We start from the raw sequence: 57,175 nt of genomic DNA, 5'->3' as shown, positions 1-57,175 counted from the left end.
TTATTGATAAGTGCTCCGAAGAATGAAATACTATCTTTTTGCTCTGTAACTTCAGTTAATTGTACATTGGTAGAGGCTAATTCTTTGTTTAAACTATCTATTTGGGCTCTTTGTGTACCGGTTAATTTTTCCGAAGTTGTTAGTTCGTTTTCTAACCTAGCAACCGAGTCTAATGTGTTTTTTTTCAGTAATAATAACCAATTACGCTTTACAACTTTATAATCTTGGTAGTTGTTTGCTTTTTCAAAAATGTATTCAAATTGGTTGTCAATGGTTCCTTCTGTTAAGGATAATTCTTTTTCGGTGCTTTCTTGAGCAAGTATCGAAAAAGTTGAAAATAGCATTGCGGATGTTACTGTTAAAATGGTCTTTCTCGTCATCTTCATTCGTTAAAATGTTAATTCCACTACGTGGGTTTGTCCTCGATTCCTGTGTTTTAAATCGTTTTGGGTAGAACCGAAGTAGGTTAATTTTTCGTTTTAATCCCCTTTGCAGAGGTTTTAATTTTTCAATTTTTAGGTTGAAATCAATTAAATTATTTTTCGTTAATCACCTCTTGGGCTAGCCTTGAGGAAGTTAATTAACTATCAGATTACGATATAGTGGTTAAATTTAGGGTTGCAAAGGTACGTTTTTACTGCAAACGAGCACAATAATAAGTTATTGTTTTTAAGAGACAAAAAATTACAGTATTTTATAATTCGTGTGGGTTGCTTACTTTTTTGTTCGGAAAGGTTTTCTTCACGCTAAGCTTGAAAATCAAATCGTTGGTTTTGATAAGGTCGTCAAACTCTTGTTTTGTGTAGTGATACGAAAGGTTTAGCTGAACTTTAAAACTAGGGTCGATTACATAACCCAAACCTGGGGAAACACGAATTACATCGTTTATTTGTTTTGCCTTTTTTATGTTGAAGAAAAACTCAATATCTGCAGGAATATAAATCCCCCTGTGTTTTGAAGTGAAGAGACCGTTTAAGTCGAGCGTTGCTTCAATTTTATACCGAAACCGGAGTCCGAAGGAACGAGAACTTCTAAACAAATTGGTAAATCGTTCTTCAAGTCTTAAATACTGCTGAAGGTAAATTCGGTTTGTAATACTAGCGCCAATTTTATAACCTTGATGTACGCGGTATTCAAAAGTGTCGAAATCGTAAAAGTTGTGAATGTAGAAGTATCCGACTCCCAACGTATAGCTATGGTCAAAAGATACTTTTTTAATGTTTAGCTTTTCAAAGTTGTAAGCCATTTCTGCTTTGGTAACAAATCGAGTCCAGTTGTTGGGGTCGATAGTTCGGTAAGCAACTTCAGCATTAATTTTAAACTTGTCGTTTATTTTCCAAGAAGGATTTAACTGAAACCAAATTTGCCTTGTAACACCGTTATCTACAATTGTATCTACTTCGGTAAGGTTTTCATCTTGTGCATATGTAGTGCAACAGGAACCAATAACCAAAACTAAAAAGAAAAGCAGTTTTGTATGTATTGAAGTAGTTGCGAATGGCTTCATTTAAGACGAATCTAGTTTTTATGTTGCTAAAATAAGCAATATAATCTATATAAAAATAGGCTGTCTGAAAAGTCTCATTTTTGTCAAACTAAATTAGAGTGACTTTTAGAAATTTATCAGACAGCCTTTTGGTTATTGTTTTAATTTGAATTAATTCCTGATGGAAATCAATTCAATCAGTCTACTAATAATAAGTAAACCTTCTAACTTTCGCGATGTATTTTGCAAGTCGCATTACTTGATGACTGTATCCATATTCATTATCATACCAAATATAGAGTACAATATTTTTGCCGTCGTTGGAAACAATGGTAGCGTTACTGTCGTAAATTGAAGGAGCCGAAGTTCCAACAATATCCGAAGAAACCAACTCGTTGTTAAGCGAGTATTTTATCTGCTCAACCAAATCGCCTTCAAGTGCATATTTTTTAATAATGGTATTGATAGCATCTTTTGATGTTTCTTTTTCAATTTCCAAATTTAACACCACCAACGAACCATTTGGAACAGGTACACGGATGGCGTTGGAAGTTAATTTACCTTCTAAACTCGGAAGCGCTTTTGCAACTGCTTTTCCTGCACCAGTTTCGGTAATTACCATATTTACCGCAGCAGCTCTACCACGACGGTATTTACTGTGCATATTGTCTACCAAATTTTGATCGTTTGTATAAGCGTGAATTGTTTCTAGGTGTCCTTTGGTAATTCCTAAAGAATCTTCAACCGCTTTTAAAATAGGAGTGATGGCGTTTGTAGTACACGAAGCAGCCGAAAAAATAGTTTCCTTATCTGGATTGTATGCTTTGTGGTTTACTCCGTATACAATATTTGGAATGTTTTTTCCTGGTGCTGTAAGTAAAACTTTTTGTGCTCCTTTAGCTTTTAAATGGCGTTTCAACTCTTTATCGTCTCTAAAAGCTCCTGTGTTGTCAATAACCAAGGCGTCTTTAATTCCGTAGGAAGTATAATCAATATTTTCAGGGGCAGAAGCATTAATTAAGTAAACAGTTGTTCCGTTTATTACTAAAGCCTTTTTCTCAAAATCGATAGTTACCGTTCCTGGGAAAACTCCGTGGATAGAATCGTTTTCAAGTAACGAAGCTCTTTTCTCTAAAACCTCAGGAGTAATTTCGCCTCGCGTAACAATAGCGCGAAGTCTAAGCTGAGAACCAACACCTGTTTTTGCCATCAATTCTCTAGCGAGCAAGCGACCAATTCTTCCGAAACCATATAAAACAACATCTTTTGGTTGAATTTGGTTAAACTTATTGGCATCTTTAAGTTTATTAATTACAAATGAAGTTGTGTCGGTTTGATGAGATTCTTCTAAATGAAATTCATACGTTAGTTTTCCTAAATCAATTTTAGAAGGAGGGAGGCTCATATTTTTTATAGCGCGAGCAATATCAACCGAATCGAAAATAGATATCGGTTTCTGTACAAATTCTCCAGCGTATTTATGCAAGTTCATAATCTCGCTTACACTTTTATCGATTAATTGATTTCTGAATAAAACCAATTCTACCGCATTGTCATACCAAAGCTCGCTTACAATTTTAATAAATTCTACAGTAGCTCTTCTACGATCTGTTTGAAAGGCTAATTCTTTTTCGTAGACGTCGTTTGTAACTGTCATTTTTTGTGTTGTTTAGTTTGTAGTGCTTTTTAAAATTTCGGCAAAAATATATATTTCAAACGTTTTCGTGAAATTATTTAGATAAAAAAAAGAGCTTCTCGAAGAAGCTCTTTTAAGAGTGAAATATACTTTTTTAATTTCTGAATACGAGTCGTTCTCTTTCACCGTATTCATTTAAAATAACAATGCTCATCATGCCGTAACTTTTTGCTTTTATGACAGCCTTTTTAGCATCATCTATATTTTTAATTTTATCATCGTTGATACCGATTAGTAGTTTTCCGTCTAATCCTAAACGACGATTATATTCGTTGGTGCTTTTGATGATAACACCGTTTTGATTATCGTAAATTTTTCTGTCGCTATCGGATTGTTCTTGAAGTGAAATTCCAATTTCGTCAATTGTATACGTAAAGGAAGTATTTTCAAGTAATGTTACAGGAATTTCTTTAAGATTGTCATTTCTTAAAATTGACAAATTCACTTGGTCGTTCGGACGTTTACTGCGGAGGTAACCCGTTAAATCAGCAAAACGCGTAATCTTAACATTGTCGACTTTCTTGATAATATCCCCCGATTTTAATCCGGCTTTTTCTGCGCCCGATTTTGGTAAAACATCAGCAACCAAAACACCTTCAGTTTCAGTAATACCTTCAACACGTCCGTTTAGGATTGCCAAATCTTGCCCTGAAATTCCTAAAGTACCCATTTGCACATTTCCGAATTCTAAAAGATCATCTACCACTTTTTTAGCAATATTACTAGGTACCGCAAATGAATACCCAATATAAGAACCAGTTTGCGAAGTAATAGCTGTGTTGATTCCTATAAGTTCACCATTGGTATTTACTAGAGCACCACCGCTATTTCCAGGGTTTACGGCAGCATCTGTTTGAATGAAAGATTGAAATTTTCCGTCGGTTTCATCTAAATCTCTTGCTTTCGCACTGATAATTCCAGCGGTAACAGTTGAGGTTAAATTAAATGGATTTCCTACAGCCAACACCCATTCGCCAATTTTAGAGTAGTCGGAATCTCCAAAAACTAGATAAGGAAGCTCTTCTTCAGCATCAACTTTTATAAGCGCAATATCGGTTTCAGGGTCGGTTCCTACCAATTCAGCTTTATAAGTTTTGTTGTTGTTTAGAGTAACTTGTAATTCGGTAGCATTGGCAATTACGTGGTTGTTGGTAACAATGTATCCGTCTGGCGAAATAATAACTCCAGAACCTGTACCTATTTGAGCTCTAGGTTGTCCGCCAGATCCAAAGTAATATTCCATAAAATTGGAAGGCGCTTTACTAATGCTCATGTTTTTAACGTGTACCACTGCATGCACCGTTTTATCAGCAGCACCAGTAAAATCAATATTTTCAGCGGCGGCCAGTGTAGTTGGGTTGTAGCTAGCGGTAACAAATTTTGATGTGTTTTCTTGTGGAGCTATGAAGGTAACTTCTTTCTCGAAAGCAAATTTATAAATACCTAAGGATAAAGCACCTCCTAGCATAGAAACGAGTAAAAGACTAACAAACTTCTTCATAATTTTTTAAACTTATTTATTTAAATTAACATTTAAAATTACTTTATAATTGTTTTTTATGATTCAACTTTAACGCACTTTAACAGTGAAATAAACGTTTCCAATATTGTATATTTGTGGTTTAGTTAGAAGGGTGTTAATTTTTAACAAAACCTTATATAGCATACAATACACAGATACTTATTCATGGAATTAACTTTTTACAAATATCAAGGAACAGGAAACGATTTTGTTATTGTTGATAATCGTCAAGATATTTTTCCCAAAAACGATACCAAACTGGTTAACTTTCTTTGCGACCGAAAATTTGGCATAGGTGCCGATGGCCTAATGCTTTTAGAGAATGACGAAACTTCCGATTTTAAAATGGTTTATTTTAATGCTGATGGGAACGAAAGTACCATGTGTGGTAACGGAGGAAGATGTCTTGTTGCTTTTGCTAATTTTTTAGGAGTAGTAGCTAATGAATGTACTTTTATCGCGATTGATGGATTACATCATGCTACTATCGAAAACGGAATTGTAAGTTTAGAAATGCAAGACGTTGAGAATATAGACGTTTTTGAAAATTATTCGTTTTTAAATACGGGTTCTCCGCATCATGTACAGATGGTTGAAAACATTGAAACTTTAGATGTAAAAACCGAAGGCGCTAAATTGCGTTACGGAAAATACGGAAGTACAGGTAGCAATATTAACTTTGTTGTTAAAGAAAACGATACTACTTTTAATGTTAGAACATATGAAAGAGGTGTGGAAGACGAAACACTTTCTTGCGGAACAGGTGTTACTGCTGTTGCCATTGCGATGTTTGAAACTGCCAAAACTTCAGAAGATAAATTAACGTTGAAAACTCCTGGAGGCGACTTAAAAGTGTCGTTTGAAAAACACGAAGGAGGGTACAAAAACATTCATTTGGAAGGACCAGCAACACAAGTTTTTTCAGGAAAAATAACTATTTAAATGATATCACTCTCCGGAAATAGTATTTACTTAAGAGCGTTAGAACCTGAGGATCTCGACTTTCTGTACGCATTGGAAAACGATGAAAAAGTGTGGGAAGTGAGCGAAACCTTGGCTCCGTATTCTAAGTTTATTCTGAAGCAATACTTAGCCAATAGCCACAAAGATATTTTTGAGGTAAAGCAATTGCGCTTGGCTATTTCCAACTACGAAAATAAATTATTAGGGTTGATAGATTTGTTTGACTTCGATCCGAAAAATAAACGGGCAGGAGTGGGAATTATAGTCTTAGAATCTTCCAATAGAAATAAAGGAATTGGGCGCGAAGCACTTTCTTTATTGTTGGATTATGCTTTTGAGCACTTGGATTTGCACCAACTCTATGCCAATATTTCAGAAAATAATAGTCCTAGTATTCATTTATTTTCAAGTCTAGGATTTGAAAAAGTAGGAATTAAAAAAGATTGGAACTATACTTCTGGAAAATTTTATAACGAACTTCTATATCAAAAGATAAATAACCAATAATGTATATAAAAAAGATTTTAGCAGCCATTGCAGTTATAGGTGCAATTTTAGGTTTTATGTTTGTGTATTATGTGTATAATGCAGTTTTTTCTCCAAATACCGCCTTCGAAAATGATCAGGCTTATGTGTATGTAAAAACTAACGCCACTTTTGCAGATGTAAAAGAACAGCTTACTCCGCTGTTGAAAGATGTAAATTCATTCGCAAAGGTTTCAGAAAGAAAAGCGTATACTTCGAATATTAAAGCGGGGAAGTTTGCTATTAAAAAAGGAATGAATAATAATGAAATTATAAATTCACTCCGAAGTAAAAACCTCCCGATTTCATTATCTTTTAACAATCAAGAAACTTTAGAAAAGCTGGCAGGGCGTATTGCTACGCAAATTGAAGCCGATAGTGTTTCGTTGATTAAAAGTTTTAAAGATGCTTCATTTATAAAGAATAGTAAATTTAATGATGCTACTGCTTTGGCGATGTATATTCCGAATAGTTATGAGTTTTTCTGGAATACTTCTGCGGAAGGATTTAGAGATCGTATGCAAAAAGAATACAATCGTTTTTGGAATGAAACACGTTTGAATAAAGCAAAAGCGATTGGCTTAACACCGCAACAAGTAGTTACCTTGGCATCGATTGTTCATAAAGAAACAGCAATGGTTACCGAGCGTCCGCGTGTAGCTGGAGTTTATATGAATAGACTGAAAAAAAATATGCTACTTCAAGCCGATCCTACAGTCATTTTTGCAATTAAAAAGAAAGAAGGAAACTTTGATAAAGTCATCAAACGTGTTTTGTATAAAGATTTAGAGCTCGACTCTCCATACAACACCTACAAATACGCAGGATTACCTCCGGGACCTATTGCAATGCCAGATATTTCGGCTATCGATGCGGTGCTTAATTATGAAAAGCACGACTATTATTATTTTGTAGCTGATGTTAAAAATTTTGGGTATCATAAATTCGCAAAAACATTATCGCAACATAACGCTAACAAGCAAGAATACGTAAGATGGCTCAATTCTCAGGCTATAAAACGCTAAATTAAACTTTAAGATTACTTTAACTTACTGATTTTCTGTTTATTAAAAAAGTTGTATATTTGCACGCTAAATTTTAAGTATTCGTTTCGACGGAGTAAAGCTTAAAGAAATAAACCCTTATGAGAAAACAAGTATTAAAATTAAATGTTTTAGTAACTGTTTTAATAGTAATCGTAGTAAGTTTAGGTTTTACTTCAACAAAAAAAACCGAAAAAAACGTTCATAACATTAATAGAGTAACGAAGCCTTTAGCGTATTCGGTTTCTTTAGAAGCGGAAGATGTAGAAGAAGAAATTATAAGAACTCCTTTTTTAGGGAAGTCTTTTAATGGATTTAAAGAAGCATTAGCTTTTAAAGAATCTAGAGGTGATTATTTTACTGTAAATCCACTAGGGTATATGGGGAAATATCAATTTGGAGCCTCAACATTAAAGACAATTGGAGTGCATGCTCACGATGATTTTTTAAACGATCCAGAGTTGCAAGAGCGCGCTTTTATAGCAAATCTTGAAAGAAATAAATGGGTGTTAAGAAAAGACATTCAGTGGTATGTAGGGAAAGTTTTTAATGGTGTAAAAGTTACAGAATCTGGAATTTTAGCAGCTGCACATTTAGCTGGCCCAGGAAATGTAAAACGTTATTTACGCACGCAAGGAGCTACCGGTTTTGCAGATGCAAATGGAGCTTCTATCCGTTATTACATGCGCAAATTTTCAGGGTACGATGTATCTCATGTAAAGGCAAATAAAGCTGCTAGAATCTAGCAGGCTTTTAATGATCTTATAAGAAAAGTCCTAAAGTGTAAACTTTAGGACTTTTTGTGTTTTTAGCTGTAACGTTTTTATTTTATGCTCGCTTAACTAGCGTGTAAGATAAAAATCGTTGGTCTTTTATGTAAATCTACTTTAGCGCCTTTCCATTGTGATATGTTTTGCGTCTTAATAAATTCCGTAGGAAGAGAGATATCTGTTGCAATGCAAAGTTTTGTGTTGGCTGATAAAATCCCTGTTAAGTCTGCTAAAAGTTTATCGTTGCGATATGGAGTTTCCATAAAGATTTGCGACTGGTTGAGGTCTTTCGATCTTTTTTCGAGTTCTTTAAGGGCTTTTTTCTTTTCAGCTTTATCGATAGGTAAGTAGCCATTAAAAGCAAAACTTTGTCCGTTCATTCCGCTACTCATCAATGCAAGTAGAATAGAGGAAGGGCCAACTAACGGAACTACCTTAATGTTTTTATCGTGGGCTATGGCTACAACATCTGCTCCAGGGTCGGCAACACCAGGGCATCCAGCTTCAGAAATAATTCCAACATCATGTCCGTTAATGCATGGAGTTAAAAAAGTTGGAATTTCTTCAGGTAAAGTATATTTATTTAAAACGTTGATTTTTAGTTTTTGTTGCGATTTTTTCGGGCTTATGCTCTTGATAAATCGGCGTGCAGTTTTTTCATTTTCAACAATATAAAAATCGATATTTTCAATTGCTCTTTTTATAGAAAGTGGAAGTACTTCAAGGGGTTCAACTTCTCCGAGAGTTGTTGGGATTAAAAAAACTTTTCCAGTAATTTTTTCAGAAGCCATACGTAAATTTTGGCTCTAAGATACGAAGAAACTATAAATTACTTATTTCTTTTACGATAACATCGGTAGCTTTATCGAGCATTTTATAAACGTTTTCAAATCCTGTTGTACCTCCATAATAGGGGTCTGGAACGTCCATGTTTTCGCCAGGATGAATTTTGTTTAGAATTAAATGTACTTTGCTTTCGTCTTTTTGATTTCTTGCAAGGCTTACAATGTTTTTATAGTTGCTGTTATCCATCGCGAAGATGAGGTCGAAATCATCAAAGTCTTTTACGGTAAATTGCCTTCCGCGTTGGTTTGTGATGTCGATATTGTATTTTGATGCAATTTGAATAGAACGCGCATCGGGTTTGCTACCAATGTGGTAATTGGAAGTTCCAGCAGAATCTACAAAAACGTTAGTTGGATTTACTTTAGCTTTTAAAATACCTTCGGCAAGTGGTGACCTGCAAATATTTCCTAAGCAAACCATTAATACTTTTACCTGCATTATTGAGCGAATTTTTTGCTTAAATCGTCAATGTATTTTCTGAATTGTTTATCAGTTTCTGCTAAGTTATCAACAGTTTTGCAAGCGTGTAATACGGTGGCATGGTCTCTTTTTCCTATTTGAGAACCTATACTTGCCAATGATGCTTTGGTGTATTTTTTAGCAAAGAACATCGCTAATTGTCTCGCTTGAACAATGTGGCGTTTTCTTGTTTTAGACTGTAGTGTTTCTACGTCCATTTGGAAATAGTCCGAAATAACTTTCTGGATATAATCTATTGAAACTTCTCGTTTTGTATTCTTAACGAATTTTTCAACAATTTGATTAGCCAACTCTATGGTTACTTCCTTTTTATTGAAAGACGATTGTGCAATTAACGAAATGATGGCACCTTCGAGTTCTCTAACATTCGATTTAATATTTCGAGCTACACATTCAATAATCTCTTCTGGCATTTCAACACCATCGCGATACAATCTATTTTTTAAGATTGAAATACGAGTTTCAAAATCTGGACTCTGTAATTCGGCAGATAAACCCCATTTAAAGCGAGATAACAAGCGTTGCTCGATATCTTGCATGTCTACAGGTGCTTTATCAGAAGTAAGAATTACTTGTTTTCCGTTTTGATGTAAGTGGTTGAAAATGTGGAAAAATACATCTTGTGTTCCCGATTTCCCTGAGAAAAACTGAACATCATCAATAATTAAAACGTCTATTAATTGATAAAAATGAATAAAATCATTTCTGGTATTCTTCTTAACAGACTCAATATATTGTTGCGTAAATTTTTCAGCAGAAATATATAAAACAGTTTTTTCTGGATATTTATCTTTTATCTCAACCCCAATAGCGTGTGCTAAATGTGTTTTTCCTAAACCAACACCTCCAAAAATTAAAAGTGGGTTGAAAGAAGTTCCTCCTGGTTTGTTAGCTACAGCTAGACCTGCAGAACGAGCCAAACGGTTAGAATCGCCTTCAAGGAAATTGTCAAAACTATAATTTGGGTTTAATTGAGATTCGATTTTGATATTGCGAATTCCTGGAATTACAAAAGGGTTTTTTAATTCCGGATTTTTGTGTTTTACAGGAACGTCTAATTCTTGCGGTTGCATATTGGCACGGTTCGAACTTGGGATACTCTCGGTAAAAGGTTGCTTATTTCCGTAGGTGTTTTCCATTCGAATAACATACACCAATTTTGCATTTTCTCCTAACTCTTTGGTTAAAGCAACTTTGAGAAGTTTTACGTAATGCTCCTCAAGCCATTCGTAAAAAAATTTGCTCGGAACCTGAATACTCAAAGCTTTATCCGTTAACTTTACAGCCTTTATGGGTTCAAACCAAGTTTTATACGCTTGTGGTTGTATGTTGTCTTTTATAAAATGTAGACAATTTTCCCATACAGATTCCGCAGTTACGTTCATTCTTTGATATTATTTTAATAGTTAGTCAGGTTTAGACAATGAATAGAATTTCAGAAATCACTGTCAAAAAAGATTAAACAAATATGTGAACAAAAAATTGAAAAAAAAAATGAAAGTTGATTGAATTTATTCTTTTTTTTTTGCATGCTTGTTAACTTTCAGTTGATAGTTTCTTAACACTCGTAAAATACATTTTTAAATGGAAAAAACAAATAAAATTAACATAAGAGTTCGATATAGCGAAACCGATAAAATGGGGGTTGTATATCATGGAAATTATGCCCAATATCTTGAAATTGCGCGTGTTGAATGGTTGCGCTCTTTGGGAGTGTCGTATAGGTGGATGGAAGAAAATGGAGTGATGCTTCCGGTGGTGTCTTTACAGATTAACTACAAGAAATCTGCACGTTACGACGACTTGCTTACTGTTGAAACTAGATTGGTAAAAACTCCTTCTGTTAAGATTGAATTTGAATATACTATTTTCGATGAAAGTACAAATATTATAGCTGAAGGTAGCACGGTTTTGGCATTTATAAATAGTGAAACTTTTAAACCGATGCGTTGTCCAGATTATATTCTTGAAAAATTATGAAAAAGATTACAATTCCTTTACATTAATTTCGTAGTAAGGTTCGAAAGCTTCCAATATATTTTGCGCTAAACTTTTTCTGATGCTTACAATTATTTCGCAAGTAAGCTCTAATTGTTGCTGTTCTATTTGTAAGTTTTTTTCTTTTATAATTCGCATTACATTATTCATGTCTTTGTATTCAAAAGAAATTTTAAAGTGTGTGTCTATCGTTTTTTCTACTATGGAAGCGTCTTCAAGACACATACTTGCAGTAGTTCGATATGCGTTTATAAGTCCGCCAACTCCCAATTTTACACCTCCAAAATAACGAACAACAACTATTAAAGTATTGGTGATATCGAAAGATTGTATTTGTCCATAAATTGGCATTCCAGCAGTATTTGAAGGCTCTCCATCGTCGTTTGCACGGTAGAGTATTTTGTCCTTTTCGGTGCCCAATTGCCATGCATAACAATGATGCCGTGCGCTGTTGTGCTTATTTTTTATTTCTTCTAAAAAATATTTTATATCGTCTTCATCTATTATAGGAAAAGCGTAACCAAAAAATTTACTTCCTTTATCTTTAAATAAAACTTCGGAGGTAGGTTCGCTTATGGTTTTGTATAAATCTTCCAAATTAGTATGTTTCTTGTTCGGCTTTTTGTTAATTACTTAGACTGATGGTTATAAACAATTTAGGCTAAAAAGTAAAGTCTTTTTCAAATAGCGAAGTAACATCTTCTTTCCCTGGAATTAAATTCCAAGTATAAAAACCTAAACTTTTTGCAGTATCTATGTGTTCCTTGGTATCGTCTATAAATAATGTTTCTTCAGCAAGAATTGCATTGTCTCGAAGTACAAAGTCAAAAATGTTTGCCGTTGGTTTTCTAAAATGAATTTCATGAGATAGATAAAATTTTTCAAAGCAATTTTTAAACTGCGTGTAGGTTTCAAATCCAATGTTGTTTATAACTTGTTCGATGTGCAATTCATTTGTATTACTCAGTAAAAATAGCCTGTATTTATTTTGCTTGTGTAGGTTTTCAATAAAAGTTAATCGATGTGTTGGCATCGTTAAAATGATTGAATTCCAAATATGAATAAGTGTTTCTGAGTTTTCTTCGGATAAAAAATCTTTGTAGCTCGCAACAAAATCAGGCGTGCTAATTTCTCCTTTTTCATACGCATCATTTAATTTGCTAATTTCCTTAGTGAGCGTAAAGTTGGGATATGTTTGTAGCATCAGTTTTAATGGAGCTTCTTTATCGAGGTCGATAAAAATATCACCAAAATCAAAAACAATATTTTTAATAGGAGTAGTGCTAGGCATTGTTGCTGTTTATGTAAAGTGTGAGTGTGTTTTGCACAATTTTTTCTTCAGAATAAAAAAACGACTTGTTTATAATCGGACTTTTAGTGCCACTTGAAAAAACGGCGTCCCCTTTAAAAACGCGTGCTTCATCCCATAAATTACTGTCGATAAATGTTTGTAGTGTTTTGCTACCGCCTTCAATAATAATACTTTGAATTTGGTGTTTATGTAGCACACTCATTATTTGTGGAGCTATAGCATTCGAAAAATCTATTTCCTCAAAAAAGGTATTCTTAAATTCAGAATTGGGAACTTGCGTAGCAGTATCGACAATAAAAATTGTTTTTTGAGAATCGTCTAAAACGTGCGATTGTTGTGGCGTTTTTAATTGGCTGTCGATAACAATTCTAACAGGATTATTTCCGTTCCAATCTCTGCTGTTCAGTTTCGGGTTGTCTGCAAGCACAGTTGTGGTGCCAACCAAAATTGCGTGTTCTTCGGTTCGCCATTTATGTACTATTTGTCGCGAAAGCGTGTTAGTAATCCAAACGGGAGTTCGGGTTTCTTTTTTCTCCGGACTCATAAAACCATCGGCACTTTCGGCCCATTTCAATATAATATAAGGACGCTTTTTCTCCTGAAATGTAAAAAAGCGTTTGTTACTTTCTTTACATTCTTCTTCCAAAACGCCTACGGTAACATTACAACCAGCTTCCATTAGTTTTTGAACCCCACGTCCGCAAACTTTGTCGTGTGTATCTAGTGTTCCGATAACCACATTCGGAATTTGATGTTTTATAATCAAATCGGCACAAGGAGGTGTTTTTCCAAAATGCGAGCAAGGTTCGAGTGTAACATAAATGGTTGCAGTTTTTAAAAGCGAAACGTCTTTTACTGCTGAAATGGCATTTACTTCGGCGTGGTTTTGCCCAGCAGGACTGGTGTAGCCTTCGCCAATTATTTTGTTATCAGCAACAATTACGCAACCTACGGTAGGGTTGGGATAAGTGTTTCCTAAACCATTTTTTGCAAGCTGAAGCGCTCTTTTTATATAGTGTTCGTGTGTGTTCATTTTGGAAATTTCAGTACAAAAATACAAAATGAAAAATCTCATAACAAACCTTAGGCTATTGCTTATAAATTAGTTTAATTTGATAAAATATTTTGGGGAAATAAACCCTTTACATGACGTTTTAAATTGATGATATTTCATGATTATTAGAAAGATAAAACCTGCTGATAATATTTCGATGGCCGAAATTGTAAAAACGGTTATTGTTGAAATGGGCGCACCCAAAGTAGGGACTGCCTTTGAAGATGTTTCTTTAAACGATTTGCACAGTACTTATGATAAAAAAGATGCGGTGTATTTTGTTTTAGAATCAGATGAAAAAATTGTGGGTGGAGCAGGAATTGCACGTTTAGAAAATGAAGGTGATGCTTATTGCGAGTTGCAAAAAATGTATTTTTTAAATGAAGTAAGAGGTAAAGGATACGGAATGAAAATGATGCAAACTTGCTTAAATGAGGCAAAGGAAATGGGATATAAGTTTTGCTATATCGAAACAATGCCTTACATGGAAGATGCACAAAAATTATATAAAAAAGCTGGGTTTGAATATTTAGATGCTCCAATGGGAAACACAGGTCATTACTCGTGTTCTGTTTGGATGCTGAAAAAATTGTAGGCAAAGCTTTTGATTTAAATTATAAAAATGAAACTAGGATTAATTAAAAAGTTTTTTCATATCGAGCTGAATGAAATATATCCTTCTGAGGAAATTGATACATTTTTTAATTGGCTTTGCGAAGATTACTTGGGTTATAAACCGCACCAAATTCAGCAGTTTTTGGAAGAGGATGTTTCAAGTGAGGTAGGATATAAGTTTGACTCCGCTCTTGGAGATTTGGTGAATGAAAGACCTATACAATACATCATCGGGAAAAGCTATTTTTATGGATTGGATTTTCGTGTCAACGAGCATACTTTAATTCCAAGGCCAGAAACCGAAGAGTTGGTGTCGTGGATTATCAATGATATTGATAAAGATAGTGTTACTCGTGTTTTGGATATTGGAACGGGTACAGGTTGTATCCCAATTTCGATAGCCAAAAACTTACCGCGTACAAAGCTTTTCGCTGTAGATATTTCGTATGAAGCACTTCAAACAGCATCTTTAAATGCAGAAGACCAAGGAGTGAATATTAACTTCTATCAACAAGATATTTTAAAGGCAAACGACTTAGAAACTATTTTTGAAGAGTTGCCAACCTTCGATGTAATTGTATCGAACCCGCCGTATGTTCGAAACTTAGAAAAAACAGAAATAAAAAATAATGTTTTGAATTACGAGCCATCGTCTGCTTTGTTTGTTGAAGATGACGATGCCTTAGTATTTTACGAAAAAATAGCAGGATTGGCTTCTGAAAACTTAAAAGAAGGAGGGAAGTTGTATTTTGAGATTAATCAATATTTAGGTGATGAAATGTTGGCGTTAATGAAGAAATATAACTTTGAAAATGTTATTTTGAAGAAAGATTTATACGGAAAAGATAGAATGATAATGGGACAAAAGCCTGTTATTTCAGCATAAAAAAAGCTGTCTGAAAATGAAAACCTCAGACAGCTTTATATTTTTTAGTCTATTATAATTGAGCTAATAATTTTTCTGCAACCAATTCCGATGATGCTGGATTCTGACCAGTAATTAACAATCCGTCTTGAATTGCGTACGCTCCCCAATCAGCTCCTTTACTGTAAATTCCGCCATTTTCTTTCAGCATATCTTCCACTAAAAACGGAACTACATTTGTAAGCTGAACAGCTTCTTCTTCGGTATTAGAAAATCCGGTAACTTTTTTATTTGCAACAAGTGGAGTTCCATCTTGGTTTTTAGTATTCTTAAAAACTGCGGGCGCATGACAAACGGCAGCTACAGTTTTGTTATTTTGGATGAAAGCTTCAATTAATTCGATGCTGTTTTTATCTTCAGCTAAATCCCATAATGGTCCATGTCCGCCAGGGAAAAACAAAGCGTCAAAATCTTGTTGATTTACATTTTCTAACTTTTCAGTATTTGCCAACAACTGTTTTGTCTCGTTATCATTATTAAATCTTACCGTTGCTGGAGTCTGAGCATCTGGAGCATCACTTTTAGGGTCGATTGGAGGTTGTCCTCCTTTTGGTGATGCGAGTGTAATTTCAACCCCTTTATCTTTTAAAAGGTAATAAGGCGAAGCAAATTCTTCAATCCAAAATCCTGTTTTTTCTCCTGTGTTTCCTAAATCTTCATGACTCGTTAAAACAAATAGTACTTTTTTCATATGTATATTTTTTCAAGTGTTTTTAAAATGTACTTCAAAAGTAACAGTAGATTTTTAGATAAATATTAACCTATGATAAGAAATGAAAAGCTACATGTTTTGTTCGATTCGTTTGTCGGGAATAAGCCATAAAAGCCCCACAAAAATATAACACCCAATTGCAATCCACGTATTTACAAAAGCTAGAGCAATACCTACAGCATATATCAGTACCGAGAGTTTCCCTTTGGTGTCATGGCCTACCGCTTTTTTTAACACAAAACTCTCGTCGTGCGCTTTGATAATTGCAAGTTGTAAAAAGTAATATGCTATTGCAGATAACATCAAAACAGCTCCGTACGCAATGACTGGGAGTGTGGCGTTGTAGTGTTCTCCAATCCATGAAGTGGTAAAAGGAATTAAAGAAAGCCAAAAGAGTAAATGTAGGTTTGCCCACAATATTTTTCCGTTTACTTTTTCTGTAATCTGAAATAAATGATGATGATTATTCCAGTAAATACCGATGTAAATAAAGCTCGCAACATAACTTAAAAATATGGGAGTTTTAGCGAGTAATGCAGACAGTGTAACTTCTTCTGGAGCTTTTAATTCGAGAACCATAATGGTTATAATAATGGCTAAAACACCATCGCTGAATGCTTCTAATCTGCTTTTTTTCATTTTTAAAATATTTTAGTTGAAGAGATAATCTCCGCTATTTTTTAATGCAATAAATTGGGTTTTATAGAATAAAATCTAAGATAATAAAATAAATATGTACAATTAATAATGAGTAAAAAAGTGTTTACTGCTGAAAAGAGATAGGTTTGAAATCTTCAAGAATAATAGCTGTATTTTTTGTAGATTTGCTTTACATTTGGCAATGAGGTCTGCCTTGAACCGCTTAAAATAGCTGATGACTTCTGATTAAAATGGCAAATGCCATAGCAGTCTCATTATATATATGTCAAAATGAATACAGATAAAATAAAAGATTATTTCTTCTCTTTAGAGCAAATTCCTACTTTTTTATACTTAATTAAATGGTTGTTCATCTGTGCCGTTATTGGCGTTTTGGTGGGTGGAGCTTCCGCTTTTTTTCTATGGAGTTTGGAGTGGGCAACGCAATGGCGAGAAGCGCATTTGTGGATTATCGCACTTTTACCTGTTGGCGGATTTATCATCGGACTATCTTATTATTTGTATGGAGATAGCGTTGTAAAAGGCAATAATTTACTCTTGGAAGAATTTCATTCGCCTAAAAAAATCATTCCATTTCGTATGGCGCCTTTGGTTTTGTTCGGTACAGTTGCGACGCATTTTTTTGGTGGTTCGGCAGGACGAGAAGGTACAGCGGTGCAAATTGGTGGCGCAATTGCAGATAGATTTACAAAATGGTTAAAACTTTCTGATAGAGATAGGCGAATAGTTTTAATTGTTGGGATAAGTGCTGGTTTTGCTTCTGTTTTTGGAACTCCACTCGCAGGCGGAATCTTTGCTTTGGAAGTGTTGATTTTAGGAAGAATACGTCTTGATGCAATAATTCCTAGTTTTATGGGCGCAGTTTTTGCAAATTATTTTTGTGAGTTTTTCGGGGCTTCTCATACACATTATCACATTACATCGGTTGCCGAAATGAACCCGATAAACTTGCTTTGGGCACTTTTGGCAGGAATTATTTTCGGACTCGTAGCCATGTTGTTTTCTAAAGCAACACATTTTTGGAGCGATTTTTTTAAGAAATATATTTCGTATCCGCCACTTAGACCATTTCTTGGCGGAATTGTTATTGCACTAGCTGTTTATCTTATTGGAACTACAAAATACATCGGTTTAGGTGTGCCAACCATTGTTGATGCTTTTAATAACAATCAAAACTCCTACGACTTTCTGCTGAAATTATTATTTACATCATTTACACTTGGTGCCGGATTTAAAGGAGGAGAGGTAACTCCCTTATTTTACATTGGCGCTACCTTAGGAAATGTACTTATTTGGTTTATTCCGTTGCCAATGAGCATGCTCGCAGGAATGGGGTTTGTAGCTGTTTTTGCAGGTGCCACCAACACTCCAATTGCGTGTACAATTATGGGGATTGAATTATTCGGAATCGAAGCAGGTGTCTTTATCGCACTGGCTTGTGGTACGGCTTATTTATTTTCTGGGCATTCGGGAGTCTATAGTTCACAAATTATCGGAAGCCCTAAAAACACTTCATACGACAAAGAAAAAGGCTTCCATTTATCTGAAATAACACGCATCAGAAGTCAAAAGAAAAAAGAGTAGCTTCATTGTAAAAATAAGCTTCATTCCGCTATATTTGCGTAAGTACATTACTTTTTATTCATGGATATAGCAAAGAAAATTGAGGCGTTACGAAAAGAGTTATCTCAGCATAATTACAACTATTACGTATTGGATACTCCAGAAATATCAGATTATGAATTTGATATAAAACTGAAGGAGTTACAAGCCTTGGAAGCTGAGCATCCCGAATTTTACGATGCTAATTCCCCAACAGTTCGCGTGGGTGGAATGGTAACAAAGAATTTTGAAACAGTAATGCACGAACACCGAATGTACTCATTGGATAATTCGTATTCAAAAGAAGATTTGGAGGAGTGGGAAAAGCGTATTCAACGGATTTTAGGGGATGTAGAAGTGAGTTTTACATGCGAACTAAAATACGACGGAGCTTCCATGAGTTTGACATACGAAAACGGAACTTTGATAAAAGCTGTAACACGTGGCGATGGTTTTCAAGGCGACGATGTTACAAACAACGTAAAAACTATCCGTTCGGTACCTTTAAAATTGAAAGGAAATTATCCGCCAAAATTTGCAATTCGCGGGGAAATTATTTTACCCTTGGAAGGTTTTGCAAAAATGAATCAAGCGCGAATTGAAGCAGGTGAAGAACCCTACATGAACCCTAGGAATACAGCTAGTGGAAGTTTAAAATTACAAGACAGTGCAGAAGTTTCCAAGCGTCCGTTGGAGTGTTTACTTTACAATATTACAGGAGAGAATTTAGGAATTTCTAGTCAGTTTGAAAGTTTGCAAAAAGCCAAAGAATGGGGTTTTAAAGTTCCAGAGGTGGCAAAACTGTGTAAAACTACTGCGGAAGTAATGGACTTTGTAAATTATTGGGACGTGCACCGCCATGAATTGCCTTACGAAATAGACGGTGTTGTTGTAAAGGTAAATAGCTTTCAACATCAAGAAGAATTGGGGTACACTGCCAAAGCGCCGCGTTGGGCAATGGCTTACAAATTTAAAGCGGAACAAGTTGCTACCTCGCTCGAAAGTATTACTTATCAAGTTGGGCGAACTGGAGCAATTACACCAGTTGCAAATTTACAACCTGTTTTGTTGGCAGGAACTACCGTAAAGCGGGCTTCGTTACACAATGCCGACCAGATTGAAAAACTAGACATTAGAGAAGGCGATTCGGTTTTTGTTGAAAAAGGAGGAGAGATTATCCCTAAAATTGTGGGAGTCGATTTTTCTAAAAGAGCACCCGAGGCAACGCCACATCATTATATTACAAATTGTCCTGAATGCGATACCGAATTGATTAGAAATGAAGGGGAAGCACAACATTATTGTCCAAATACCTACGGATGTCCGCCACAAATTACGGGGCGTATCCAACATTTTATTTCTCGTAAAGCAATGGATATTGAAGGACTTGGAGGTGAAACTGTAGAGCTATTGTTTAAAGAAGGACTTATTGAAAATTACGCCGATTTATATACACTGAAAAAAGAAGATATCATTCCGTTGGAACGCATGGCTGAAAAGTCGGCTGAAAACTTAGTGTTGGGCGTTGAAAAATCGAAAGAAATTCCTTTTGAACGTGTTTTATTTGCCCTCGGAATTCGATATGTTGGAGAAACCGTAGCCAAAAAATTGGCAAGAGCTTATAAGTCGATTGATGCGTTGATGCAAGCAACAGCTGAAGAGCTTGTGCAAGTTGACGAAATAGGTATCCGTATTGCAGAAAGTGTAGTTGAGTTTTTTCAGAATGAGAAAAATAAAATCATTATTGAGCGATTAAAGTCATACGGACTTCAATTGGAAATTTCAGCAGAACTTCTAGAAAATATAACCGACACTTTTAAAGGGCAAACGTTTGTGGTTTCTGGAGTATTTGAAAAGGTTTCTCGAAACGAACTCAAAAAGTTAATTGAAGATAACGGTGGGAAAGTAGCTTCGTCTATTTCGTCCAAAACAACTTATTTGGTTGCAGGTGATAAAATGGGACCTAGCAAACGTGAAAAAGCTGAAAAGCTGGGGGTAACAATGATTTCTGAAGACGATTTTTTAAAAATGTTATGAGTAATAAGCAGTTACTAGCGCTGTATTTTGGTTTTGGGTTTTTATACCTGTTGGCGTCTGTTTTTCATATCGGATTGCTCGCTAATATTGCTAAACTCTCTTTAATTCCAATTGTATTTTTTAATTATTACTTCCATAAAAACAAGTTGGAAGTAGTGCCAATTGTATTGTTAGTGAGTTGTTTTCTAGGCGATGTGTTTTCGTTGTATCTCGGGCCAATTTCTTCACGATTTTTTTTGGCTTGTTTCGGAATTCATCATCTGGTTTTTACTGCGATTTGTTACAAAGCCATACGTGACTTTGATGCAAAGAAACTTATCTTTTCGGCAGTTCCTGTAGTGGTGTTGTGGTTTATCTATTTTAACTATTCAATAAAAGATATTTTTGGGTCACAAATGGGCGATTTGTACCCGTTTGTATTGGCGTATTCAATTGTTTTGAGTGCCTTTACAATAACGTCTTTAGTGAATTATTTTAACAACGAGACAAAAGTAAACCTATACCCAGTAATGGTTGCGGTGTGTTTTTTAATTGGCGATATCACCCTTGCAATCGATAATTTTTTAGTAGAGTTATTTTTCTTTGACTTTACGACTGTCGTAGTAAAAGTAGTTGCTTATTTGTTTCTACTTCGTTTAATAAAACATTTCGATTTTAAACATTTATACTAATCCCTTCGGAAGTGGAAGCGGTGTTTTCATCAAAATAAAAATCAATTCGACCTAAGAAAATTCCGTAGCATCCCACTTGATTAATCAATACTTTTTTTCCTTTTCTGTTAGTTTCAACAACTGGTTTTTCTAAAAAAGTGTGAGTATGCCCACCAATAATTAAATCGATATTTTCTGTGTTTTGTGCTAAGACAATATCAGAAACTGTGTTGTCTCGGTATTTAAAACCTAAATGCGATAAACAAATTACAAGGTCGCAGTTTTCTTTTTCTTTTAGTTCTGTGGTAAGGTCTTGTGCAATTTCTATTGGGTCGAGGTATTTTGTTTCTTTATAAAGCCCTTTGGTAACAAGTCCTTCGAGTTCTACTCCCAATCCAAAAACTCCGATTTTAATTCCGTCTTTATTGAAAATTTTATAAGGCTTTATTTGTCCATCTAAAATAGTATTTGAAAAGTCGTAATTTCCGTTTATAATTTCAAATTTAGCATTTGGCAACTGTGCTACGAGACCGTCTATACCATTATCAAAATCGTGGTTTCCAAGGGTAGCAACGTCATATTTCAGCATGCTCATCAGTTTAAATTCAATTTCACCTCCGTAGAAATTAAAATAAGGCGTTCCTTGAAAAATATCCCCAGCATCCAATAATAGGGTGTTTGGATTTTCTTGTCGTATTTGCTCAATTAGCGTAGCACGTCGCGCAACACCACCCATGTTTGGGTTGCGAGCATCGGTAGCTGGAAATGGGTCGATATGACTGTGAACATCGTTGGTGTGGAGTATGGTAAGGTGTTTCTTTTTATTGTTGTTACATGCGGTAAGCGATAAACCTCCAGCAGTTATAAAAGCGGTACTGGCAACGGTATTGTTTATAAATTGTCTTCTTTTCATGAGGTTAAATTTTTATAAATCTATTATCAGTACTTGCTTTTATGGTGTCTACTTTTTCGAAATAATCAATCAATTCATTTCTGAGTAAGTAGTTAATATCGGTTGTGTTTATTGGATTTTTAAAGAAATTCATGTGGTCTCCGCCAGTAGCTAAAAAGTCGGAAGTTGCTACAAAATACGTTTTGTTATCGTCAATTGGAGCTCCGTTTATGGTAACACTTTTTACTGAATTGTCTTTGTTTAACGTAATTTGAAGCTGTTTACTAATTGGATGCGCAGTTTGCGCTTCAGCTAAATACTGAATGAGTTCGTGTACTTTTTCAGCAGAAAGTTCTAAAACATAAGTTTCATTCTTAAAAGGCATAATCTCGTACGCCGTGCGACGACTTACTTTTCCTTTAGACATAGTAGCTCTAATTCCGCCGTGATTCAGCAAAACAAAATCTATTTGATTTCCAGTACGTTTATTAAAAATAGGGTTAGACTGCTCGTAAGTGATATCTGCCATTAAGTTTCCGATAGTCGAATTTAATTTCCCGTCATTTTTAGATAAGTTTTTTGGGTTGTATGCCAATTGTTCGTCTAAAACTTCTTCGATATGGTCGCGGTAAGGCTTTACAAATTGGTCGATACTATCAACACTTTTTAAGGTGTCGGTAATGTTTATTTCCGTTCCTGAGATAGAAGTGAGCTTTGTAGAGCCCTTTTTACAAGCGGTAAGTGAGATAATTGTTATAAATATAACAAAATGTTTAGTTTTAAGCAGCATAAGATTCTTAATTTTAATATCAGGAACTTTTGAAAGTTATACATTTGCAAAAATAATGGAAATGTAAATGATTTTTAAAGGCCTTAAAGAAAAATCAATAAAAAAAGCAATTCGAAAAACGCTTTCAAACAAAAGTGTAGTTGCTACAAATGCAACAAACACACGTTCATTAGCCATTGTTATAAATTACGAGAAGTTGGTAGATTATAAGCCATTGCTCGACATTGCCAAAGCGATAAACATAAGTGCATCTGACGTTTATATTATTGGGTATGTAAATAAAATTTATAAGAATGGAAGTTACTTAATTCCTGTTTTTACCGACAGTTCTTTTGGGATGAAAGGTAAAGTAAAGAATGAAGAAGTAGCGGAGTTTTTAAAGCGCGATTATGATATTGTAATTAATTATTATACAGAACCTAATATTTATTTAGAGTTGGTTTCTACGCTGTGTAAGAGTGAATTTAAAGTAGGTTTAACCACAGAAGGAGAAGCAAATAACAATTTAGTATTGAAGACCGATGAGAAAGATTTTTCTCAGTTTAAAAACGAACTGGTAAAATACCTTTCTATCTTAAAAAAGATATGAGTATGTCAAAGTTTTTAGGAACAGGTGTTGCACTTGTAACCCCGTTTAGAGAAGATTTAAGTGTAGATGTAGAGGCACTAATTAACATTGTAAACCATGTTATTGCTGGTGGTGTAGAGTATTTGGTAGTTTTAGGTACTACTGCCGAGTCGGCTACCTTGACAAAGGAGGAAAAAGAACTTGTAAAACAAACTATCGTTAAGGCAAATAATAAACGTGTTCCGCTAGTTGTAGGTGTTGGTGGAAATAATACTGCTGAAGTTGTAAATGAATTAAAAACATCCGATTTATCAGCTTTCGATGCCATTTTATCGGTTTCACCATATTACAATAAACCTACACAAGAAGGAATTTATCAGCACTTTAAAGCAATTGCAGAAGCTTCGCCATTGCCAATAATTTTATACAACGTACCTGGTAGAACAGGTTCTAACGTATTGCCAAAAACAATTATTCGTTTAGCCAACGAGTTTAAAAATATCATTGGAGTAAAAGAAGCAGCAGGCGATATTGTACAAGCTATGCGACTTATTAAAGATAAGCCGAAAGACTTTTTAGTGATTTCTGGTGACGATATGATTACGCTTCCAATGATACTAGCAGGAGGAGCAGGAGTAATATCGGTAATTGGGCAAGGTTTACCAAAAGAGTTTTCTGCAATGGTGCGTTATGCATTAAGAGGAAATTTAGACGATGCCAATCAAATACATTTCCAACTGATGGATATAATCGATTATATTTTTGAAGAAGGAAATCCTGCAGGAATCAAAGCAGTGTTTGAAAATTTAAACCTTAGTACTGCTAAAGTGCGCTTGCCATTAGTAGAAGCAAGTTTGTCGTTAAAGGAAAAAATAAATAGTTTTCCTATCTTAGCGACAAATAAAATTAATGGTTAAGAGACTGAAAGATATAGGGTTTGGATTAAGTTCAACCAAAAATGTAAAAAGATTTATTACAGAAGATGGAAGATTTAATATAGACCATGTCAATAAAAAAAGTATGTTTCAATCCACGTATTCCTATTTAATTAGGATTACGTGGATTGCTTTTTTTGGCTATGTATTGCTAGCGTATATTTTAGTCAACACGCTATTTGCAGTGGCGTATGTTGGGTTGGGAATGGAAGCTATTTCTACGTATCATTCTCCAAGTTTTTTCGAGAATTTCTTTAACGCCTTTTTATTTTCATCTCAAACCATCACAACGGTAGGGTATGGAGTTTTATCGCCTTCGGGAACTGCCGCTGGAATTTTGGCGAGTTTTGAAGCTTTGGTCGGACTTTTAAGTTTTTCATTCACTACCGGATTGCTCTACGGAAGGTTTTCTAAACCTAAAACACTTATTTCTTTCAGTAGAAACTTTCTTATTCGTCCGTTTGAAAACAAATCAGCCTTAATGATTAAAGTGATGAATACGAGTCGGAATATCCTCATCAAACCCAAAGTTGATGTAACTTTAATTTTGCATAAATCGGAAAACGGTTACTACAAACCCGAATATTTTAATTTGAATTTAGAGCGAAAAACCATCATCTATTTGCCAACAACTTGGACAATTGTTCATGTTATAGATGAAGAAAGTCCGCTTTACAATCTTTCAAAAAGTGAAATTGCCGACTTAAAAGCTGAGTTGGTAGTGCTTTTTTCGTATTATGATGATGCTTTCAATAACGAAATTTACGATGTGAAATCGTATGTGCATGAAGATTTAAAAATGAATAAGAAATATACAAAATCCTACGGATATGGTGAAGACGGGAAGCTGATGGTCGACCATTCCATGATTGACGATTTGGAAAAATTGTGAGGAAAACACTTCAACACGTTAAACTTTTAATAAAAAAAATAAAAACTGTTGTTCCTTACTTTTGAAGTCCTTTTCTTCACACTTTAAAAAGTTTTTTAAAATTACATATATTTAACTAATTTTGCCGGATGATTAAAAATATGAAGTATACATATTTAGCAGTTCTTTTAGTGGTATTATTTACAAGTTGTAGCGAATACCAACGTGTATTAAAAGAAAGTGATGTTAAGAAAAAATACGATTTGGCCGAAAAGCTTTATAATGAAGGAGATTATAAGCGCGCCATTCGATTATACGAACAAATTGTTCCTCAATATGTAGGGAAACCACAAGGAGAGCGTTTGTTGTATTTTTATGCGAATTCGTATTATGAAACTAAAGATTATTACTTGGCAGCGTATCAATTTGAAAGATTTTCAAAATCGTACCCTCGAAGTGATAAGGCTGAAGAAGCAGCTTTTTTAGGTGCTAAGAGTCAGTATTTAACATCGCCAAGATATAGTTTAGACCAAACAGAAACAGATAAAGCGATAAGTAAATTACAAGTATTTATCAATACGCATCCAGATTCTGAATATATGGACGAAGCCAATGAAATGGCAGCAGCATTGAGAGCTAAGAAAGAGAAAAAATCTTTTGAAATAGCGAAACAATACAACCATATTTCAGATTATCACGCTTCGATTAAATCCTTCGATTTATTCTTTAAAGAATATCCAGGGTCGGTTTATAAAGAAGATGCGATGTATTACAACTATTTAGCAAAGTATAACTTGGCAGTAAATAGTATTTATTCAAAAAAAGAAGAACGTATTGGAGAAGCTAAAGAAGCTTACCAAAAGTTTATAAGTGAGTTCAATGAAAGCGAATATCGAAATAAAGCAGATAAAATGAATGCCGAATTAGATGCTGAATTGAATGAGTTTAAAGCATTGTTAGAAAAATATAGTAAATAAAAAGTTATGAGCGAATTAAGAAATTCCGAAGCAGCAGTTTCTACAATTACATATGATAGAAACGAAATAGATGCGCCTACAAATAATATTTATGAGGCCATTTCTGTCATTTCGAAGCGTGCTAACCAAATTAATGGCGATATTAAGAAGGAGTTGATTGAAAAATTGGAAGAATTTGCAACGTATACAGATAGTCTTGAAGAGATTTTCGAAAATAAAGAGCAAATAGAAGTTTCTAAATTTTACGAAAAATTACCTAAACCACACGCTATTGCTGTAGAAGAGTGGTTGAACGACAAGGTATATTACAGAAACACAGAAAAAGAGTAGGGCATGTCCATACTTAGCGGCAAAAAAATTGTACTTGGTATTACAGGTGGTATTGCCGCTTATAAATCGGCTTTTTTAATACGTTTATTTATTAAAGCTGGAGCAAGCGTTAAAGTGGTAATGACAGAAGCTGCAAAAGACTTCGTTACCCCTTTAACGCTTTCTACATTGTCTAAAAACAAAGTGTATTCTTCTTTTGTAGATGAAGAGGAAGAAAACGAACTTTGGAATAATCATGTAGATTTAGGCTTGTGGGCAGACTTAATGATAATTGCTCCTGCCACAGCCAATACACTTTCTAAAATGGCGTCGGGAGCTTCCGATAATTTTTTATTAGCAACATATTTATCGGCTAAATGTCCAGTTTATTTTGCGCCAGCAATGGATTTGGATATGTACAAACATCCTTCTACAGAAAAATCTTTAGAAACCTTACAGTCTTTCGGAAATACCATGATTCCTGCAGGACATGGGGAGCTTGCTAGCGGATTGGTTGGAGAAGGACGTATGGCAGAACCCGAAGCAATTGTGTCTTTTATTGAAAAAGATATACTGTCGAAACTTCCTCTTAAAGGGAAAAGAGTGCTTATTACAGCAGGGCCGACCTATGAGGCTATCGACCCTGTGCGTTTTATAGGAAATCATTCTAGCGGAAGAATGGGATATGCACTAGCTGAAAAGGCTGCAAGTTTAGGGGCTGAGGTGTTCTTAGTTTCTGGACCTACGCATTTGTCAATTTCGCATTCGCATATAAAATTGGTGCGAGTTACTTCCGCAGAAGAAATGTACAATGCAACGCATCAAGTATTTAATCAAGTAGATGTTGCTATTCTTTCGGCAGCAGTAGCCGACTATAAACCTGCAACAGTAGCTTCAGAAAAAATAAAGAAAAAAACGGCTACCATGCATATCGATTTGGAGCCTACGCAAGATATTTTAGCATCTTTAGGAAGTATTAAAGAAAAGCAGTTTTTGGTAGGGTTTGCGCTCGAAACTAACGACGAATTGGAGAATGCAAAAGGTAAACTTGCGCGTAAAAATTTAGATGCGATTGTTTTAAATTCGTTAAACGATAAAGGTGCAGGTTTTGGAAAAACCACAAATAAAGTTACTTTTATAGATAAGAATATGAATATTATTCCGTTTCCATTAAAATCGAAAACGGAAGTAGCAACCGATATCTTTAACGAAATTTTGAATAGGCTGAATGGTTAAAAAACTATTATTTCTCGTCCTTATATGTGTGGTAAACTTTGCTTTTGCGCAGGAGTTGAATTGTACAGTTATTGTTAACTCCGACCAAATAAATCAAACCAATAAGCAGATATTTAAAACCCTCGAAAAATCGTTAAACGATTATGTAAACCAAACCAAATGGACCGATAGGACACTTTCGTCACAAGAGCGTATTGATTGCAGTATGATGATTACCATTACGCGCTACGAAAACAGTTCGTTTAGTGGTACAATTCAAGTGCAATCTAACCGTCCGGTTTACAATTCTACTTATCAATCACCTGTTTTTAACTACCAAGACAAGCGCTTTTCGTTTAATTATGTTGAGTTTGCGCCTTTGTATTTTAATCCAAATGTTTTCGATTCAAACTTAACTTCAGTAATTACCTATTACGTTTATATTATTTTAGGAATTGATGCAGATACGTTTTCAAAAGAAGGCGGAACACCTTATTTTAAACAAGCGCAAAGCATTGTTAATTTAGCGCAAGGAAGTGGTTATGCAGGTTGGCAACAAACCGACGGAAATAGAACACGTTGGGAATTGGTAGATAATTTATTGTCGAATACCTTTAAAGAATATCGCTTGGCGCTATACAATTATCATCGTTTAGGAATGGATAATTTGGTGGATAATCCAAGTATGGCAAAGCAAACCATTGCTAGTTCGATGAATCTTTTTGAAAAGCTAAACAATGTTCGACCAAATTCATTTGTGTTGCAAGCTTTCTTTGATGCAAAATCCGAAGAAATTGCCAATGTTTTTTCTGATGGCCCTAAAATGAATGTAGCCGATTTAAAAGAAACACTTGGAAATATTGCGCCTTTGTACACCGATACTTGGTCTCGAATTAAATATTAACAATGTTTTATTCCGCTAAAAATACATTTATCTTTGGGGAATAAAATTAGTTAGCATTGTTAGGAACACTTACCATAAAAAATTTCGCACTTATTGACCATCTTCAAGTTTCATTTGAAAATGGATTGACTGCTATTACTGGAGAAACAGGTGCGGGGAAATCGATTTTATTAGGAGCAATTTCTTTAATTTTAGGAAAGAGAGCCGACCTAAGTAGTATTAAAAATAGCGATGAAAAATGCGTTGTTGAAGCTACTTTTGCAATCGAAAACTACCAATTACAAGATTTTTTTAAAGCCAACGACCTCGATTTTGAAAAGCAAACCATCATCCGAAGGGAAATTTTACCAAGCGGAAAATCGCGCGCTTTTATCAACGATACGCCAGTAACTTTAGATGTGCTGTCGAGCTTGGGAGAGCAATTGGTCGATATCCATTCGCAACACCAAACCTTGCAACTTACCGATAATAATTTTCAGTTTCAGGTGATAGATGCTGTGGCGGGAAATGATGCTCTTTTAAAAGATTATGCTGAAAAATTAGCACTTTACCAAACCACTAAAAAAGAGCTGAAGAAGTTAGTTGACTTTCAGCAAGAAGCCGATAAAGAATACGATTACAATTCTTTTTTATTGAAAGAATTAGAGTCGGCTAATTTAAAAGAAGGAATGCTTGAAGAGTTGGAAGCAACTTACGAGCAACTTAACAATGTAGAAGAAATTAGTGAAAATGTTTCGCATGCGCTTCAAGTTTTAGGCGAGGAGCAAATGGGGACTTTAAGCGGATTGAACGAGTTAAAAGCAATCTTCAATAAACTTTCGCATTTTGGTACTTCGTATAAAGAGTTGTCAACCCGAATACAATCGGTTTTGATAGAATTGGACGATGTGTATGTTGAAGTACAGCAATTGGAAGAAGGTTTGGAAGCCGATCCGCAACAGTTGGAAGAAGTAAATGCTAAATTACAATTGATTTACAGTTTGCAGAAAAAGCACAATGTGATGGAAATTTCGTCACTTTTAGAAGTACAAGCTGCTTTAGCCGAAAAAGTTTCTAAAACCGAAAATTTAGAAGCCGAAATAAAAACACTGCAATCGGCATTGCAAAAACAAGAAGAAACTTTAGATGCACTCGCTGTAAAAATTCATCAGCAACGAACAAAATCAATTCCAACTTTAAAATCGCATTTAGAGAGTGTGCTTTCAGAAGTAGGGATGCCAAATGCGAAATTTCAGATAGATGTAATTACAACCGAGAAATATTTTGCCAACGGAAAAGACGAACTTCAGTTTTTATTTTCAGCAAATAAAGGAGGTAGTTTTAACGAACTGAAAAAGGTAGCCTCGGGAGGAGAGTTATCGAGAATTATGCTCGCTATCAAATCGCTTTTAGCGCAATACATGCATTTACCAACCATTATGTTTGACGAAATTGACACAGGAGTTTCAGGAGAAGTTTCAACAAAAATGGGAGTAATTATGCATCAAATGAGTAAAAAGATGCAAGTTTTTACAATTACACATTTACCGCAAGTAGCTTCAAAAGGCGATGTTCAGTATAAAGTTTTTAAAGAAGATATAAACGGCGTAACAAGCTCGCAAATGAAACAACTTACTGAGGAAGAGCGTGTTCAAGAAATCGCTACGATGTTGGGAGGTAAAGATGTTTCTAGCTCGGCATTGGCTCACGCTAAGGAATTATTGTTAAAGAAAGTGTAATTGTAACTTATATAAAAGCATCAAAGCAAAAAAATAGACTCTTTTACAAATAAATTGAATATTTTTGGAGCTTCAAATGTAATTAAGAAATTAACCAAAAGGATATGTCATATAATTTATTAAAAGGAAAGAAAGGAATTATTTTCGGGGCGTTAGATGAAAACTCAATAGCGTGGAAAACTGCAGTAAAAGCACACGAAGAAGGAGCTACATTTGTATTGACAAACGCACCAATTGCAATGCGTATGGGGCAAATTAAAGCCTTGGCAGAGCAAACAGGTTCTGAAATTATTCCTGCGGATGCTACCAACCAAGAAGATTTAGAAAACTTGGTAGAAAAAGCTATGGAAATCTTAGGAGGTAAAATCGATTTCGTATTACACTCAATCGGGATGTCTATCAACGTTAGAAAAGGAAGACATTATACCGACCAAAAATATGATTTCACAGAAAAAGGATGGGATGTTTCTGCATTGTCTTTCCATAAAGTTTGTCAAACATTGTATCAAAAAGATGCAATGAATGAGTGGGGAAGTATTGTTGCGCTAACCTATATGGCTGCACAAAGAGTATTTCCAGATTATAACGATATGGCCGATAACAAAGCATATTTAGAATCGATTGCTAGAAGTTTTGGTTATTTCTTCGGAAAAGACAAAAATGTACGTGTAAACACAATTTCGCAATCGCCAACACCAACTACTGCTGGACAAGGAGTAAAAGGTTTTGATGGCTTTATTGCATATGCTGATAAAATGTCGCCATTAGGAAATGCAACTGCACAAGACTGTGCCGACTATACCATTAGTTTATTTTCAGACCTTACCAAAAAGGTTACGATGCAAAACTTATTCCACGATGGAGGATTCTCTAACACTGGAGTAAGTAACGAAGTGATGGAGAAATTCATGCAAGAAGATTAATAAGTTTCTATAATATAAAAAGCTGTTTGAAAGGTAGATGTAATAGTATAAGTCGCTTTTCAAACAGCTTTCTTGTTTTAAAAAGTATGCTATAAATGGCGCTTAATTTTTCATTTATAATTCCAGTTTACAATAGGCCAGAGGAAGTAAACGAACTTCTTGAAAGTATGGCGATGCTAGATGGTGATATTCCATTTGAAGTCGTTATTGTTGAAGATGGTTCGACAATTTCTTCGGAAGAAATAGTGCAACAGTATCAAGATAAACTGCAAATTTCGTATTACTTTAAACCGAATTCTGGACCAGGAGATTCTCGTAACTACGGAATGCAAAAAGCCAAAGGGAATTATTTTATTATCCTCGACTCCGATTGTATTTTACCACCTTCATATTTAGAAGCAGCCAAAAGTGCTTTGGATGCTAATTTTGTAGATTGCTACGGAGGTCCAGATGCGGCGCACAGTTCTTTTTCAGATATTCAAAAAGCAATTAATTATAGCATGACCTCTTTTTTAACCACTGGAGGAATTCGCGGTGGGAAGAAAGCAGTTAATAAGTTTCAACCGCGTAGTTTTAATATGGGGTTATCGCAAAAGGCGTTTGAAACCACAGGAGGTTTTGGGAAAATTCATCCAGGAGAAGACCCCGATTTAACCATTAGGTTATGGAAAGCTGGTTTTGAAACCGTTTTGATTCCACTGGCATTTGTGTATCATAAACGTAGAATTTCGTGGGAGAAATTTTATCAGCAGGTACAAAAGTTTGGACTTACGCGTCCTATTTTAAACCAATGGCACCCAGAGACTAAAAAAATAACCTATTGGTTTCCTACATTTTTTATTTTAGGATTTGCAATTTCAATCTTACTTTGGTTTGCAGGAGAAGCACGATTGTTGTGGCTTTACGCTATGTACTTTACCATTATATTTTTAGATGCGCTTGTAAAAAATAAAAGTGTAAAAATTGCGTTTTTAGCTGTTTATGCAGTATTAACTCAGTTTTTTGGTTACGGATTGGCCTTTGTAAAATCTACTTTTTTACTTACCTTTTCAAAGAAAAAGCCGGAACAAATTTTTCCGAAGTTATTTTTTAAATAGATGGAGAAGAATATTTTTCAGTATATAAAAAATGTGTTGAGTAAGCCAAAAGCATCTATTTTTTTGATGTTTTTAGTGATTTCTTTTTTTCTTTGGTTTCTTATATCGCTATCCGATACCTATACATCGCACGTTACTTTTAAAGTAAAATATATCGGGATACCGGAGGATAAATTAATTCTTGGAAACCCAAAAGAGTCGATTACAACTAATATTGAAACTTCAGGATTTAAAATTTTGAATTACAGAATATTTAAGCGTGACCTCTTTTTAGATTTAGCCGATTTTAAACAGCAAAACAATGCTTATTATTTACTTCCAGATGATGTGGAAGACTTAATTGGAATGCAGTATAAATCAATTTTAGTGCGCCGAGTTGAAGCCGATTCGGTAGTGTTGAAGTTGGGAGTGAATCAGAAGAAATACGTAAAAGTAGACCCAGAGATTCATTTATCCTACGCAGAAGATTATCAGTTAAAAGACTCTTTAATTGTAGCGCCAGATAGTATTTGGGTACGTGGTCCAGAAGATATTGTTGCGAGTATTTCAGAGATTTCGACCAATAGTGTGGAGTATGCAAATATTCAAAACGATTTTGATTATACTGTAGCACTTTCCATTCCAGACTCGATAGCTAGCGAACTCACTTTTCAAACCGAGGAGGTTTCTGTTCAAGGAGCTGTAGAGCGCTATTCAGAAAAAATAATTTTAGTGCCTGTTCAGGTAGAAAATCTTCCTGAAAACGTCAGTTTAAAAATCTATCCAGAAAAGGTGAAATTACTTTGTAAAGCACCAATATCGGAGTTGAAAAGAATCAACGAAGGCGCTTTTAAAGTAGTATGCGATTACAATGACATTTCAGAAGAAACCACTTTATTAATTCCGGAGTTGGTAGAATATCCTAAGTTTATTTCTTCAGTAAAAATATTAGATAGAAAAGTTGAGTTTCTAATTAAAAAACAATAACAATGGTTGTAGGTTTAACAGGCGGTATTGGCAGTGGAAAATCTACCGTTGCGCAAATGTTTAAAGAACTAGGAGTTCCAGTTTTTATAGCAGATACCGAAGCAAAACAGCTTATGGAAACTAGCGATAATATTCGAAAGGATATTGTAAAAATTTTCGGAGCGTCGGCCTATCAAGATAAACTTCCAAATAGGAAATATCTTGCAAATATTGTTTTTGAAGATCCAAACAAACTACAACAATTAAATGCAATTATTCATCCTGCCGTTGGGCAGTACTTCGAGCAATGGTTGCAAAAACAAAGTTCCCCATATGTAATAAAAGAAGTCGCTATTTTATTTGAAAACGGTGGCGACAAAAATTGCGATTTAGTAATTACAGTTACCGCTCCAAAAGAAATTAGAATACAAAGAGTGTTGAGCAGAGATAAAACTACTCGAGAAGCAGTAGAAGCACGTATGAACAACCAATGGAGCGACGAAGCAAAAGTTGAAAAGTCGGATTATGTTATTGAAAATATCAATCTGGATGAAACTCGTAAAATCGTTGCGGAGTTGCATAAAACGTTACTTAAAAAATAGATTTGCCTAAAATATTTTAACATTTTTGTTAACGTTAGGTTAAATGCTTAACATACCTTATCACAAAGCCTTAATTTTGACAAAATGAGTAGACGCTTATTTATACTTCTGGTAATTTTGATGAGTTTATCCCTAATGGGGATTATATTCGTTCAAGGTTATTGGATAAAAACAGCAGTAGACGATAAAGAAGAACAATTTTCTAATACCATTTCTCAGGCGTTGCATTCGGTTTCCGATAAGCTTCAAAGAAGAGAAATTAAAGATTACTTTGACGAGTTTGCAAAACTTAGAGATAGTGTTGGCGAGGTTAAAGAATCGAATGTAAGAGAGTTTTTCTTTATTGAGAAAGACAAAAATAGTAATGAAACTTTGATATACTCTCACGGAGTTTTAGAAGAAGATTACGGTTCAACCTCAACGTTCTTTGATAATAATAGTACCGATTCTATTCCTATAAAAAAATATACGAGTAAAAGAACTACTCAAATTTTAAGGGAAGAATTTGGTATTGATGGTAAGATTTATTCGCCAGTAGAGCGAATTGAGAAAATTGGAGGATTCTCTGCTATGGATAAAGCTATTTTTGAAGATAGTTTTATGGAGACAGCAAAAAGAGTTCCTATTCACAAAAGAGTTTCTAAACAAGAAATAGAATTGTTATTGCAACAAGCCTTTACAAGTAGAAATATCGATTTAAATTTTGACTACGGAATTTACAGTAAAGGGTTGGCAACAAAAGTACGCTCGAGTAATAAAATTCAATTAGCAGAATCGCGCTATAAAACACCGTTATTTATTGATAGTGATGGAGATAGCAACTACGATTTATTGGTAAGTTTTCCTGAAAAGAAGAAATTTTTAATATCTTCAATCATAGAAATGGCCATTTTGTCTATCGTTTTTACATTAATTATTCTGATAGCCTATTCGAGTGCCTTGTATCAATTAATAAAGCAAAAGCAGATTTCTGAAATTAAGACCGACTTTATTAATAACATGACGCATGAGTTTAAAACGCCAATTGCAACCATTAATTTGGCATTAGATTCTTTGAAAAACCCTAAGGCTTTTGAAGATTCCGATAGAGTTAAGCGTTATTTACAAATGATTCGTGATGAAAACAAACGAATGCATGCGCAAGTAGAAAACGTATTAAGAATATCCAAATTAGAAAAAAACCAATTGGATATTGTTAAGGATAAAGTAGATGTACACGAGCTTATAGAAGAAGCTATTGCACATGTAGAATTAATGGTTGAAAATAGAGGCGGACATATAAAAACACATTTGGATGCACCGCGAAGTGAAATTCTTGGAAACGACTTTCATCTTACCAACATATTAGTAAACATATTAGATAATGCAAATAAATACTCCCCAAACGCTCCAGAAATAGAAGTTTATACTGAAGTTGTTAAAAACAGCATCGTTATTAAAGTTCAAGATAACGGGGCAGGTATGAGTAAAGCAGTATTAAAAAGAATATTTGAAAAATTTTATAGGGAATCTACAGGAAATATACACAATATAAAAGGGCATGGTTTAGGGCTCGCCTATGTTAAAAGTATTGTAGAAGACCATCAAGGCGAAGTATACGCCGAAAGTGAAAAAGATAAAGGAAGTACCTTTTTTGTAAAGTTACCTTTAATATAAAAAGCATGGAAACAGTAAATAAAAAGATTTTATTAGTAGAAGATGATCCAAACTTTGGTATTGTACTAAAGGATTATTTGTCGATGAATGACTTTGATGTAACCCTAGCCAAAAATGGAATGGAAGGGTATGAGAAGTTTAGAAAAGATTCATTCGATTTATGTATTCTTGATGTGATGATGCCTTACAAAGATGGATTTACATTAGCTAAAGAAATACGAGAAAAAGACGAAAATATTCCAATTATCTTCTTGACAGCAAAAACAATGAAAGAAGATGTGTTGAAAGGGTATAAAGTAGGGGCAGACGATTATTTAAACAAACCATTCGATTCTGAAGTGTTATTGTTTAAAATAAAAGCGATCATCCAACGTAAATCAACAGAGTCATTAGCAGATAGTAAACAATTTGAATTCGAAATCGGAAACTTCCATTTAAATTCAAAGCTTAGATTCTTAACATATAAAGATGAAGAACCTATAAAACTATCTCCAAAAGAAAACGAATTATTACGTTTGTTAGCATTACATGAAAACGATTTAATGCCGAGAGAATTAGCGTTAACTAAAATTTGGAGAGACGATAACTATTTTACTTCAAGAAGTATGGACGTTTACATTGCTAAGCTCCGTAAATATTTGAAAAAAGATGAAGATGTTGAAATTTTAAATATCCATGGAGAAGGTTTCCGTTTGGTAGTTAAAAGCGAAGCAGACAGCTAAAATATTATTTATATCGATTTTAAAAAGCGTCGACTGTATAACAGTCGACGCTTTTTTTATTGCAAGATTTATATTATTTGTAGAAATTGGCACAACGACTAAAATTTAAGAATAACTTATGTTTTATTTAACAATAGAAGTCTGTATTGTTAAAATAATATGTATTTTTAAGTGTTAGCAACCTAATTTAACTTAAAATTTAATTATGAAAAGACTCTTATTTACAATGTCTTTGTTGTTGTGTTGTAGTTTGGCATTCTCTCAAACCATTACAGGAACAGTAACAGACGAGCAAGGAACTCCGCTTCCTGGAGTTAGTGTAGTAGTAAGCCAATCTTCAAATGGTACCTCAACCGATTTTGATGGAAAGTACCAAATTAATGCAAACAGTGGAGATGTAATTGTGTTTACTTATGTAGGTATGAAAACTGTAAAAAAGACAGTTGGTACCAATCAAACAATTAATGTTACACTTTTAGAAGACGCCCAAAGTTTGGATGAAGTGGTGGTAACGGCATTTGGTATTAAAAAGGATGAACGTTCTTTAGGTTACTCCGTAACACAATTAGATGCAAAAGATGTAGAAATTGTTGGAGAGCAAAACCCTTTAAGTTCGTTACAAGGTAGAGTTTCTGGTGTTCAAGTAAGTAAAACATCTGGATCCTCTGGAGGTGGAGTCGATATTTTAATTAGAGGTATTACTTCTATTGATCCATCTAGAAATAATCAACCGCTTATTATTGTTGACGGAATTGCATATAATAATGATACCTTTTCAGGAAATGTATTACCAAGTGCAGGGTCAAACTCTCCAGATAGTGCTGAACAGTTTTCATTTTCTAACAGAGCAGGAGACATCAATCCAGAAGATATTGAAAGCTTTAGTGTTTTAAAAGGAGCTGCAGCAACTGCTTTGTATGGGGTAAGAGCTTCTAATGGAGCAATTATCATCACAACTAAAAAAGGGAAGCAAGGAAAAGCACAAGTAAATATTTCTGCATCTACAAGTTTTAGAGAAGTTGAGAAAACTCCAGATGTACAAACTACGTATCGTGAAGGTTTTGGTGGATTGCCAAGAACTATCTACGCTCCAGACAGCGATACTGGGTTTGATAGAGTACAAAATTCAACATCGTTTTATTCATGGGGACCCAGATATTCAGATGATTCTGCTACATTAAGTGATGGAACTGTTGTTGATTTAACTGGAGATAAATATTACAGTCCGTACGACTTATTCCGTACAGGGGTAAATAAAGATATCAACTTCAATATTAGTGGAGCAGACGATAAGTTTAATTATTACTTTTCATTAGGAAGGAATGAAGATGAAGGAATTCTTCCAAATACAAATTACGATAAAACTACTTTCAGATTAAAAGGAGGTTATCAAATTACCGATAATTTTAATATGAATGCTTCTGTGGCTTACACCAAGTCTGGAGGAGCAAGAGCAACATCTGGAGACAAGTCTGTGATGAGTTCTTTGTATTATTATTCAGGTACTTTTCCTATAAACGATTACATAAATCCAGATGGATCGGAAAGAGATTATTCTTTTGGAATTATTGATAATCCAAGATACCTTATGGAAAACAGTTCTTTAGTAGACGATGTAAATCGTTGGGTAGGAAATACAATTTTTAATTGGACGCCTAAAGAATGGTTAACCATTAATTATTCTGCTCAAATTGATAATTACTCAGATCAACGTAACAGATTCGTTCCGCCAGATGTTGATGCAGGAGCTGCTGTTGGAGGATTTATCGTAAACCAAAACATTAATTTTACAGCTATAGAGTCTAACTTTTTAGCAACAGCCACTAAAGAGTGGAGCGAAAAATTTGTTACCGAATTGACGGTAGGAAATCAAGTTACAGATACAAAAAGAATTTATACAGATGTAAGAGGGGAAACGCTAAATATTGACGGACTTAACGACCTAACAAACACCCTTAATACATTTGCAACAAAAACAATTACTCAGCTACGTAATGTGGGTATTTTTGGAGAATTAAAAGCAACCTATAACAATAGTTTGTTTTTAACAATTACCGGAAGAAACGATTGGGTATCTACGTTACCAAGTGGCAACAGATCATTTTTCTACCCATCTGTTAGTTTAGCGTATGACTTAGCTTCGTTGTTGGACAACAAAGAAGTGTTTAGCTTCGGGAAATTAAGAGCTTCTTGGGCTGAAGTTGGTAAAGCACCATTGTTTGGACAAATTGGCGATTATTTTGTTAGCGATACTGATTTTCCATTTGGAGGTCAAGGAGGTTACACTACAGATATTACCAAAGGAGACCCTAACATTGTACCAGAAAGAACACAATCATACGAGATTGGAGCCGATTTAAGATTTTTTAATAACAGACTTCGTTTTGATTATGCTTATTATAAATCGAGAGTAAAAGATCAAATTTTTGCAGTAAGTACAGCAAATTCATCCGGAATGTCTAGCTATGTTAGAAATGCTGGAGATTTTGAAACTTTCGGACATGAGTTAATGATTAGCGGAGATATCATCAAAAACGAATCTTTTACATGGGAAGTAATTTTAAACTGGAATACCAACGAAGGTAAAGTACTAGAAATTCCAGACGATGTAGAGAGTGTTATTTTTGCTGATTCTGGTTTCCCAGGGGTTACTTCAGAAATTAGAGAAGGAGACAAAATGGGGAATCTCTACGGGTATAAATGGACATATGTTGACGGAGAGCGTTTAATTGATGAAAGTGGTTTTCCTATAATTGATACTTCAGAAAAAGTAGTTGTAGGAAATGCTTTTCCAGATTTTACAGCTTCTATCGGAAATAATTTAAGTTATAAAAATTTCAGTTTTAATTTCTTAATCGATTGGAAAAATGGAGGAGATTTATACGATGCTGGTCTGAGAAACTCTATTAGAAATGGAGTTCCACAAAGTACTGAGTTTAGATATGAAAACACTGTCCTTTCTGGGGTTCTAGCAGATGGTACTCCAAACACTCAAGAAGTTTATATAGACGAGAATTACTACAGAAATTCTAATGTGTACAACAGAGCTGCCGAGGTAATTGTACAAGATGCTTCTTGGGTTAAACTTAGAAATGTAGGATTGACTTATAACTTCGGAAGAAAGGTGTTAGAAACTTTAAAGATGAACCGTTTATCGATTTCTGCAAGTGCTCAAAACATTTTAATTTGGACACCATTTGATGGTTACGATCCAGAAGGAAATCAATACAGTGCAGGGAGTAATGTTTATGGATTTACAGGGTTAAACATTCCTTTATCTCAAAGTTATTCTCTTGGATTAAATATCGGATTTTAAAAAAAGAAATTATGAAAAATATTAAATATAAAGTATCAATTTTATTAGTGTCATTTGCACTGTTTACTTCTTGTGGAGACGATTACTTTGATGTAAACACACCCTCCGGAACCGCAACAGATGAGCAAATCACGATGGGAGATTTATTAGGGCCTGTAATTCATAGTACCATGGAAGGGCAGTACTCTGCAGAACTCGTATTCGGGAATTACACACAATATTTTGTAAGTCAAGGTGGAGTAGCTGCTGGAAGAACAGAAGCTAGTGGTTTGTGGTCTCAAATTTACCTACGTGTATTACCAAACTTGAGTGTAGTAAAAGAGAAAGCTGAAGCGTCAAATTCAATTCACTACAAAGCAGTAGCCGAAATTTTAGAGGCTATCAATATGGGAATTGCAACAGATACATGGGATAATGTACCATATTCTGAAGCTGCATTAGAGGTAGAGAATGTAACTCCTATTTTTGATAGTCAAGAAGCTGTTTATACTGATATTTTTAACTTGTTGGATGATGCTATTAGTCTTTTAAAACAAACGGATAATTCAGATTTCCAATTCGGAAAAGGAGATTTAATTTACGGTGGAGATACCGACAAATGGTTGCGTTTGGCATATACCATCAAAGCAAGATACCAATTACATTTGGTTAATAAAGGCGTGGTTACTGCAAACGAAGTTTTAACTTCAATCAATAACGGATTTACTTCAAATGATGATAATTTTCAGATGTTTTATTCTGATAAAAACATCAATCCTTGGTATTCAGTAGAGGTTGTAGCCAAGAGTACAGGTAACTTTCATCACGACATTTGTGAGCAACTCGTAAGCTCCATGAATGGCGATTACTATCCATTTACAAGTGGTACGGTAGAGATCGATCCTCGTTTACCAGTTTTTGCTGATAATGGTGGCGAAGAAGAGTGGAAAGGTTATGTAAGTGGTGGCGAAGGAAATGCTCCAGACGGAACTTCTGCCAATACTGGTTTTGCTGAAAATACTTTTTTCACATCTATCGATTCTCCGTTAGTATTAATCACCTATGCGGAAGCAATGTTTATAAAAGCTGAAGCATCATTTTTGGCTAACGGCGGTACGACTACAAGTTCAGGAACAACTGCTGAAGGGTACAATGCATATTTAGATGGAATAAAAGCGAGTATGGAGCAGTACGATGTGGACGGTACAGATTATTTAAATGATGCGTCTGTAGCGGTAACAGAATCAGCTTTACAGTTGAAACACATTATGAAAGAAAAATACATTCATAACTTTTTAAATCCAGAGACTTTTGTTGATTTTAGACGTTATGATTTTTCTGCTGATGTTTTTGAAGGTCTAGAATTAAGAGTTGAAAACGGAGAGACAGATACTGAGTTTTCTGGACAGTGGTTTAGAAGAGCCGATTATCCAGCTTCAGAAAGAAATAGAAATCCTGCAAATGTTCAAGAGAATGAAAAAGAACCAACAGATGCAGTTTGGTGGGATGAATAAATCACACTAATATTTAAAATTTATAAAGCCACTCTTAATCGGGTGGTTTTATTTTTGGTAGCTATTTATAGCACTCAATAAACAATCCAAATCTTCATTGGTGTGATGTGCACTAATTACAATCCTGCTCATTAATGGAGAATTTTTATCTGGGTAATTAAAGCTAGTTACAATAATATTATTTTCTAATAAAAACTGAGTTAAGGTTTCATCCATAAAAGTGTAAGTGGGGTGAGCACCTGCTTTTAAAAATAAGGACGAACTTTTTAGCTTGCTACTAAAGTATTGGTCGTTTTTAAAAAGTTTAGTTCGTTGTAAATTATAAATGTGCTCTGCGTCGCGCACTGTAACTATGGATGCAGGACTAGCGGGAGAAGCACCTCCAAAAAATGATGTGTTTTTTAATAACTCAATTCTTTTTGAAGTTCCAAAAATAGCTCCTGCTTGCATACCGAAACCTTTTCCAAGCGACCCACAAACAATGAGCTCTTTTGGGTTTAATACTTTTAATAAACTATAAACACCTGTTCCTTGGTTTCCTAATACACCGAGTCCGTGAGAATCGTCTACTACTAATATTGTTTCCGATAAATCTATACTTTTTAAATCATTGAAATCGGGATAGTTTATTCCAAAAAAATCAATTGAATCTAGTAAAATAACGGGGGTTGTATTGTTATTTTGTTTCTTTAATTCTTCAATTAAGGCATCATAAGTTTGGCATGACTGTTGCTTAATTTGGAGTAGGGAAGTATGGGTTTGTGGTGCGTGATAGCAAGTATAATCTTCCGAAGAAAAATAACGACTTACAAGCTGTGATGCCAAATATCCAGAGGATAGTGTTACACAACTTTCGCTTCCTACGAGTTTTGAAAGGTAATGTTCTACCTCTTCATAAATCGAAAATTGAACATTCGACTTTCTGGATGCCCCGTAATTGGTTCCGTATTTTTTTATGTTGTTGAAATAAATTTCTTGAAATTCTGGTAAAGTTTGCAAACCTAAATAAGCAGTACCGCCAAAATAAAGCGCAGTGCCATTTTCGGTTTGAATAATTCTTCCAGGAAATTCATCTACAAAATGTGCCATCTTAAAGTAATGTTACTCCAGACCCTCCGAGTGTTGGGAAAATTAGTTTTCCGTCGTTTAAAATTTCAATCCCTTTTGCGATATCGTGTTTTAGTAACATGGCGCCATCCATATCGACATAATCTAGTTGCGGTGTTAATTGTGCGATGGCGGAAATTCCTACGCTCGACTCGGTCATACAACCAACCATTACTTTGAGGTTGAGTTCGCGTGCTCTTTTAATCATGCGTAGGGCAGGAGTGAGCCCTCCACATTTGGTAAGTTTGATGTTGATTCCTGTAAAATGCCCAGCACATTTGTCGACATCTTCTTCAACAATACAACTTTCATCAGCAATAATTGGTAACACGCAGGTATCGATAATTTGTTTGTATCCTACTAGATTGTCTGCAGGAAGCGGTTGCTCTAAAAATTCAACACCGAGTTCTTTAAGTTGTGGTGCTAACTCAAGTGTTTGCTCTGGTGTCCAAGCATTGTTGGCGTCAATTCTAAATACAGCATCGGTATGTACTCGAAGTTGTTTTACAATTTCGAGGTCGTTTTTAGTACCCAGTTTTATTTTATAAAGTGGCCAAGGTTTTTCCACCATTTTCTCCACCATTTTCTCAACAGTATCAATCCCGATAGTGTAATTGGTAATTGGGTATTTGCTATTGTTGGTATTCCAAATTTGATAAAGCGGTTTGTCTAAAAGTTTTCCGTATAAATCGTGACATGCCAAATCGAGAGCGCAAATGGCAAAATTGCTTAAATTCTTTTCAGTTAAAAAGGTGTGAAATGCTTCAGGAGTGGTGAGTTCAAAATTTTTAATTTCAGTTTCTATAGCACGAATTTCTTCCATCATGGAGGTTACTGTAATTTTGTAATATGGATTGGCCGTAGCCTCTCCGTAGCCTGTTTTTCCGTTAAGCGAAAGTCCAACAATTAGACTATCTTGAAAGTCGTGCGATTCGCGAGAAATACTAAAGGTGTGTTGTAATTCTAGCACATATTTTTTTAATGAAATCTCCATGAAATTATTTTTAGCTAAGATAATAAATGCAAGAAGAACAACAGTGAGATGGCGTTTAAAAATGATGTAAAATGAAAACTATCCGAGAAGTATTTTAAAACGTCATTTTGAATGAGATTCGGTTTGACGAAAATGTACTTTTCGGATAGTTTCTTTAACTACTTTAACGAACAAATAGTTGGATAGCTAGTTCTCTACGACTTCTGGAGTTCCTTTGTATGAAACACCTCCGCCAGAACTTTTATGGTAATTTATAGTTTTTACAGCTCCTATTTTAATGTTGGCTCCGCTACTAGCATCGGCACTAACAGTTTCAACATTTAAGCGCTCTGCTTTTATATCGCTACCGCTACTAGCATCGGCATTTAGACTCGTGCTCACACCAAAAACTTCTATATCGGCTCCGCTACTAGCATCCGCAGAAATAGCTGTTGCTTGAACTTCAACAACAAGGTCGCTTCCGCTACTGGCATCTAAATCTAGATTGTCGACTTTTAGTGTGCCCATACTTTCCAAATCGGCTCCACTTGTAGTTGCTAAACGCTCTATTTCAGAAAGACTTACGTATACTTTTTTAGAAGCACGGCCAATGTTTTCTTTAGTCGAAATAACGAGCTCTCCGTTGTTAACTTCAGTCTCGATGAGGTCGATAATATTGTCATCGGCTTCAATTTTGATACTTGCAGTTGCACTTTGAGATATGTACACATCGACACCTTCGGTAGCTTTTACACTTTTAAAAGTAGCTGTTACAGCACGTTCTTGAGTGATAATGTTTCCGTTGCCCATAACACCCCCGCCATAAAAATTACAGGAAGTTAAAAAGATAGACAATACAAGGGCTACAATTACTTTAATTAACGTATTCATATTGTTTGTTTTTGATTGATTAGTTTTCTTTTATACTGAAGTTGAATCTGTTAGTTTTTCTTTTTCGGAAGAGTTTCCTTTTGCTGATTTACTTCAGTTTTAGTTTTTTCAATTTCATCTTCGTCCTTATCATTCTCGTCTTCATCTTCACTTTCATCATCTTTGTCTTCTTTGTTTTCCGTAGCAACAGGACAATCCATACAATTTAAAACACCTATTTCGTCCATTTTCCAAGTATGATTTGCCATATCATTGGTATAATAATTCATGTTGTTTTTGATACTGCTACTTATACGATGCTTTGTAGAGTGATGTAGTTTTACAAACATATTTTCTGGAACAAAAACTGTTACATCAACCTCTTGGTCTCTAAATTTATTACTGTAATTGGTTGTTAAATAGTTGTTTAAAATTAAGGTGTTGTTTTCAGTTTTAAAAGTGTATTGAATGTTTTCTGCTCTTTCAAACGCATCTTTATAATTACTTCCTTGCGAATGTTTCTCAATCTCTAAATGAATTTCATTGTTTTGAGATGGCTTTATCGTAAAACGCATGTCTTCAGAATAGATAAGTTTGGTGTCGCCATCCATAGCAATATCAAAGTCACTGTCTCTGTAATACCTATTTTTTAGGTTGTCGGCTTCAACAATTTTAATTTCTAAAGTGTCTGCTGAAGTAATCGGGATAAGCTGACTTTCGGTAGCGGTAGCTTCAAATGAATATTCGGTAGCTGTGCGTACTCCAAGAACTATAAGTCCGATCACCGACAATAACCAAACTCCCATCAATGAAAATTTTGCAAAACTTCCTATAGATTTTAAGTTGGTTACCAAGATTTTTAATCCGAGGTAAAACAAGAAAAAGAACGGAACTCCAATGGCAAAAAAGCCAAGCAAGGAAATAAGCCAAACGGGAGCACTTACGGTTACATCTATAAATTCTCTCCACGGTTGGTGTCCCCAAATATCGATTGTTCCAGCGGTGAAAAGCCCGATAAATAAACCAATTAAAACTGTTGCTGAAAGAATTAAAACGATAATCCCGATAAATTTTGCAACAACTTTAAAGAGGAACATAATGACGCTTAAAATCGAGTCAAAAAAGCTTTTGGAATTTTTTTTTACCGATTGTCCTACTTTTTCGTAATCTACGTTTTTTACTTTTTCGGACACTTCATCAAAACCCTCTTTAATTTTTTTTTCGATGTTGCTAATGTTTACAGGCTCTCCTGTCATAGCAATTTTTTGCGCCGTTGTGGAAGCTTCAGGAACTAAAATCCAAAGTAAAATATAAATCAATATCCCGGTTCCAAAGCTAAGAAGGGCAATTAAAATAAAGAGTAAGCGCGTCCAAAGTGCGTCGATATTTACATAATGACTCAACCCAGCACAAACTCCGCCAATGTACTTATGGTCGGTATCTCTGTAAAGTTGTTTTGTCGATTTGTTGTGCGTTTCTTTTCTCGATTTTGGTTCGTCTTCAAAAATTTCTTCATCAACCAAATAATCTTCAGGTTGCCCCATAATCGTTATAATTTCATCAACCTCTTTGGTTGTAATTACTTGACGGTCGTGTTGTACTCTTTCAGAAAAAAGTTCGGCAATACGAGCCTCGATGTCGGCAATTATTTCCGACTTCCCTTGAGAATCGGTAAAAGAACGTTTGATGGCTTCTAAATAACGTTGTAATTTTAAATAGGCATCTTCGTCGATATGGAAGAAAGTGTTTGCCAGATTTATGTTTATAGTCTTGTTCATTGTTAGCTTTTTATTTGGTTACCAGGTTAACTGCGTTTTTTAATTCATCCCAAGTGGCATTGAGTTCTTTTAAAAAAAGTTTGCCATTTTCGGTAAGGGTGTAATACTTTCTAGGTGGGCCAGAGGTCGACTCTTCCCAGCGGTAACTTAATAGTCCTGCGTTTTTTAATCTTGTAAGTAGCGGGTAAATAGTACCTTCAACTACAAGCATTTTTGCGTCTTTTAAGGTTTCGAGAATTTCAGAAGCGTACTTATCTTCATTTTGAATGATTGATAAAATACAGTATTCCAAAACCCCTTTACGCATCTGCGCCTTTGTGTTTTCTATATTCATGGTTTCATGATACTTTTTGTTAAACGGTTCGTTTTTTGATTGATTGATTATTTGATGAATTTTATACTGAAGGGATATTGATACACCTCGCCATCGTACGCTTTTATAGTTGCTATGATGGTACAAAATATATCAACAACAAATAGTGCAACTCCCAGTACACCTAGCACACCAAAAATTCCAGCGTTCCATCCAAACAAAGAAATATCGCTAAAATTAAAATTAACCTGATGTGCATTGTGCTTTAAAATGTCTAAGCCGATAAACTCCCAAGCCGTAAATAAAACTAACGGAATCATAAGCACACCAATGAAGATGCTGTATAGTAAAATACTTATCTGAAAATTGATTGCTTGCTTCCCGTTTTCGTCAATATAACTCCATTTATCTTTATTTGAAGTCCATATTATAAGTGGAATAATAAAGTTTCCAAACGGAATAAAATACTTGGAAAAGGTTGATAAATGTATCACTGATGATACATTTTTTTGATGTTTACTGATGGAAGTATCCATGTTCGTTTTTTTAATTGATTGATGATGATGTTTATAGAAATTATATAACCTACTAATTTCTAATGCAAATATATATCTAAAAAAAGGTATTATGCAAAACATAGTACCTAAATTTAACAAAAAATTAAGATTATTTTATTTTTTGCTAATTGATTATTAATGGATAAATTACAGCGTTAAAATTTGATAAATGAAGATTACACCAGCACAGTTAAATAAATTCTCTATGTTCAAACTTCCATCGGCTTGGTTGTGTGGCGTACGTGTAAAAGCAATAAACGACAAAAGTTGTACAACAACGGTTACACACCGATGGATAAACCAAAATCCGTTTAATTCAATGTTTTGGGCAGTACAAGGAATGGCAGCCGAATTATCGACAGGGGCCATAGTTATTGGAAAGATTAGAGAAGAAAAAACTAAAATTTCGATGTTGGTAGCTAACAACAAAGCAAATTTTTCAAAAAAAGCAAAAGGCAAAATTACTTTTGAATGTACCGATGGTCATTTAATAGATGAAGCTATAAAAAATACTATTACAACTGGAGAAGGACAAACATTTTGGATGCAATCAGTTGGTAGAGATGAGGTTGGAGATATAGTTTCCACGTTTGATTTTGAATGGACTGTAAAGGTTAAATAATGCACTTTTAGGAACTTGACCTATTTTAAAAAGTATTGAAAATCAAGGAAGCAGTATGGGTGAAAGATAAAAAGTTGTTTGAGTGTAGCGAGTTCTTTTTATCTGTGGAGGAGGATTCCGTAGATTTTCTTATGCTTTTTTAATCAGTCTTGACTTTCCTGCCTTCCGCAGGCAGGTTTGTTTCGTTTTTGTGTCAAGACAACTGCGAAGCACATCAACGAAAACCTATAAAAATGTTTTTTTTGTGAGTTAAAAATGAAATCTAAAATAAAAATTTACGATCAACTCTATATGAATTAATTCTTATGATTATATAATTGAAAGTTAAATAGAATTCTTTGTAACATTTTAGCGTTTATTTCATCTTATAAGTATAAACCAAAACTAAAATTGTTATGACAGCACACGAAATAGATTACAAAATTTACGGGGAAGAAATGCAATATGTCGAGATTGAACTCGACCCACAAGAAGCAGTTGTTGCAGAAGCAGGAAGCTTTATGATGATGGATCGTGGATTGCAAATGGACACCATTTTTGGCGATGGATCTAATCAAGATCGCGGAGTTTTAGGAAAGTTGTTTTCAGCAGGAAAGCGTTTGTTAACAGGGGAAAGCTTGTTTATGACTGCTTTTTTGAATTCCGATTCTAGTAAACGAAAAGTTAGTTTTGCCTCGCCTTATCCTGGGAAAATCATCCCGATCGATTTAACAAAGTACCAAGGAAAATTTATTTGTCAAAAAGATGCCTTTTTATGTGCAGCAAAGGGTGTAGCCGTTGGGATTGAGTTTTCAAGAAAACTTGGTCGAGGTTTCTTTGGTGGTGAAGGGTTTATAATGCAAAAATTGGAAGGCGACGGAATGGCTTTTGTACATGCGGGTGGAACTTTGGCGCGTAAGGAATTAGCTCCTGGAGAAGTGTTGAAAGTAGATACAGGTTGTATTGTTGGTTTCACAAAAGACATCGATTATGATATTGAGTTTATTGGTGGAATAAAGAACACTGTTTTTGGCGGCGAAGGTTTGTTTTTTGCAAGTTTGAGAGGACCAGGTGTAGTGTATATCCAATCGTTGCCATTTAGTAGATTGGCAAGTAGAGTCTATGCTGCAGCACCCGAACAAGGAGGAAAAGATCGAGGTGAGGGGAGTATTTTAGGAGGCTTAGGAGATATTTTAGATGGCGATAACCGGTTTTAAAATTAGCTACTTGAGATTCGTTTAAATATTTTGTACTTTGCGACGACTGCATGGATGATTTCTCTCCGAAAGAAGGAATTGTATAGTTTCATTTTTAAATTTCAATCTCAGAATGGCAGTAATTGAAAAATTAACTTCGCAAGAAGCAATCGCTTTAGAAAACAACTATGGTGCGCATAATTATCATCCACTTCCTGTGGTTTTAAGCAGAGGAGAAGGGGTGTATATGTGGGATGCCGAAGATAAAAAGTATTACGATTTTTTGTCGGCATACTCGGCTGTAAACCAAGGGCATTGTCACCCAAAAATTGTCGATGCAATGGTAGCACAGGCAAAAACACTTACGCTTACATCTCGTGCATTTTATAATGATATGCTAGGAAAGTATGAGCAGTTTGCTACTTCATATTTTGGTTTCGATAAGCTTTTACCGATGAATACAGGTGCAGAAGCTGTTGAAACTGCAATAAAAATTTGTAGAAAATGGGCGTACGAGAAAAAGGGAATCCCAGAGGAAAAGGCACAAATTGCAGTTTGTGAAAACAACTTTCACGGACGAACAACTACCATTATTTCTTTTTCAAATGATGAAGATGCGCGAAAAAACTTTGGGCCTTATACACCAGGATTTTTAAAGATTCCGTACGACGATACTTCAGCATTAGAAAAAGTATTATCAGAAAATAAAAATATTGCCGGATTTTTAGTAGAGCCTATTCAAGGTGAAGCAGGAGTTTATGTTCCTTCCGAAGGCTATTTAACAAAAGCAAAAGCACTTTGTGAGGAGTACGGTGTTTTATTTATTGCTGATGAAATTCAAACAGGAATTGCACGTACCGGAAAATTACTTGCAGTAGATCATGAAAATGTAAAACCAGATATGCTTATTCTAGGAAAAGCAATAAGCGGTGGTGTTTACCCTGTGAGTGCCGTGTTGGCAAACAACGATATCATGGAAGTGATAAAGCCAGGACAACATGGAAGTACTTTTGGCGGAAATCCTGTAGCTGCAGCAGTAGCTATGGCAGCATTAGAGGTAGTTGACGAAGAGTTGCTTGCTGAGAATGCAGAAAAATTAGGACAATTATTTAGAGCTGAACTTCAAAAATATATCGATCAAAGTACTATTGTAAAATTGGTTCGAGGTAAAGGATTGTTAAATGCAATTGTAATTAACGATACCGAAGATAGTTCAACAGCTTGGGATATCTGTATGGCACTTAAAGAAAATGGTTTGTTAGCAAAACCAACGCACGGAAATATTATCCGTTTTGCGCCACCATTAGTAATGACAGAAACGCAATTACTCGAATGTGTTTCAATAATTACTACAACTTTAAAGGCGTTTGAGAAATAAAAGTAATTTATAAGCATAAAAAAATCCCTGTTTAGCGCAGGGATTTTTTAGTTTTATAAAGTGAGAGGGTTATTGTCCAAATAACTCATTTACTTTTTCTTGAATAAGCTCTTGGTCATTGCTTGTAATTACATCCCATCCTAATGCATTTATCATCCATACAAAGAAAATAATTGCAAGAATATTTAATACCAAACCTATTATTGCAATTACTTTACCAGTTTTAATGGTACTATAATTACTGTATAATTCTGGGTTTTCGGCATATTTTTTTTGAGAATTATTAGCTAAAAATAAAGCTACTCCAGAAGTAATAATTCCAGACCCGTAAAAACAACAACATAAAAAGCTTAGAATTCCTAACACTATGATTAGCGTAGCATTTGGTAATTTTTCTTGTTCCATAAATTAAATTTTTAGTTTAGTAGTTTAAATATAAAATTTGAAAATATCATTAATAATGAAATAGTAACTAAAGATATTATTATTTTGTTTGAAAATTTTATTTTGAAAAAATTATCTACAAGCAAAAAACAAAACAGCACTATTAATGGATAAATTGCTGGATACATTTTAAAAGCTGCCATAAATTCTCCTTGAAAAATTAACGCTACAGAGCGTTGAATACCACATCCTAAACATTCAAAACCGAAGAGTTTTTTATTTAAACACGGTAACATATAATCTTCAGCTTTCAACAAAAATAGTGGCATGACGAAAAATAAAACTTTTAAGTATTGTAAACTTACTAAAACTTCTTAAACCAAACTTGGTTCAAAGTATTATTTTTGTATTTTACTTAAAACATTTATAATTGTCCGTAATCTGTTATAATGCACTGTCACCTCGAGCGCAGTCGAGAGGTTATTTGGCTTAGCAAGCTTTAAATGTCTCGACTACGCTCGAGCTGACATTTTAATCTTGGTATGATGTATTACGGATATTCAATAAAACATTAAATAATGAAGTTAATTTCACTTGCGTGTATTATTATAGGAGCAATTTTGGTGTTTCTTTTTAACGACCAATCAGCATACGATAAATATTTTAAAATTTTAGGTTTTGTTTTACTGATGTTCGGACTCTACAAATCCACACAATTATGGGTGAAAGACAATCCGAAAGATGATAAAAAAGATGAGCCTAAAAGTTTAGACGATCATTTAAAAGAATAAATAAATGAAGTTTAAAATTGGCGATCGGGTTGAAGCAATAGACGATGCCATAAAAGGTGTTGTTTCTAAAATTGATAGCGCTACTGTTTTTATTACTACGGAAGATGGATTTCCGTTGGAATTTCAAGAAAACGAATTGGTGAAAATTTCTGCAACCGATGAATTAAAAGTGAGTAATATTGATGTTTTTCATGCAGTTGCCGAAAAGCAAAAAGGAATTAAACAGAAGAGAAAATCTGTAAAAACCTCAAAAGTGGTTCCTGCAATGGAGGTTGATTTACACATAGGGAAACTTGTAGAATCAACTCGTGGAATGACCAATTTTGATATGCTAAATTTACAAGTAGATACAGCAAAACATAAACTAGAATTTGCTATAAAAAACAGAATTCCGAAAATAGTTTTTATACACGGTGTAGGGGAGGGCGTATTAAGAACCGAACTCGAATATCTCTTTGGAAGGTATAGTAATATTACTTTTTACGATGCCGATTACCAAAAATACGGACTAGGAGCTACTGAGGTTTATATTTATCAAAACGGATAAAATAGCGTATAAAAAAAGCGAACATTTAAGTTCGCTTTTTTACTTCTTAATTTTCAGTATTGGTTTCTGTTTCTATAATTTCACCATAGATATATTCATCTAAATCAAATTTTATTTCCTCACTATCATCAGTAATAAGTTTAAAACCATCCACAATTTTTATGGTAGTTGTATAAACAGAGTAATATTCGTTTTTATTTCTTCCAGCAACATCAGTTGTTTTTGTATTTGCAACTGTTGTTAAATAGTTTGGAACTTTTTCCCCCTCAATTACTGTGGTATCATTTTCTGGTTTTCCATCTCCATTGATATCTTCATCAATCGTAAGGACATCATCATTATCGTCGTTATTGTCTAAGTAATTCGGAATACCGTCTCCATCAGTATCAATAAAAATAATTTCATTATTATCATTAAAATCAATCTCTTCTGAAGTAAGTACATTATCGTCGTCGTCGTCTCTATCAATATAATCAGGTATCCCATCGCCGTCGCTATCTTGAGATTCAGCATCATTTACCGTTCCATCTTCATTGTACACAACACCTTCTAATTCTGAAGGAATTCCGTCTTCATCATCGTTTTCAAGTTTGGTTACAATTCTTATAGTTCCGCTAGGAGCGTACCATTCTTGCGTTACAAGCGGTGCAGTTGGTGGAATAGTTTGACAAAAATAAGAACTCGTTACTTCATTGTCAAAGGCTCTGTATAGCACTTTGTTTGTGTTGTTGTTAATGGTAAACTCGAGAGAATCTTCCGAAGTAAAGTTTATCGTATTTGAAGTAATCTTCATGATAAGTGCTTCATTTTTATTTTCTGAAATTTTATAAAGCGTAAGAACTCCATCCAATGCACAAGCATCACCAATTTCGGTGTCGTCAAACTCTAGAGTTTCTATTATAAAATCGCCGTCATCGCAACTTGCCATTGCAATTAGAAGTACCAAAAAGAAGAATCTTCTCATATTAAATTTATTTAAACTGAAACAAAAGTAAAACATACTAAGTTATAACGAAATTTATTGCGAATAATTTTATTTAAAACTACTTTTGCGCCTATGCAAAAAGTGTATTTAGACAGTGCTGCTACTACGCAGGTAAGAGAAGAAGTAATTGCCAAAATGCAAGAAGCCTTGGCAACATTTTACGGAAATCCATCTTCTACGCATAGTTTTGGAAGATCGGCAAAAACCCAAATTGAAAAAGCCAGAAAAACCATCGCAAAGCGACTAAATGCGAGTCCCTCAGAAATTATTTTTACATCGGGTGGTACCGAGGCGGACAATATGATTTTACGTTGTGCTGTTCGCGACCTTGAAATAAAACACATTATAACTTCTAAAATTGAACATCACGCGGTTTTACACACGGTGGAACAATTGGAAGATGAATACGGAATTAAAGTTTCTTATGTTAAACTGAATGACTGCGGAACCCCAAGCCTTGAAGATTTAGAGTCGTTATTAAAAGAAAGTTCTGAAAAAACATTGGTGAGTTTGATGCATGTAAATAACGAAATTGGAAACATGATCGATATTGATGCGTTTGCTGATAAATGTAAAGAATACGATGCGTTGTTTCATTCAGATACGGTTCAGTCAATTGGGCATTGGGAATGGGATGTGCAAAAAACTAAAGTCGATTTTATGGCTGCGGCAGCTCATAAATTTCATGGGCCAAAAGGAATTGGTTTTGCTTTTATCAGAAAAAATATTCCGATGAAACAGTTAATTCACGGTGGAGCGCAAGAACGTGGTTTTAGAGCTGGTACCGAGCCTTTCCATAATATTGTAGGTCTAGAAGAAGCCTTTGTGCAAGCTTACGACAGTTTGGATGAAGAACGTACTTATGTAACGGAATTGAAAGAATATTTTATGGAAGAACTTTCTAAAGCACTCCCTGGAGTAAAGTTTAACGGAAATTGTGCCAAAAAGGAAAAGAGTACGTATACGCTCGTAAACGCATGTTTACCGTTAACTCCAGAAAAAGGAGCTATGTTGTTGTTTCAGTTAGATATTAAAGGGATTGCGTGCTCAAAAGGAAGTGCTTGCCAAAGTGGAAGCTCAGCAGGATCGCATGTATTAACCGAAATTTTAAATGAAGAAGATGCGCAAAAACCATCGGTTAGGTTTTCGTTTTCAAAATTCAATACTAAAGAAGAATTGGATTATGTTGTAGCATGCTTAAAAGAGTTTGCCAATAGTTAAAATTCAATTTCACGATTATAAATAAAAAAGCGTTTCCTTAATTTGGAAACGCTTTTTTGTTTGTGTTTTGTATTAACTAGCTCTTTTGTTCTTTATTGAAATACACGAGGTAGTAGTACATTTGTTTTTCTTCATCCCATCCTTTTTCAACAAATTTCTCTGCTGATTCTGGGTTGATAAAATCCATTTTTATCTGAATATTGGTATCGAGATTAATTACATTTTTAATTTTCTTACGCGCATCCGATACGGCTTTGTTTGCAATCGGAAACGACGAAACATCTTCAATACTGTATTTTGGTCCTTTTTCGGTTTTGTAGTTTTTAAACTCAGGAATCAAGTCTGGGTTGTCCATCACTTCATTTAAAAAGCTAGTTTCTTCAAAATCGTCATTTTTTGCAAAATGGTTTACCGCGCGATTCATAAACATTACTTCTTCTTTTTTGTCTTCCGCAGGTAATACTACGTCTTTGGCAAAGTCTTGACAGAATTTTAAATATTTTTTAGTGAAGAAGGTTTCATCTGTTAAAGCATCTACACACAAAAAGTTTTCAAGCCAATATTTGGTGTCGTAACGGTTGCTATCTACCGATAAAATTTTAAAACCGTCTTCTTTATTTTTATTGATAATGAGGCAACCTTTATCCAATTTGTTGATGTTGATCCCTTGTCGGATTAGAATTTCTAAATTGGTTCCTTTTTCTTCAAATTCTAAGAAGTCGTGTTTCAACTCCGATTTAAAAATCCCGATGGCATTTATCTTTTCGTTGTCGATTACCACATCGTTTAAATAGGTAACATAAACTTCTCCACTTTTAATATGTGGGTGATTTGATTGATCGTACAAATGTGTGGCAATACTTTTTGAGATTTTATGAATACTTGCTGGATCTTCAAAAATTTCTGAAGCCATGGTGTAAAGTTCGTTGTATTCCAAATCTACTTCGTGATCAAAACGGTAGTAGTTTTCTTCTTTTTCTCGAAAAGGTTTAAAGAAATACTCTTTTAGTAACCCAGTAATTTCATCATTTAAACGGTAAGGTTCTTCAGAAAAAAAAGTCCCTTCGTTTTTGCTTTTATTCCCAATTCTGTGAATAGAAAGACTTTCAATTTGTGTTTGATATAAATTGATCATTTAAAAGTTAAATTTTAAAATTAAGAGGGTTTTAGTGTATAGGGGAAATTATTTTGGCTATTAATTCCAGTGCTCGTCAAAATCAAAATCGTCGTAGCTATCGATATCAAAATCGTCTTCATCTTCCATGTTTTCAGACAAATCTTCAGCTTCAAACTTTTTAACAGGAGGCGCATCTGGCAATTGCCCGTGTACGTACATTAAGTTTGGATAGCTTTTTCCATCTTCCTTTTCAGCAATATCTGCAAGTTCCACAAAAAATGTCCACATACTAAAAAAGTCGTACACGTAGATTAAGTTTCTGTGGTTTTCGTCTAAAATATCTTCAATATATGTTTCCGACATTAAACGCACATCGCTACCAGTTTCACTCATATCGAAAAGCGCAAATTCTTCTCCTTGAGTCCATTCTTCGTCGCTTTCGTAAAAGGAAGCCATTTCGGTTCCGTCAAAACCAAAAGCTTGCGAAACAGCATTGTGAAAGTCTTCTAAAGTACTGTTTCCTTCAACTTCGATATCTCTAAAAACATCTTCTTCGAGGTCTAATATTATTCTAAATTTATAGATCATGGATTTTATTTTTTCAAGGAGGTGCAAGTTACAAAGATTTCGGTTTAAAATGGGTACGATATCCAAATCCTCCTCAAAAAAATATTAACAAATTACAAGTTGAATTTGCTTAGAGATTTGTTTTGAGGGACTTATTTTTAGCTGAAAAAACTTCGAGTAACATGTAAAATTGAATTCCGAAAAGTACTGAAGCAATTACGAGGTGCGATGCTTGACTTCCAAAAGGGAAATGAAAATAATACATGGCAATTCCTGTAAATATTTCAAGAACAATACAAGCTACAATCCAATTTACTTTGCTAAAACCTAATTGTAATTTTTTGTTTCTGAAGAATAAATAAAGTGTCACTAAAAATACCAAAACCGATAGTGACCTGTGAATGTAGAAATCGATTGTTGGGTTTGACAACCATTCGCTTTTAGCAATTTCTCCAAAATGATTGGTTTGTTCGTCTATAAATTGTCGGACTTGCGTACCCAAAACTATTTGAACAAGTGTAAGAACAATAGCAATAATTAAGGTTGATGTAAATAATTTATTGCTGATAAAACGCTGACTTTTTTCTTTAGTTTGATAAATTATAATCAAAATAAAAGCAACAATAACGAGAGCCATTACCATGTGTAGCGTAATTCTAACTGGTGCCAAAACTGAATAAACAACTGTGGCGCCGAGCCACGCTTGAAATCCCATTCCGAAAACGGTAAGCCATGCTAAAATAGGAATCCATATGTTTTCTTTTCTGAATTTTAACGAAGCAAATGCCAAAATAAGTGTTGCAAAACCTGCTAAAGCACCAAACAAACGGTTTATATATTCAACCCAAGTATGCGAAGGATTGAATTTTGCATAGTCGTGTTTGGTGTATGTTTCCCAATGCGATTCGTTGTAGGAAGCTCCTGTTGTAAAATCTTCTTTTGCTATTTTAAGAGTTTCGTCAACAATAATTACTTGTCCTTTTTTGAAAGTACGCTCTGGTTGCCATTCTAACTGAGAAATTTCGGTAGGAGGGATGTAATATCCAAAACATTTTGGCCAATCCGGACATCCCATTCCGCTTCCTGTCATTCGTACAACTGCTCCTGCAATAATGACCAAGTACACTAAAACGAGTGTGATTTTTGCTATTTTTCTGAAGTTTTTTTTCATTATATCAAGGTCAAAGCTTTAAATAGAGTATTGCTATATTTTAGTAAGAATAAACCTTTTTTAGCGACTCTATATTTTTTATTATTTACTTTTTTCAACAGGTGTTAAGCCTAGTTTTTTTCCTCTTTCAAGCATAAATGCGTACGCGGCATCGTGTTCGTTTGGAATTTCGCCTTCTAAAATAGCTTCTTTGATGGCTTCTTTAATAATTCCTATTTCTCTTGAAGGTTTGATGTTGAACACTTCCATAATTTCGGCACCATCTACAGGCGGTTGAAAGTTACGTACATGATCTCGTTCTTCAACTTCAGCAATTTTCTGACGAACAATTTTAAAGTTGTTATTGTACTTTTTAAAACGTTTCGGATTTTTGGTTGTGATATCGGCTTCACAAAGTGTCATTAAATCTTCAACATTGTCGCCCGCATCAAAAATAAGTCGCCTAACTGCAGAATCGGTTACAATATCTTGTGCCAAAACGATAGGTCGAGAACTCATTAAAACAAGCTTTTGTACCAATTTCATTTTATCATTTAATGGCATGTGTAAACGCTTAAAAAGTTTGTACACCATTTTAGAACCTACAAATTCGTGTCCGTGAAACGTCCATCCAATTTTTTCGTCAAAGCGTTTGGTAGGAGCTTTCCCGATATCATGTAGTAGTGCAGCCCATCGTAGCCATAAATCGTCTGTGTTTTGAGCGATGTTATCGACAACCTCTAACGTGTGCCAAAAATTATCTTTGTGGCGCTGTCCTTCTTTTTCTTCAATTCCTTGTAAATTGGTTAAC

The 57,175-nt window shown here is 34.6% G+C and carries 59 protein-coding genes and 1 riboswitch (2 of these 60 only partly in view); of the genes, 32 read left to right on the top strand and 27 right to left on the bottom strand.

What is annotated here, in order from left to right; all coding sequences use genetic code 11:
• The 4 genes from JMA43_RS11845 to JMA43_RS11830 all read right to left on the bottom strand — a co-directional run.
• Positions 1-380, bottom strand: the 5' portion of a protein-coding gene (locus JMA43_RS11845; protein WP_342156835.1) for a tRNA (guanine-N1)-methyltransferase. 235 nt of this gene lie to the left of the window's left edge; 380 of the gene's 615 nt are visible here — the first part of the coding sequence; its start codon is at positions 378-380; the stop codon falls past the left edge of the window.
• A gap of 314 nt (positions 381-694) precedes the next feature.
• Entirely contained in the window at positions 695-1,507 is an 813-nt protein-coding gene (locus tag JMA43_RS11840) for a DUF2490 domain-containing protein (protein ID WP_342156834.1), read from the bottom strand.
• A 184-nt stretch (positions 1,508-1,691) separates the two neighbouring features.
• Positions 1,692-3,143 (bottom strand): glyceraldehyde-3-phosphate dehydrogenase, encoded by a 1,452-nt coding sequence (locus JMA43_RS11835; protein WP_342156833.1) that lies wholly within the window; start codon positions 3,141-3,143, stop codon positions 1,692-1,694.
• A 133-nt stretch (positions 3,144-3,276) separates the two neighbouring features.
• Complete coding sequence (locus tag JMA43_RS11830) at positions 3,277-4,683, bottom strand: S1C family serine protease (protein ID WP_342156831.1); 1,407 nt, start codon at positions 4,681-4,683, stop codon at positions 3,277-3,279.
• 186 nt (positions 4,684-4,869) lie between these two features.
• On the opposite strand from JMA43_RS11830, the gene dapF reads away from it, so the two are divergent.
• The 4 genes from dapF to JMA43_RS11810 all read left to right on the top strand — a co-directional run bounded on the left by dapF (position 4,870) and on the right by JMA43_RS11810 (position 7,981).
• The gene (gene dapF / locus JMA43_RS11825; RefSeq protein ID WP_342156830.1) at positions 4,870-5,646 is read left to right on the top strand and encodes a diaminopimelate epimerase; all 777 of its coding nucleotides are present in this window, start codon (positions 4,870-4,872) and stop codon (positions 5,644-5,646) included.
• Positions 5,647-6,174 carry a GNAT family N-acetyltransferase gene (locus JMA43_RS11820; RefSeq protein ID WP_342156829.1) on the top strand — a complete coding sequence of 176 codons (528 nt, stop codon included), beginning with the start codon at positions 5,647-5,649 and terminating at the stop codon, positions 6,172-6,174.
• Positions 6,174-7,217, top strand: coding sequence for an endolytic transglycosylase MltG (mltG, locus tag JMA43_RS11815; RefSeq protein ID WP_342156828.1), 1,044 nt, complete (start codon positions 6,174-6,176; stop codon positions 7,215-7,217). Before JMA43_RS11820 ends, mltG begins: the two co-directional genes overlap by 1 nt.
• Positions 7,218-7,336: 119 nt before the next feature.
• Positions 7,337-7,981: a peptidoglycan-binding protein LysM gene (locus tag JMA43_RS11810; protein ID WP_342156827.1), complete on the top strand. Its 645-nt coding sequence runs from the start codon at positions 7,337-7,339 to the stop codon at positions 7,979-7,981.
• Between the two features lie 92 nt (positions 7,982-8,073).
• Here the strand turns inward: JMA43_RS11810 and JMA43_RS11805 are convergent, their stop codons facing one another.
• The 3 genes from JMA43_RS11805 to dnaA are packed head-to-tail and all read right to left on the bottom strand — an operon-like array spanning position 8,074 to position 10,716.
• The gene (locus JMA43_RS11805) at positions 8,074-8,796 is read right to left on the bottom strand and encodes an SAM-dependent methyltransferase (RefSeq protein WP_342156826.1); all 723 of its coding nucleotides are present in this window, start codon (positions 8,794-8,796) and stop codon (positions 8,074-8,076) included.
• Between the two features lie 31 nt (positions 8,797-8,827).
• On the bottom strand, positions 8,828-9,289 hold the full coding sequence (locus tag JMA43_RS11800; protein WP_342156825.1) for a low molecular weight protein-tyrosine-phosphatase: 462 nt from the start codon (positions 9,287-9,289) through the stop codon (positions 8,828-8,830).
• Positions 9,289-10,716 carry a chromosomal replication initiator protein DnaA gene (dnaA, locus tag JMA43_RS11795; protein WP_342156823.1) on the bottom strand — a complete coding sequence of 476 codons (1,428 nt, stop codon included), beginning with the start codon at positions 10,714-10,716 and terminating at the stop codon, positions 9,289-9,291. The genes JMA43_RS11800 and dnaA overlap by 1 nt, the downstream gene beginning before the upstream one ends.
• Positions 10,717-10,915: 199 nt before the next feature.
• Here dnaA and JMA43_RS11790 point away from each other — a divergent pair, with 199 nt between their 5' ends.
• Positions 10,916-11,311: an acyl-CoA thioesterase gene (locus JMA43_RS11790; protein WP_342156822.1), complete on the top strand. Its 396-nt coding sequence runs from the start codon at positions 10,916-10,918 to the stop codon at positions 11,309-11,311.
• A 6-nt stretch (positions 11,312-11,317) separates the two neighbouring features.
• On the opposite strand, the gene JMA43_RS11785 is transcribed toward JMA43_RS11790, so the two are convergent.
• The 3 genes from JMA43_RS11785 to ribD form a co-directional block, all read right to left on the bottom strand.
• The gene (locus JMA43_RS11785; protein ID WP_342156821.1) at positions 11,318-11,926 is read right to left on the bottom strand and encodes an IMPACT family protein; all 609 of its coding nucleotides are present in this window, start codon (positions 11,924-11,926) and stop codon (positions 11,318-11,320) included.
• A 64-nt stretch (positions 11,927-11,990) separates the two neighbouring features.
• Complete coding sequence (locus JMA43_RS11780) at positions 11,991-12,620, bottom strand: HAD-IA family hydrolase (protein WP_342156820.1); 630 nt, start codon at positions 12,618-12,620, stop codon at positions 11,991-11,993.
• Positions 12,613-13,674: a bifunctional diaminohydroxyphosphoribosylaminopyrimidine deaminase/5-amino-6-(5-phosphoribosylamino)uracil reductase RibD gene (ribD, locus tag JMA43_RS11775; protein ID WP_342156819.1), complete on the bottom strand. Its 1,062-nt coding sequence runs from the start codon at positions 13,672-13,674 to the stop codon at positions 12,613-12,615. The genes JMA43_RS11780 and ribD overlap by 8 nt, the downstream gene beginning before the upstream one ends.
• Positions 13,675-13,813: 139 nt before the next feature.
• On the opposite strand from ribD, the gene JMA43_RS11770 reads away from it, so the two are divergent.
• Together JMA43_RS11770 and prmC are read left to right on the top strand one after the other, a co-directional pair.
• On the top strand, positions 13,814-14,290 hold the full coding sequence (locus JMA43_RS11770) for a GNAT family N-acetyltransferase (protein WP_342156818.1): 477 nt from the start codon (positions 13,814-13,816) through the stop codon (positions 14,288-14,290).
• 27 nt (positions 14,291-14,317) lie between these two features.
• The gene (gene prmC, locus JMA43_RS11765) at positions 14,318-15,196 is read left to right on the top strand and encodes a peptide chain release factor N(5)-glutamine methyltransferase (RefSeq protein ID WP_342156817.1); all 879 of its coding nucleotides are present in this window, start codon (positions 14,318-14,320) and stop codon (positions 15,194-15,196) included.
• Positions 15,197-15,248: 52 nt separating this feature from the next.
• Here the strand turns inward: prmC and JMA43_RS11760 are convergent, their stop codons facing one another.
• Together JMA43_RS11760 and JMA43_RS11755 are read right to left on the bottom strand one after the other, a co-directional pair.
• The gene (locus JMA43_RS11760; protein ID WP_342156816.1) at positions 15,249-15,926 is read right to left on the bottom strand and encodes a type 1 glutamine amidotransferase domain-containing protein; all 678 of its coding nucleotides are present in this window, start codon (positions 15,924-15,926) and stop codon (positions 15,249-15,251) included.
• A gap of 90 nt (positions 15,927-16,016) precedes the next feature.
• The gene (locus JMA43_RS11755; protein WP_342156815.1) at positions 16,017-16,586 is read right to left on the bottom strand and encodes a TMEM175 family protein; all 570 of its coding nucleotides are present in this window, start codon (positions 16,584-16,586) and stop codon (positions 16,017-16,019) included.
• Positions 16,587-16,775: 189 nt separating this feature from the next.
• Positions 16,776-16,838: riboswitch (Fluoride riboswitch) on the top strand.
• A gap of 39 nt (positions 16,839-16,877) precedes the next feature.
• On the opposite strand from JMA43_RS11755, the gene JMA43_RS11750 reads away from it, so the two are divergent.
• The 3 genes from JMA43_RS11750 to JMA43_RS11740 are packed head-to-tail and all read left to right on the top strand — an operon-like array spanning position 16,878 to position 20,917.
• Positions 16,878-18,191 (top strand): voltage-gated chloride channel family protein, encoded by a 1,314-nt coding sequence (locus tag JMA43_RS11750; RefSeq protein WP_342156814.1) that lies wholly within the window; start codon positions 16,878-16,880, stop codon positions 18,189-18,191.
• A 60-nt stretch (positions 18,192-18,251) separates the two neighbouring features.
• Positions 18,252-20,246, top strand: a complete 1,995-nt coding sequence (gene ligA, locus JMA43_RS11745; RefSeq protein ID WP_342156813.1) for an NAD-dependent DNA ligase LigA — start codon at positions 18,252-18,254, stop codon at positions 20,244-20,246.
• Positions 20,243-20,917 carry a lysoplasmalogenase family protein gene (locus JMA43_RS11740; protein WP_342156812.1) on the top strand — a complete coding sequence of 225 codons (675 nt, stop codon included), beginning with the start codon at positions 20,243-20,245 and terminating at the stop codon, positions 20,915-20,917. The genes ligA and JMA43_RS11740 overlap by 4 nt, the downstream gene beginning before the upstream one ends.
• Here JMA43_RS11740 and JMA43_RS11735 read toward each other — a convergent pair.
• Together JMA43_RS11735 and JMA43_RS11730 are read right to left on the bottom strand one after the other, a co-directional pair.
• Complete coding sequence (locus JMA43_RS11735) at positions 20,901-21,809, bottom strand: bifunctional metallophosphatase/5'-nucleotidase (RefSeq protein ID WP_342156811.1); 909 nt, start codon at positions 21,807-21,809, stop codon at positions 20,901-20,903. The two genes, JMA43_RS11740 and JMA43_RS11735, sit on opposite strands and share 17 nt — an antisense overlap.
• A 4-nt stretch (positions 21,810-21,813) precedes the next feature.
• The gene (locus JMA43_RS11730; protein ID WP_342156810.1) at positions 21,814-22,578 is read right to left on the bottom strand and encodes a 5'-nucleotidase; all 765 of its coding nucleotides are present in this window, start codon (positions 22,576-22,578) and stop codon (positions 21,814-21,816) included.
• 67 nt (positions 22,579-22,645) lie between these two features.
• Between JMA43_RS11730 and JMA43_RS11725 the strand changes: the two genes are divergently transcribed.
• From JMA43_RS11725 to JMA43_RS11650, 16 genes are all read left to right on the top strand, one after another.
• Positions 22,646-23,167, top strand: coding sequence for a DUF6913 domain-containing protein (locus JMA43_RS11725; protein ID WP_342156809.1), 522 nt, complete (start codon positions 22,646-22,648; stop codon positions 23,165-23,167).
• Between the two features lie 2 nt (positions 23,168-23,169).
• Complete coding sequence (gene dapA, locus JMA43_RS11720) at positions 23,170-24,063, top strand: 4-hydroxy-tetrahydrodipicolinate synthase (RefSeq protein ID WP_342156808.1); 894 nt, start codon at positions 23,170-23,172, stop codon at positions 24,061-24,063.
• Positions 24,056-24,973: an ion channel gene (locus JMA43_RS11715; RefSeq protein WP_342156807.1), complete on the top strand. Its 918-nt coding sequence runs from the start codon at positions 24,056-24,058 to the stop codon at positions 24,971-24,973. The genes dapA and JMA43_RS11715 overlap by 8 nt, the downstream gene beginning before the upstream one ends.
• A 140-nt stretch (positions 24,974-25,113) precedes the next feature.
• A complete protein-coding gene (locus JMA43_RS11710) occupies positions 25,114-25,929 on the top strand; it encodes an outer membrane protein assembly factor BamD (RefSeq protein ID WP_342156805.1) in 816 nt (271 codons plus the stop codon).
• A gap of 6 nt (positions 25,930-25,935) precedes the next feature.
• Entirely contained in the window at positions 25,936-26,259 is a 324-nt protein-coding gene (locus JMA43_RS11705) for a DNA-directed RNA polymerase subunit omega (RefSeq protein ID WP_342156804.1), read from the top strand.
• Positions 26,260-26,262: 3 nt separating this feature from the next.
• On the top strand, positions 26,263-27,474 hold the full coding sequence (coaBC, locus tag JMA43_RS11700) for a bifunctional phosphopantothenoylcysteine decarboxylase/phosphopantothenate--cysteine ligase CoaBC (protein ID WP_342156803.1): 1,212 nt from the start codon (positions 26,263-26,265) through the stop codon (positions 27,472-27,474).
• Positions 27,467-28,357: a type IX secretion system protein PorD gene (gene porD / locus JMA43_RS11695; RefSeq protein WP_342156801.1), complete on the top strand. Its 891-nt coding sequence runs from the start codon at positions 27,467-27,469 to the stop codon at positions 28,355-28,357. Before coaBC ends, porD begins: the two co-directional genes overlap by 8 nt.
• A gap of 56 nt (positions 28,358-28,413) precedes the next feature.
• A complete protein-coding gene (recN, locus tag JMA43_RS11690) occupies positions 28,414-30,075 on the top strand; it encodes a DNA repair protein RecN (RefSeq protein ID WP_342156800.1) in 1,662 nt (553 codons plus the stop codon).
• A gap of 104 nt (positions 30,076-30,179) precedes the next feature.
• The gene (locus JMA43_RS11685; RefSeq protein WP_342156799.1) at positions 30,180-30,998 is read left to right on the top strand and encodes an enoyl-ACP reductase FabI; all 819 of its coding nucleotides are present in this window, start codon (positions 30,180-30,182) and stop codon (positions 30,996-30,998) included.
• 95 nt (positions 30,999-31,093) lie between these two features.
• Positions 31,094-32,095: a glycosyltransferase gene (locus tag JMA43_RS11680; protein ID WP_342156797.1), complete on the top strand. Its 1,002-nt coding sequence runs from the start codon at positions 31,094-31,096 to the stop codon at positions 32,093-32,095.
• On the top strand, positions 32,096-33,061 hold the full coding sequence (locus JMA43_RS11675; protein ID WP_342156796.1) for a CdaR family protein: 966 nt from the start codon (positions 32,096-32,098) through the stop codon (positions 33,059-33,061).
• Between the two features lie 2 nt (positions 33,062-33,063).
• Entirely contained in the window at positions 33,064-33,642 is a 579-nt protein-coding gene (coaE, locus tag JMA43_RS11670) for a dephospho-CoA kinase (protein ID WP_342156795.1), read from the top strand.
• A gap of 84 nt (positions 33,643-33,726) precedes the next feature.
• Positions 33,727-35,298, top strand: coding sequence for a sensor histidine kinase (locus tag JMA43_RS11665; RefSeq protein WP_342156794.1), 1,572 nt, complete (start codon positions 33,727-33,729; stop codon positions 35,296-35,298).
• Positions 35,299-35,303: 5 nt separating this feature from the next.
• Complete coding sequence (locus JMA43_RS11660) at positions 35,304-36,020, top strand: response regulator transcription factor (RefSeq protein ID WP_342156793.1); 717 nt, start codon at positions 35,304-35,306, stop codon at positions 36,018-36,020.
• Between the two features lie 205 nt (positions 36,021-36,225).
• Positions 36,226-39,336 carry a SusC/RagA family TonB-linked outer membrane protein gene (locus JMA43_RS11655; protein WP_342156792.1) on the top strand — a complete coding sequence of 1,037 codons (3,111 nt, stop codon included), beginning with the start codon at positions 36,226-36,228 and terminating at the stop codon, positions 39,334-39,336.
• An 11-nt stretch (positions 39,337-39,347) separates the two neighbouring features.
• Entirely contained in the window at positions 39,348-40,829 is a 1,482-nt protein-coding gene (locus JMA43_RS11650; RefSeq protein WP_342156791.1) for a SusD/RagB family nutrient-binding outer membrane lipoprotein, read from the top strand.
• A gap of 48 nt (positions 40,830-40,877) precedes the next feature.
• On the opposite strand, the gene JMA43_RS11645 is transcribed toward JMA43_RS11650, so the two are convergent.
• From JMA43_RS11645 to JMA43_RS11620, 6 genes are all read right to left on the bottom strand, one after another.
• Positions 40,878-41,918, bottom strand: a complete 1,041-nt coding sequence (locus JMA43_RS11645; protein ID WP_342156790.1) for an aminotransferase class I/II-fold pyridoxal phosphate-dependent enzyme — start codon at positions 41,916-41,918, stop codon at positions 40,878-40,880.
• A gap of 1 nt (position 41,919) precedes the next feature.
• The gene (locus JMA43_RS11640; protein ID WP_342156789.1) at positions 41,920-42,930 is read right to left on the bottom strand and encodes a dipeptide epimerase; all 1,011 of its coding nucleotides are present in this window, start codon (positions 42,928-42,930) and stop codon (positions 41,920-41,922) included.
• 186 nt (positions 42,931-43,116) lie between these two features.
• Positions 43,117-43,800 carry a head GIN domain-containing protein gene (locus JMA43_RS11635; protein WP_342156788.1) on the bottom strand — a complete coding sequence of 228 codons (684 nt, stop codon included), beginning with the start codon at positions 43,798-43,800 and terminating at the stop codon, positions 43,117-43,119.
• Between the two features lie 50 nt (positions 43,801-43,850).
• Positions 43,851-45,557 (bottom strand): PspC domain-containing protein, encoded by a 1,707-nt coding sequence (locus tag JMA43_RS11630; protein ID WP_342156786.1) that lies wholly within the window; start codon positions 45,555-45,557, stop codon positions 43,851-43,853.
• A gap of 10 nt (positions 45,558-45,567) precedes the next feature.
• Complete coding sequence (locus JMA43_RS11625) at positions 45,568-45,891, bottom strand: PadR family transcriptional regulator (RefSeq protein WP_342156785.1); 324 nt, start codon at positions 45,889-45,891, stop codon at positions 45,568-45,570.
• 47 nt (positions 45,892-45,938) lie between these two features.
• Entirely contained in the window at positions 45,939-46,406 is a 468-nt protein-coding gene (locus JMA43_RS11620; protein ID WP_342156784.1) for a DUF4870 domain-containing protein, read from the bottom strand.
• A 190-nt stretch (positions 46,407-46,596) separates the two neighbouring features.
• Between JMA43_RS11620 and JMA43_RS11615 the strand changes: the two genes are divergently transcribed.
• The 3 genes from JMA43_RS11615 (at position 46,597) to rocD (ending at position 49,602) form a co-directional block, all read left to right on the top strand.
• A complete protein-coding gene (locus JMA43_RS11615; RefSeq protein ID WP_342156783.1) occupies positions 46,597-47,049 on the top strand; it encodes a DUF4442 domain-containing protein in 453 nt (150 codons plus the stop codon).
• A gap of 395 nt (positions 47,050-47,444) precedes the next feature.
• Positions 47,445-48,245, top strand: a complete 801-nt coding sequence (locus JMA43_RS11610; RefSeq protein ID WP_342156782.1) for a TIGR00266 family protein — start codon at positions 47,445-47,447, stop codon at positions 48,243-48,245.
• Positions 48,246-48,357: 112 nt separating this feature from the next.
• Positions 48,358-49,602 carry an ornithine--oxo-acid transaminase gene (gene rocD / locus JMA43_RS11605; RefSeq protein ID WP_342156780.1) on the top strand — a complete coding sequence of 415 codons (1,245 nt, stop codon included), beginning with the start codon at positions 48,358-48,360 and terminating at the stop codon, positions 49,600-49,602.
• A gap of 69 nt (positions 49,603-49,671) precedes the next feature.
• Here the strand turns inward: rocD and JMA43_RS11600 are convergent, their stop codons facing one another.
• Positions 49,672-50,007: a CCC motif membrane protein gene (locus tag JMA43_RS11600; protein ID WP_342156779.1), complete on the bottom strand. Its 336-nt coding sequence runs from the start codon at positions 50,005-50,007 to the stop codon at positions 49,672-49,674.
• Between the two features lie 11 nt (positions 50,008-50,018).
• A complete protein-coding gene (locus JMA43_RS11595; protein WP_342156847.1) occupies positions 50,019-50,282 on the bottom strand; it encodes a DUF2752 domain-containing protein in 264 nt (87 codons plus the stop codon).
• Positions 50,283-50,564: 282 nt separating this feature from the next.
• Here JMA43_RS11595 and JMA43_RS11590 point away from each other — a divergent pair, with 282 nt between their 5' ends.
• Together JMA43_RS11590 and JMA43_RS11585 are read left to right on the top strand one after the other, a co-directional pair.
• Positions 50,565-50,777, top strand: coding sequence for a hypothetical protein (locus tag JMA43_RS11590; protein ID WP_342156778.1), 213 nt, complete (start codon positions 50,565-50,567; stop codon positions 50,775-50,777).
• Positions 50,778-50,781: 4 nt separating this feature from the next.
• The gene (locus tag JMA43_RS11585) at positions 50,782-51,324 is read left to right on the top strand and encodes a DNA mismatch repair protein MutS (protein ID WP_342156777.1); all 543 of its coding nucleotides are present in this window, start codon (positions 50,782-50,784) and stop codon (positions 51,322-51,324) included.
• A 46-nt stretch (positions 51,325-51,370) separates the two neighbouring features.
• Here JMA43_RS11585 and JMA43_RS11580 read toward each other — a convergent pair whose 3' ends face one another.
• Positions 51,371-52,288, bottom strand: coding sequence for a hypothetical protein (locus JMA43_RS11580; protein ID WP_342156775.1), 918 nt, complete (start codon positions 52,286-52,288; stop codon positions 51,371-51,373).
• 93 nt (positions 52,289-52,381) lie between these two features.
• Between JMA43_RS11580 and JMA43_RS11575 the strand changes: the two genes are divergently transcribed.
• Positions 52,382-53,530, top strand: coding sequence for a cysteine desulfurase family protein (locus tag JMA43_RS11575; protein WP_342156774.1), 1,149 nt, complete (start codon positions 52,382-52,384; stop codon positions 53,528-53,530).
• A 76-nt stretch (positions 53,531-53,606) separates the two neighbouring features.
• On the opposite strand, the gene JMA43_RS11570 is transcribed toward JMA43_RS11575, so the two are convergent.
• The 4 genes from JMA43_RS11570 to JMA43_RS11555 all read right to left on the bottom strand — a co-directional run.
• Entirely contained in the window at positions 53,607-54,665 is a 1,059-nt protein-coding gene (locus tag JMA43_RS11570; protein WP_342156773.1) for a nucleoid-associated protein, read from the bottom strand.
• Positions 54,666-54,725: 60 nt separating this feature from the next.
• Entirely contained in the window at positions 54,726-55,235 is a 510-nt protein-coding gene (locus JMA43_RS11565; RefSeq protein WP_342156772.1) for an IS1096 element passenger TnpR family protein, read from the bottom strand.
• A gap of 109 nt (positions 55,236-55,344) precedes the next feature.
• Positions 55,345-56,385, bottom strand: coding sequence for a COX15/CtaA family protein (locus JMA43_RS11560; RefSeq protein WP_342156771.1), 1,041 nt, complete (start codon positions 56,383-56,385; stop codon positions 55,345-55,347).
• Positions 56,386-56,466: 81 nt separating this feature from the next.
• Positions 56,467-57,175, bottom strand: the 3' portion of a protein-coding gene (locus tag JMA43_RS11555; RefSeq protein WP_342156770.1) for a CCA tRNA nucleotidyltransferase. The gene runs 728 nt beyond the window's last position; the window shows 709 of its 1,437 coding nt (coding positions 729-1,437); its start codon lies off the right edge, out of view — the gene reads right to left on this strand; its stop codon occupies positions 56,467-56,469.

Source organism: Joostella sp. CR20, from assembly GCF_038433465.1.
Lineage (GTDB): Bacteria > Bacteroidota > Bacteroidia > Flavobacteriales > Flavobacteriaceae > Galbibacter.
The sequence above is the reverse complement of the archived record's forward strand: the minus strand, read 5'-3'. Positions and strand labels throughout refer to the sequence as shown.

Excerpts from the sequence above, each read along its gene's own strand:
- JMA43_RS11840 (WP_342156834.1), bottom strand. The coding sequence starts at position 1,507 with ATGAAGCCATTCGCAACTACTTCAATACATACAAAACTGCTTTTCTTT.
- JMA43_RS11835 (WP_342156833.1), bottom strand. The coding sequence starts at position 3,143 with ATGACAGTTACAAACGACGTCTACGAAAAAGAATTAGCCTTTCAAACA.
- JMA43_RS11830 (WP_342156831.1), bottom strand. The coding sequence starts at position 4,683 with ATGAAGAAGTTTGTTAGTCTTTTACTCGTTTCTATGCTAGGAGGTGCT.
- dapF (WP_342156830.1), top strand. The coding sequence starts at position 4,870 with ATGGAATTAACTTTTTACAAATATCAAGGAACAGGAAACGATTTTGTT.
- JMA43_RS11820 (WP_342156829.1), top strand. The coding sequence starts at position 5,647 with ATGATATCACTCTCCGGAAATAGTATTTACTTAAGAGCGTTAGAACCT.
- mltG (WP_342156828.1), top strand. The coding sequence starts at position 6,174 with ATGTATATAAAAAAGATTTTAGCAGCCATTGCAGTTATAGGTGCAATT.
- JMA43_RS11810 (WP_342156827.1), top strand. The coding sequence starts at position 7,337 with ATGAGAAAACAAGTATTAAAATTAAATGTTTTAGTAACTGTTTTAATA.
- JMA43_RS11805 (WP_342156826.1), bottom strand. The coding sequence starts at position 8,796 with ATGGCTTCTGAAAAAATTACTGGAAAAGTTTTTTTAATCCCAACAACT.
- JMA43_RS11800 (WP_342156825.1), bottom strand. The coding sequence starts at position 9,289 with ATGCAGGTAAAAGTATTAATGGTTTGCTTAGGAAATATTTGCAGGTCA.
- dnaA (WP_342156823.1), bottom strand. The coding sequence starts at position 10,716 with ATGAACGTAACTGCGGAATCTGTATGGGAAAATTGTCTACATTTTATA.
- JMA43_RS11790 (WP_342156822.1), top strand. The coding sequence starts at position 10,916 with ATGGAAAAAACAAATAAAATTAACATAAGAGTTCGATATAGCGAAACC.
- JMA43_RS11780 (WP_342156820.1), bottom strand. The coding sequence starts at position 12,620 with ATGCCTAGCACTACTCCTATTAAAAATATTGTTTTTGATTTTGGTGAT.
- ribD (WP_342156819.1), bottom strand. The coding sequence starts at position 13,674 with ATGAACACACACGAACACTATATAAAAAGAGCGCTTCAGCTTGCAAAA.
- JMA43_RS11770 (WP_342156818.1), top strand. The coding sequence starts at position 13,814 with ATGATTATTAGAAAGATAAAACCTGCTGATAATATTTCGATGGCCGAA.
- prmC (WP_342156817.1), top strand. The coding sequence starts at position 14,318 with ATGAAACTAGGATTAATTAAAAAGTTTTTTCATATCGAGCTGAATGAA.
- JMA43_RS11760 (WP_342156816.1), bottom strand. The coding sequence starts at position 15,926 with ATGAAAAAAGTACTATTTGTTTTAACGAGTCATGAAGATTTAGGAAAC.
- JMA43_RS11755 (WP_342156815.1), bottom strand. The coding sequence starts at position 16,586 with ATGAAAAAAAGCAGATTAGAAGCATTCAGCGATGGTGTTTTAGCCATT.
- JMA43_RS11750 (WP_342156814.1), top strand. The coding sequence starts at position 16,878 with ATGAATACAGATAAAATAAAAGATTATTTCTTCTCTTTAGAGCAAATT.
- ligA (WP_342156813.1), top strand. The coding sequence starts at position 18,252 with ATGGATATAGCAAAGAAAATTGAGGCGTTACGAAAAGAGTTATCTCAG.
- JMA43_RS11740 (WP_342156812.1), top strand. The coding sequence starts at position 20,243 with ATGAGTAATAAGCAGTTACTAGCGCTGTATTTTGGTTTTGGGTTTTTA.
- JMA43_RS11735 (WP_342156811.1), bottom strand. The coding sequence starts at position 21,809 with ATGAAAAGAAGACAATTTATAAACAATACCGTTGCCAGTACCGCTTTT.
- JMA43_RS11730 (WP_342156810.1), bottom strand. The coding sequence starts at position 22,578 with ATGCTGCTTAAAACTAAACATTTTGTTATATTTATAACAATTATCTCA.
- JMA43_RS11725 (WP_342156809.1), top strand. The coding sequence starts at position 22,646 with ATGATTTTTAAAGGCCTTAAAGAAAAATCAATAAAAAAAGCAATTCGA.
- dapA (WP_342156808.1), top strand. The coding sequence starts at position 23,170 with ATGTCAAAGTTTTTAGGAACAGGTGTTGCACTTGTAACCCCGTTTAGA.
- JMA43_RS11715 (WP_342156807.1), top strand. The coding sequence starts at position 24,056 with ATGGTTAAGAGACTGAAAGATATAGGGTTTGGATTAAGTTCAACCAAA.
- JMA43_RS11710 (WP_342156805.1), top strand. The coding sequence starts at position 25,114 with ATGAAGTATACATATTTAGCAGTTCTTTTAGTGGTATTATTTACAAGT.
- JMA43_RS11705 (WP_342156804.1), top strand. The coding sequence starts at position 25,936 with ATGAGCGAATTAAGAAATTCCGAAGCAGCAGTTTCTACAATTACATAT.
- coaBC (WP_342156803.1), top strand. The coding sequence starts at position 26,263 with ATGTCCATACTTAGCGGCAAAAAAATTGTACTTGGTATTACAGGTGGT.
- porD (WP_342156801.1), top strand. The coding sequence starts at position 27,467 with ATGGTTAAAAAACTATTATTTCTCGTCCTTATATGTGTGGTAAACTTT.
- JMA43_RS11685 (WP_342156799.1), top strand. The coding sequence starts at position 30,180 with ATGTCATATAATTTATTAAAAGGAAAGAAAGGAATTATTTTCGGGGCG.
- JMA43_RS11680 (WP_342156797.1), top strand. The coding sequence starts at position 31,094 with ATGGCGCTTAATTTTTCATTTATAATTCCAGTTTACAATAGGCCAGAG.
- JMA43_RS11675 (WP_342156796.1), top strand. The coding sequence starts at position 32,096 with ATGGAGAAGAATATTTTTCAGTATATAAAAAATGTGTTGAGTAAGCCA.
- coaE (WP_342156795.1), top strand. The coding sequence starts at position 33,064 with ATGGTTGTAGGTTTAACAGGCGGTATTGGCAGTGGAAAATCTACCGTT.
- JMA43_RS11665 (WP_342156794.1), top strand. The coding sequence starts at position 33,727 with ATGAGTAGACGCTTATTTATACTTCTGGTAATTTTGATGAGTTTATCC.
- JMA43_RS11660 (WP_342156793.1), top strand. The coding sequence starts at position 35,304 with ATGGAAACAGTAAATAAAAAGATTTTATTAGTAGAAGATGATCCAAAC.
- JMA43_RS11655 (WP_342156792.1), top strand. The coding sequence starts at position 36,226 with ATGAAAAGACTCTTATTTACAATGTCTTTGTTGTTGTGTTGTAGTTTG.
- JMA43_RS11650 (WP_342156791.1), top strand. The coding sequence starts at position 39,348 with ATGAAAAATATTAAATATAAAGTATCAATTTTATTAGTGTCATTTGCA.
- JMA43_RS11645 (WP_342156790.1), bottom strand. The coding sequence starts at position 41,918 with ATGGCACATTTTGTAGATGAATTTCCTGGAAGAATTATTCAAACCGAA.
- JMA43_RS11640 (WP_342156789.1), bottom strand. The coding sequence starts at position 42,930 with ATGGAGATTTCATTAAAAAAATATGTGCTAGAATTACAACACACCTTT.
- JMA43_RS11635 (WP_342156788.1), bottom strand. The coding sequence starts at position 43,800 with ATGAATACGTTAATTAAAGTAATTGTAGCCCTTGTATTGTCTATCTTT.
- JMA43_RS11630 (WP_342156786.1), bottom strand. The coding sequence starts at position 45,557 with ATGAACAAGACTATAAACATAAATCTGGCAAACACTTTCTTCCATATC.
- JMA43_RS11625 (WP_342156785.1), bottom strand. The coding sequence starts at position 45,891 with ATGAATATAGAAAACACAAAGGCGCAGATGCGTAAAGGGGTTTTGGAA.
- JMA43_RS11620 (WP_342156784.1), bottom strand. The coding sequence starts at position 46,406 with ATGGATACTTCCATCAGTAAACATCAAAAAAATGTATCATCAGTGATA.
- JMA43_RS11615 (WP_342156783.1), top strand. The coding sequence starts at position 46,597 with ATGAAGATTACACCAGCACAGTTAAATAAATTCTCTATGTTCAAACTT.
- JMA43_RS11610 (WP_342156782.1), top strand. The coding sequence starts at position 47,445 with ATGACAGCACACGAAATAGATTACAAAATTTACGGGGAAGAAATGCAA.
- rocD (WP_342156780.1), top strand. The coding sequence starts at position 48,358 with ATGGCAGTAATTGAAAAATTAACTTCGCAAGAAGCAATCGCTTTAGAA.
- JMA43_RS11600 (WP_342156779.1), bottom strand. The coding sequence starts at position 50,007 with ATGGAACAAGAAAAATTACCAAATGCTACGCTAATCATAGTGTTAGGA.
- JMA43_RS11595 (WP_342156847.1), bottom strand. The coding sequence starts at position 50,282 with ATGTTACCGTGTTTAAATAAAAAACTCTTCGGTTTTGAATGTTTAGGA.
- JMA43_RS11590 (WP_342156778.1), top strand. The coding sequence starts at position 50,565 with ATGAAGTTAATTTCACTTGCGTGTATTATTATAGGAGCAATTTTGGTG.
- JMA43_RS11585 (WP_342156777.1), top strand. The coding sequence starts at position 50,782 with ATGAAGTTTAAAATTGGCGATCGGGTTGAAGCAATAGACGATGCCATA.
- JMA43_RS11580 (WP_342156775.1), bottom strand. The coding sequence starts at position 52,288 with ATGAGAAGATTCTTCTTTTTGGTACTTCTAATTGCAATGGCAAGTTGC.
- JMA43_RS11575 (WP_342156774.1), top strand. The coding sequence starts at position 52,382 with ATGCAAAAAGTGTATTTAGACAGTGCTGCTACTACGCAGGTAAGAGAA.
- JMA43_RS11570 (WP_342156773.1), bottom strand. The coding sequence starts at position 54,665 with ATGATCAATTTATATCAAACACAAATTGAAAGTCTTTCTATTCACAGA.
- JMA43_RS11565 (WP_342156772.1), bottom strand. The coding sequence starts at position 55,235 with ATGATCTATAAATTTAGAATAATATTAGACCTCGAAGAAGATGTTTTT.
- JMA43_RS11560 (WP_342156771.1), bottom strand. The coding sequence starts at position 56,385 with ATGAAAAAAAACTTCAGAAAAATAGCAAAAATCACACTCGTTTTAGTG.